This is a genomic window from Legionella gresilensis, from assembly GCF_900639865.1.
Classification (GTDB): domain Bacteria; phylum Pseudomonadota; class Gammaproteobacteria; order Legionellales; family Legionellaceae; genus Legionella_C; species Legionella_C gresilensis.
Genome location: NZ_CAAAHX010000012.1, coordinates 1 through 57,671, shown reverse-complemented (window position 1 = coordinate 57,671; position 57,671 = coordinate 1). Strand labels below are relative to the sequence as shown.

Below are 57,671 nucleotides of genomic sequence, written 5' to 3'. Positions count from 1 at the left end.
TATTTTATGTGTGTTACGGCGAATACGTTCAACGACTTGTAAAATTATTTTATCTCTTGTTTGCTGATCTTCAGTATAAACAGAATCCTTATGAGAGCCAAATATTCTTATACTTAAAATAATAAGATTTTTGTGCTTATGATGTGAAGTTCTAATATACTGCTCAAGATTCTGGGTTAAGAAAAACCTATTGGGTAAAGCCGTCACTACATCATAATACTTCGCTCGCTCAAGTTGCTTTTCCTGCGCTTTTAGTGTGGTTAAATCATGGAGAAAGCCAATGTAATTGCTAACGTCCCCATTCTCATCTTTAACAGCAGAAATAGTTAATAATATAGAAATTAATTTATTATTCTTGACCTTATTAACTAACTCACCACTCCAATACCCTTGTCTAAGTAAAATACTCCATAAATTTTCGTAAAACTCGCGTGTTTGTTTACCTGAATGCAAAAAATTTGGATTTTTTCCAATGACTTCACTTTCATTAAACCCTGTTAATTTTAAAAATGCTTTATTTGCCTGGACAATAGTGCCTTTTTCATTGGTAATAATAATTCCCTCAGATGCTGCATTAACACTTTTAGATGTTATCGTTAATAATTTATCTTTCTTTTTTAGTTCACTGATATCTAATAAAGACACAATCCAAGCGAACTGCCCTTGCCACGCGCCTGGCCTTACCACCATTTGGGCAATACGTATCTCACCGTTTTGCTTAAAAATTTCTATTTCTTGCGTTTCTTGTGTATCTAAGGGTTGAGTAAAATAAGTACCCTTGAGCTTATCAAGCGCAAGTCCAAATAGACATGCAGCTTGCTCATTAGCATAATGAATCACCCCCTTTTTATCTATTATCAGAACCCCTTGCGCTAGAGCTTCAACGAGTTGCTGCCAATAGATTTCCTTTCTATTTATCATAAAATTTGCTTACCGGTTCTTCCAATATTTCCAATACTTTTTGATAATTTGATAAATCGCCTATAATACGTCTTTGAGGCATAGGCTCCTTCTTTATTAACACAGGTGTGGCTAAAATTTTTTCTTTTTCTGCTAAATCATGATGCTTACATAAATCAATTACTTCGATATCGCATAAACCTTCTAATTCAGGTAATGCACAAATTGCATTAAGGTTCTTTATTGCTCGCTTTGAGATAGAACCATGACCAATTATATAAAGTTTTAATATCATTTTAGTCATTATTAATCTCTCAGCACTTTATTAGTATTTTGACGTTCTTCCCTTTGTTCATTCTCTTGTAATAAATTATTTTTTTTACATAAAAGTTCATTTTTTCTAGCAATATAACGCAGCTCATTAAGTTTTCTTTGTGACTTAATTTCTTCGTCTAACGCTGTTAATTCATCTTTCAGTATCTGTACTTCTTGCTCGTGAGAACGCTTTTGTTGCTTGTCTTTCAAAATACAGGCTGCCTTTTGACTACCAAAAACTATTTCTTTATCTGCTACATATGGATCTTCAATAGTTATACCCTTATCAGTGATAATAAATTCTTTAATCTGATTTGAAGTTTTGAGGCCGCGACATTTAGCTATATACAGCATTCGATTAAATTCAGCATTATTATCCACTTGTGATAAACGTATCCATGTTGTTGTTAAGCTAGATAATCCAAGCATACTTTGCTCATGTGAAGAATCAGGTAGCAATTCGGTAAATAGTAGCGTTTTATTTAAGGCAGTCATGTAAGAAATAAAGCGTATAAAAAGAAATTTAACATCAACTATACTGCCTAAATCGAGAAGAGAAGTAATAGGATCAAGAATTAAGACATCAAATTGCTCACGATTCCCTAACTCAATTAAAGAAATAATATGATCTTCTAACCCCATTTCAACTGAGCGTCTGGAAATAACTGTTAGCTTCTTTCTCTTAATTAAAGGGCTGAGATCTAAATTAATAGAACGTAGATGGGAAACGAGATCGTTAGGTGATTCTTCAAAAGAAACAAACAACACTTTTTGTCCCTGCTCAGCTGCTGATTGAGCAAAGAGAGCCGCAAAAATACTTTTTGCTGTTCCAGATTTACCGCTAATCATAATAGGGCCACCTTTTTGATAACCTCTATTGCCAAGCATTTTATCTAAACCTTTAATCCCTGTGCTTAAATATTTTTTAGCAATATTAGTTTCTAACCTTGTTTCGGTAATAGGAATAAGAGAGATACCGCTATTAACAATAGCAAAAGGATATTCATTAGTACCATGTGATGAGCCCCGAAATTTTATAATTCGCAAATAACGGGTCATTAAGTTATTGGTTACTTTCTGATTTAGCTTAATTATACAATCGACGATATATTCTTCATAAAGTTTCGTTTTACAGATATCGATATGTTCAGCCATAGAAGTCAAAAGAGTTAATTTCTCTTGACTTGCCCATTGAAATAATCTTAAGACTTCTAAGGGTAGGTTATTATCCTTAGTAAGTCCTATAAACAATGAATGCAGCGAATCAATAATTAATATATCCGCGCCTAACTTCTTTTTAGCTTGCGATATTCTTAATAAAAGGATATTTAAATCGAACTCACCAACGACCTCATCAAATTCCGGCGTAAAATCTAGAATCATTAATTTATTTTTGGCTTTAAATTGGGCTCCCTTTAAATTAAAGCTATCCATATGTGAAAGAATTTGCTTGGGCTTTTCATCACAAGAGATATAAAGGACTTTTTTTCCAGCGACAAGCTGAGCATAAGCAAAAAACAAGGTAAAAATTGTTTTCCCAGTACCTGGGCTGCCTTTTAAAAGGGTTGGCTTGCCTGCTAGATATCCACCATGTAAGATTTTATCTAAACCAATAATCCCTGTACTGATTTTCTTGATGCTCACTCCCTGCTCCCTTTAAATTTATTAAAAACCCTTTTTATTAATAATAGTTCTTATTAAAAAAAAATTAATAATTTGTAGTAACCACTAATAATTAAATAGAGTTTTTAGTTATAAAGAGATATTAAAAGTACTTAACTACAGACTTACTTTTAATGGGGGTAATTAAAGGGAGCGCTTATAATTTAAGAATTAAAACAAAGTGTTAACATTGATAGCCCAGGCTATAACTACTTCACCTGGGCTACAAGCCAAAGCACTCCTTATCGAGAGCCCTTGCTGCTCTTGCCACCTTTTGATTTAGTTTCTTTAGATAAATTAGAGCTACGGCTACTAGTAGATTTACTACCATGAGAATGAGCGCCGCCTTTTGATTTAGCTTCTTTGGATAAATTAGAACCACGTCCTTGCATAGGCATAATAATCTCCTTGTTTATTTTAAATGAATCATTCAAATTTAAAGATTAGTACATAGGTTTGTGTTTTGCCAATTCATTAATTTTTAAAATAAAAGTTAAGATAAAATATAAATTTCATCTAGTTTGATTGTATTAAATTTTAATAACAGCAAAAACTTTTATTCACTATACTAGGATTAAAGCTTCTTTAATTTATTACGGGGTTTAAAGTGACACATTTTAAACCTGTTGCTTTTTTGCTTGCTGTCTTTTTAATACCGGCCCTCTCTTTTGCTCAAATTATTACTGGAGAAGTTATTCGAATACTTGATGGTGATACTTTAGTGGTATTAATCGATGGTAAATTGCCAGAAAAAATAAGATTAACCGAAATTGATGCACCTGAACGTTATCAACCTTATGGTAATCGCTCAAGGCAAGCGCTTGCTGATCTTTGCTTTCGCAAACAGGCGGTCCTTAATATTAAACAGCGGGATCATTATGGACGTTTATTGGCCCGCGTCCAATGCAATAATATCGATGTTAACGCCGAGCAAATTCGAACAGGCATGGCTTGGGTTTATGATCGCTATCATACTGATAATAGTCTCTATAAATTACAAGAAGAGGCAAAGAAAAATAAAATAGGTTTATGGGCTGATCCTTATGCTTTTCCACCTTGGCTATATAGAAAACGTTAAGTCTTAATTTGTATATAAAGAGTTTAAAATTATTATCCTTAGAAGCTAGCTAACAATACAATACGCTTATAATATAGGACTATTTCTTAAGATATAAGAATTAATAAAATGAAAGAAATTATTCTAGCTACAACTAATCAAGGCAAAGTTGCTGAGTTACAAACACTACTTTCACCAATACCTTGTATAAGTCAACTAAGTTTAGGTATAGACAGTATTGCTGAAACAGGCCTTAGTTTCCTTGAAAATGCGCTATTAAAAGCCCGTCATGTTAGCCGAGCAGCTAATAGACCCGCTTTAGCTGATGATTCAGGCTTAGTTGTTCCTGCTCTAAAAGGCGAGCCTGGGATTTATTCGGCACGTTATGCAGGAATACAGAATAATGATCAAGCAAATATGCATTTACTTTTGGAAAAGTTAGCTGATGTCCCTGATAACGAGCGGGATGCTTTTTTTTATTGCGCTATCGTTCTCATGCAATATCCTATGGATCCTACTCCTTTAGTGGCCTTTGGTCGTTGGTCAGGAAAGATTGCTTATGAGCCAGCTGGTAATCAAGGTTTTGGTTACGATCCTATTTTCTATATACCTACTTATCAATGCACAGTCGCTCAATTGCCTGCTAATATAAAGAATAAACACAGTCATCGTGCCCAAGCACTAGCACAACTAAAACAGCAACTTTCATTATTATGACAACTGAAGATGAATTATTTAAAAAGGCCAATCAGCTTCATAAAGACGATCAATTGCCGCAGGCAATTAAAGCCTATGAAGCTTTGCTTGGGCAAAATCCTACTCACATAGAGAGTCTACATTTTTTAGGTCTAGCCTATGCTCAGCTTGGTGATACGGTACAGGCTATAGAAAAATTTAAAAAAGCTTTGGCGTTAGAGCCTAATAACCCTATTTTATATAATAACTTAGCTAATACTTATAAAAAGAATTATCAATTTAACGAAGCCATTCTTAATTATCAGAAAGCAGTTGAAATAGCGCCAGATTATGCACAAGCGCATAATAACTTAGCCGGTATTTATGCAATGCAGGGTGTACATCAGCAAGCGCTACATCATTATCATCTTGCTTTAAAAAATGCACCTGATTTTGCTGCAGCACATTTTAATTTAGGGTTACTTTTCGTTAACCAAAATAAATTAGATGCAGCGCGCATTCAATTTCAAAATGTTTTAATTTTAAATCCAAAGCATCTAGATGCTTTATTTTATTTAGGTGTTTTAGCATTAGACATAAATGATTTGACTCAGGCGGAACAAGCTTTTCAGCAAATATTAGTGGAAAATAATAGTCATGTCGATGCATTAACAAACCTTGGTGTTATCGCAGTCAAACGCGATCAAGGCCAATTGGCGGTAGATTATTTTAGTAAAGCATTAGCACTTAACAACGATCATATTGAAGCGCGCAATAACTTAGCTGCAACTTTTATGCATCACGACCGTTTTGAAAATGCCTTAATGCATTATGATTATTTATTACAAAAAGATCCCAACAATATTGAATATCTTTATAATAGTGGTGTTGCACAAATGGCTTTAGGCCACTTAAATGAAGCCATTAATCATTTTGAACATTTACTCAGTGTAGAGAATAAACATTTTGCTGCCCTAAATAACCTTGCTGCTATTTATATTCGTCTAAATGACAAGGAAAAAGCAAAAAAATTACTTTTACAAGCATTGATTGTTAATCCAGAAGATAAAGCAAGTCAGCATATGTTAAACGCACTGTCTGGATTAGATAAACCGGTAGAAACTGCGCCTGAATATGCAGCCAATTTATTTAATAATTATGCTCTATATTATGATGAGCATGTACAAAAGTATTTAAAATATTCACTACCTCAGCAAATTTTTCATATTTTGAGTGAGTTAAATATTACCCATTGTGAGAAAACACTTGATTTAGGTTGCGGGACAGGCTTAACTGGCCAAGTATTACGTGATGTTTCTCAGCAACTTATTGGGATAGATATCTCCAAGAAAATGCTGGATTGGGCTCGCCCTAAAGGTATTTATGATAAGCTTATTGAAAGTGAAGCACTTACCTACTTAAAAGCAGAAAAAGAACTATACAATTTAATTGTTGCAGCCGATGTTTTGCCCTATTTTGGCGAGCTTTCCCCTTTGTTTCAGCAAATTAGTAACCATCTTGAAACTCAAGGCTATTTTATTTTTAGTACAGAGATTAGTTCTACTATGCCTTGGCAATTACAAGAAAGCGCGCGTTTTAGCCATCATGAAAAATATCTTGAACAATTAGCTGAGGCTAATTCTTTGAAAATGATTTTCAAAAAACAAATAGTAGCGCGACATCAGGAAGGTAAACCTTTACCTTCTTGGCTAATTGTTATGCAGAAAAATACCCTTTCACAATAAAAGTTAAAAAACGTCTCTTAAAAGTCTGGTTTATTCTTAAAAGTACAATTAATATTCTTCCTGATTGAATTTTATTAGTTCGAATCAGGAAATATTGTGAGCAAATTAAATTATCATCTACTTAATAATATCCCTAGTGATTATAGAAGTGCGCTTGGCTATTATCCCGACATGCTTGTTTATCAACATAATGCAAGACAATATGAACAACAATGGCAAAAACTAATACGCGCAAAATACATTTATACCAATGGCTATAATTTAAAACCCGTAGGAATGTTCCGTTATGCATTTGAGTCATTTAAAGGCTGGTTAGGTTATAATAACCATTGTGAGCCACAAAAAGTACAGCTTTCACTGTGTAAATTTGCTTACTATGGCTACCTAAATAATTATTCGCAAAACGCTCTACAAAAACCTTTTACTTCTTATAAAATTCCTGAGCAATACCTTAGACTTGTAAAAAATCCACGTGATACAGCAACATCAAAAGCTTTGCAAGATTTGCTTATTAATTACTATCGGACCAGTTCTAATACGCTACCACGAATACCTACTTTACCAATTACCTCTTATTATGCTTTTGGCGATTGCTTTAAATTTATAGAACAATGGGCGGAAATACCTAGACTTGATCCACAATCACCTCATTTAATTACAACCACATTTAATAAACTAGAATATGAGCTTGCAATCAAAGACTACCCTTTCTACCCAGGTAGTTACTATGCTCAACTCACTGCCCAAAGTTATCTGGATAGAGCGAAAGATAAGAAAAATAGCTTTTTATATCGTTGGTCTTGGTTTAGCAGTGCCCAGCAGCAAACACATTATCATTTACAGCGTGCTATAACTTTTAATCCCAATATCATTAATCAAAATTTAACTTTATATATTGATTATTTTTTAGAAAAGCGAGAGTTGGGACAAGCTTTTAATTTAATTAATCAACTTTCAGATTTAAAGCAAGCTGCTAATTATATCGTTTTAAACTATGAAGTAGCTGATCAACTTGCGCTTATTAAACCTAACACGCCTTTAGCCAAAGAAGTCGCTCAATATTACATACAGAAAAAAACACTTATAGACTTAAAGCTTGCAGCACAATTAGATACTGATCTTGCCCAAACAGATCCACTAAATACATTTCATTTATATGTAGCTGAAAAGCAATATGATAAAGCCTATGATTTATGGCTAATCAACCATGATAAGTATAGTTTTGATTTTAATGACTTAGCTAAATTAGCTAATTATTTTAATGAATTAGGTGAACAAACCTATGATAAGGGCAAAGACTATCGAAAAACAGAGCAATGGCAAAAAGCTACTGTGGAGTATCAACAGAGTTTCGAAGCGAAAAGAAAAGCCTTAAAAGTTAACCCCACTGAAGAAAGGAAAGAACAATACTTTATTCATATGCGACTTTATGCTCAACTACTTATTGATGCTGACTTAAATCAGCATCAACCAGCACACAGTAATATTACTGAACTCAAAAGGGCCATTAAATTATTAGATAAGTGCATTTCTAAGGTAGTCGACAAAAGGGAGAAACAACTTCTTAGCCAAGCATTAGCAAATGGATTGATGCGCCAAGTTGACTATTTAGTTCACCTATTTTTGGTACCTGCTGCCTATAATGATCGTGATACTAAGACACAACATAAAATAAAACATCAAACACATTTGGATCTTGCCGTAAACACTCTCCAGCGTATTACAAAATTACTTACAGGCTGCAAAGATTCAGAACAAAAAATATTGTTGGGAAAGGCTTACTTTCTATTAGGCGATATTGCTGATTTTTTTGATCTCAACTTGCCTTATCCAGAATATTTTAAAAAAGCCATGGAGACTGTACCGAATAACCCATTTTATGTTTTACGTTGTAGTGAACTATTTGAAGAGCGACAAGAGGGTTTACGATCAATTGCTGTGCCTCTGCTCAAAGAGCGAGGCTTCACGACGATTAATTACTATGACTGGTATAAAGAACGTTGGGAACAAGAAACCTATAGAACGAGTCCAATTAAGGATATTCACTCTTTAGACATAGCAGTCAACTCCTCTGCACCGCGGTTTGCTTTTCTCTAAATAAGCAAGCTTCTTTGCCAAGCTTGCTTATTAGCAGTTCTATAATGCCACTTGCGCCTTGTCTAAAACTTAGCGGCCGGTGTTATACTTATTAAACCCATTAAAAAGGAATAGCCAAATCCTTTCCAATTCTTAACAGTTCCTGCTTAAATAATTGTTGGATGCTATCTAAACTTGGTTTATCTTGCGCTTCGAAACGAGCAACTAAACAAGGTGTAGTGTTAGAAGCTCGAATTAATCCCCACCCATGTTCAAATTCAACTCTTATGCCATCAATCTTTATAATTTTAGCCATATTAAATTCTGCTAATTCACTAAATCGCTGCATAAAATTAAATTTATCATTCTCATCAATTATGATTTTAATCTCTGGGGTATTAACGCTATCAGGAATCATTAAAAATTGATCGTCAACAGATAAAAGGCTTTCGCTAATTATCTCTAATAAACGACAAGCACTGTAAAGTGCATCATCAAAACCATACCACCCATCTTTAAAAAAGAGATGACCGCTCATTTCTCCAGCTAAAGCTGCTTCGGTCCTTTTCATAACATCTTTAACGATTGAATGACCAGTCGGGCACATTTGAGCACGCCCGCCAGCTGCTTCAATCACTGCGGCTAAATGTGAGGAACATTTAACATCATAAACAATCGTAGCACCAGGTTTATTTTTGAGTAAATGACGAGCATAAAGCATCATTAACCGATCAGGCCAGATAACTTTACCTGTATTAGTGACAACACCAAGCCTATCTGCATCCCCATCAAACGCAAGTCCAATATCAGCCTGGTGTTTAGCAACAGCGTTCTTTAAATCAATTAAATTCTCTTCAACGGCAGGATCAGGATGATGATTAGGAAAACGGCCATCTACTTCACAGTAAAGTGGAATGACTTCACAACCTAAATTTTGTATGACTTCTGGAATAATAGCGCCAGCTATACCATTACCACAGTCTACAACAACTTTTAAGGACCGTCTTAAAGTTAAATCCCGAATTACTCGTTGCTTATAAGCAGGTAGAACATCTAACGTTTCTGATTTTCCTGTACCATCTATAAAATCAGACTTTAAAATAAGTTGATAAAGAAGCTCTATATCCGCTTGAACTAATGTTTTACCAGCTAAAACAATTTTAATGCCGTTATAATCGGCAGGATTATGACTACCTGTAACCATCACGCCCGAATCTATACCACATTCATAAGTCGCAAAATACATAACAGGTGTAGAAGATTTACCTAAATCAACCACGGTAATGCCACTGTCAAGCAAACCTTGCTTTAAAGCAGTAGCTAAACTGGTACTCGTAAGACGCCCATCGCGAGCAATAACTATCTTTTGTCGATTAAGTTCATGCATACGATAAGCAATAGCGCGACCTATACTGTAAAATGCATGTTCATCAAAATCAGCATCAATAACACCACGAATATCATAAGCGCGAAATACAGCTCGATTTACTTTTTTAATTTGATATTGCATTATGCTCTCCCTGAGCTACCAAAGCCGCCTTCTCCTCTATCGGTTGCGCTAAAATTTTCTACCATTTTAAATTCAGCTCTAACAATAGGCAGAAATACTAATTGAGCAATCCGATCACCAGGATGAACAGTAAAATGTTCTTGATTACGATTCCAACATGAAATTTTTAGTTCACCTTGATAGTCAGAATCAATTAACCCAACTAAATTCCCTAACACAATCCCATGCTTATGGCCTAAGCCAGAACGTGGCAGGATGACTGCAGCTAAATTAGGATCTGCAATATAAATCGCTAAACCTGTAGGCAGTAAAACAGTCTCTTGCGGTGCAATTTGCAGTGATTCATCAATACAAACCCGTAAATCAAGTCCTGCTGAACCTTCAGTAGCGTAAGTAGGTAGAGGAAATTTTTCTCCTAGCTGAGGATTTAGTATTTTTAATTCAATAGCCTGCTTCATAAATTTTTATACCTTATTATTAAACAGCGTCATTTTGAATAGTTATCGCAAGAATTTCAATAATTTGCCCAGCTAAACAAATTTTATTTGTGATTGGTAATTCAAGTTGTTTATTAGTTGTAATTACGGTAACTGCATTATTATCACTATCAAAAGCAAGGCCTTCACCAACTTGATTCGCAATGATCATATCTAGCTGTTTTTTCTGCAATTTTTGTTTAGCATATTCAAGGATATTTTCTGTTTCAGCTGCAAAGCCAACAATATAAGAAGCCTTTTTAGTTTGAGCTACAGCAAGCAAAATATCAGGATTAAGCGATAATTCAAGGATTAAATTTTCTTCCACTTGTTTCTTTATTTTCTTGTTAGCCTGGGTGGTAGGAGCATAATCAGCAACAGCAGCACAACTTATAAAAATACTTTTTTCTTGTAAATGCTTCATGACTTCATCATACATTTGTTTGGCTGTAACAACTTGATAAATTTTTACATCAGGTGGCGCCGGCAAAGCAGTTGGCCCACTTATTAAAGTGACATTAGCACCTGCAAGGGAGGCTGCCTGAGCTAAGGCATAACCCATCTTCCCAGAACTATAGTTAGAAAAGTAACGCACTGGGTCAAGCGGTTCGCGGGTAGGGCCTGCTGTAATTAAAACGTTTTGTCCCTCTAATAGTCCTTTAACCGAATATAATCGCAGCGAATTAATAATGTTATTTATTTCACTTAAGCGACCAAAGCCATATTCTCCACAGGCTTGCCCTCCCTCTTCAGGACCACAGAATAAAACACCTCGTGTTTTTAATATTGCTACATTGTTTTGTGTGGCTTGATGCTTCCACATACTTTGATTCATAGCAGGGCAAATTAGAACTGGTGCTTCTATGACAAGATAAAGAGTTGATAATAAGTCATCGGCAAATCCATGAGCCAATTTTGCCAGACAATTTGCTGATGCTGGCGCAATAATTAAATAATCAGCCCAACGAGCTAATTCAATATGTCCCATAGCTCGCTCAGCTTGAGAATCAAATAATTTATTACGCACGTCATTTCCACTTAAGGCTTGTAAAGTTAAAGGCGTTATAAATTGTTCAGCAGCCTCAGTCATGACTACTCTAACTTGGGCGCCTAATCTGGTTAACTCTCTTACTAAGTAAGCAGCTTTATAAGCAGCAACGCCACCACAAATACCCAATAAGATCTTTTTATTAATAAAATCTTGCATCATTAGCTCATTCTAAATAAGAATATCGTGGATCAAAACACAAACCTCGCTATAAAGGAATAACTAGCATGAATTTACCAACCAACTCTTTGCGCCTGTGTGAAAAATTAATGATACAAGGTGCTCATCATTTATCCGATCTTGAACTATTAGCTCTTTTTATTAGTTCAGGCAATAATAAAAAATCTTGCCTAGATCTCGCCTTTGAATTATTAAAACGCTTTGGTGATTTACGGGCAATTCTTAATGCCGACTTTAATCACTTCAACCAGGTAACCGGTCTGGGATTAGTACGCTACTTGCAATTACAAGCCAGTAAAGAAATATGCCGGCGCAGTGACTTCATCTCGCTTAAAAAAACAATAAAACTTACTAATAGTCAAGAAACTTCTACTTTCCTTAAACGACAATTAAGAGATAAACATAATGAGACTTTTTCAGCGCTTTTTTTGGATAATCAGCATCGGATTATCCACTACGAAGAACTTTTTCAGGGTACAATTAATACAGCCTATATTTATATAAGGCCTTTAATTGTACGTATTCTAAATTTAAACGCAGCAGCCCTCATCCTTGCCCATAATCATCCATCAGGATTATCAGAGGCAAGTCCACACGATTTTACAATAACAAAAAAAATTCAACGTGCTTTAGACTTAATTGACGTGCAATTACTTGATCATTTAGTAATTGGAGACAATGAAGTATTTTCCATACTTAATCAAGTTAAATGGATTTGTCATTAATAACTCTAATCCTAGCAAAATTTAAACGCTTTCTATGCGAGTGCTTAGTATTTTTATATAACTGCCCAAATAAAGCTCAAATTTTAAGAATTTTAGCTATACTTAAAAGAGCTAAGTTTTAAGGCAATGGATCATGGAGCATATATCGCGATCAAAGATTCTTGAGCTTTCAACAGAAGAACCTGTTGGGCTCATTTACTCACGAGCAGATTTAAATCAATATTTGGTAGAATTAATTACCTTTAAAAGAGCTGACTATATTCATGCAGGGGAAGACCTCGCTAGCTTTTCTACTGTGGATGAAGCGGTTCGTAATGCACGGGAATCAGGTGCAACCTGCTTTTTCCTTTGTTTAGATAACACCTATGATGAATGCGGCTCCCTACCAACTGAGGAACGCTTTAATTATTTACCCATCGCTCCATCAGCTGAGCCTAGCACAGGTGTATAAGGTATATAGGTATAGCGCTATAAAAAGTATTAAGTAAGCTCAATCGTGACTCGCTAAGGATCTCGTATGGCTGAACAAATAATAGATGCACTTGTAGTAGGAGCCGGACCGGTTGGCTTATTCTGTGCTAACGAACTGTTCCGACACGGGGTAAGCTGCCGTATTATTGATAAGAAATCAGCATTAAGTGATAAATCAAAGGCACTAGCTATTCATATTCGTACTTTAGAAACTTTCGAAGATACTTCTTTTTTAAATGATGTACTTGCCGAAGGCCATAAAGTTTATGGTGTGCTATTAAAATCAGATAGTGGCTTACTGTCTGAAATTAATTTTGAAAAAATAGGAAGTAATTATAATTTTTTAATTGATTTACCACAAAATAAAACTGAAGCTATTCTCTATCAAGGCTTATGCGCAAAAGATATTTCTCTTGAGTGGCAAACAGAATTAATTTCTTTTCAGGAAGGTGATCCAGTTACTGCTTTAGTTAAAAAAGCAAATGGCCAAATCGAAGAAATCGCAACCAAGTGGATTATTGCCTGTGATGGAGCACATAGTACACTACGCCATTTGTGTAATGCCAAATTTTTAGGCGCAGAATATAAGCAACAATGGTGGCTTGCTGACTTATATATTCAAGGAGAATTGCCTGAAGATAAATTAGTGATTTACACAAGCCTTAATGGCCCTCTTATTTGTCTTCCTATGGGGGATAAGCGTTATCGTCTTATTATGACTAAACCCGCTACTAAACAAACACAGCCTACTTTAAACGATATTATTACCCTTTTTAATGAACGAAGCTCAGATAAAGCCAAGCTTTATGATCCAATCTGGCTAGCAGATTTTTCCATTCACCATCGCCAAGTTGATAATTATCGGTATGGTCATGTCTTCTTTTGTGGGGATGCAGCTCACATTCATAGCCCAATGGGTGGGCAAGGGCTTAATACGGGTATTCAAGATGTTTATAATCTGGTCTGGAAATTAAGTCTCGTACTCAAAGGCTACGCTAAAGAGGTTTTACTAGATAGCTATCAAATAGAACGTCATCCTATTGCTAGAGCTATCTTAAAAAAGACAGATTTAATGACAAAAATGATTTCACTTAAAAGCAAGCCATTAATAAATTTACGTAATAAAATTATGATTAAATTTACTGCGCATGATTTTTTAATGACGCCTGTTGTCAAAGATTTAGCTGAGCTTAATATTTCCTATGCCAAAAGTCCTATAGTAAGTGTTAAAGGTCAAAAAACTCGCTTTCATATTGGCGAATTTATTCCAGCTATAACTTTAAAATCTCTAAGCCAGCGAACTTCCAAACTCCTAGAAACAATTTGTCTAGGAACTTTACATAATGTATTTATTTTCTTACAACGAAAAGATTTTAATAAAGAAGTTGAAGAAAAGTTAATAGATTTGACCCAAAAATATCAACTCGTTTTGCATATTCATTTAGTCTTATTAGATTCTTTAAATATCAGTTCACAACTTTCTTCAGTTTGGTTAGATGAAAATTATATTATTCAAAATCGATTCAACATAAAAAATTCTGTCACCATGGTTGTTCGTCCAGATAAATATATAGGATATATAGAGTCTCCTTTTAATCTCGAGCATCTCGAAGAGTGGCTAGAAAATATTTTTAATTTAAATCCAGACGAAGCGATATAAGTATAGTTACCTGTTAAATTTAGTCGTGTCTTTGAAAGCAAGTAGTATAGATAATAATGTGTTACTCTATTAGAATTGCTTTAAGCCTACTAATTGTTATATTACCCTAAAAATTAACAATTATTAATAAAGCTTATGAGGATACTTATGCGCTTTCTAATTAGCTTCTTTTTTTTAGGAATATCTTTTTATACTGCTGCCGATACAATTAATCATTATATGAATATTTTTAATAATATTCCTAAAATGCAAATGAAAGCTGATCCACAAGCTCAAGCTTGGGCACGCTCAGCTAGAAATATATTAGTCTTAGCTGATGAAAGCATTGCCGAAACACTTGCGCAAGGAAATGAATTAGCCAGAAATCAAGGAAGACCTTTCTTCTGCCTACCTACTGGCACAAATTTAACTGCAGAAGCATTACATGACATTATTGTTCAAACTTATAATAGCCTTTCAAGCCAACAAAGCGATAAAAATAAAATGACAGTATCGCAGATCGCCTGGCTAGGTGTTATACAGAAATATCCTTGCCAAAAACAAACAGCACCAAGTTTGGGCTTTAACAATCAAAACCCAGCGATGCAGCATTCAGAAACTGCACTCTTGGATAAAAAATAACCCTATTATAAAGGGTTATTTAATTTTAAAAATTGTACTTGTAAGTATTTTGGACATTAAGTAAAAATTGGTAATCCTATAAACCCCCAATTCTTTAGTTATACTCAACTACTAGATCATTTTTTAAAAATTCTTTAATATCTGTGTAAATTGGTACTGCAGTTTGCAATAAACTATTACTATCCTCCCAGTATGAATCACATGAATCACTATATGCTTTGGCCATCTGACCTATAAGCAGTTTACAGTCTTTATGGATATCATCGACAATCGGTTGCGCGTCAAAACTTCCTCTAAGGGAAGAGGAACTAAACATACTTAAGGGTTGAGAGAAAGATACAGCTGGTGGAGTACTTGGTAAATTAGCTAAATATTCTAAGACTGCCTGTAAATTTGCAGATTTTAAATATGCTAATAAACTTTTTCCCCTAGTATTAAGCAGTAATAGATCTTCATTTTTAAATAATTCTTTTAATAGATTGATTAAAGGCTCTATTTTTTTATAATTATTAATGTCTTTTATTTTTTCACTAACTTTAAATAGATTATCTTTAACTTCATTAACCATTGCTAATCTTTCTCGAGCTTCCTTGTTCCATTCACTTAGTTGATCATAGACAGTTTTTACTGGCGACTTTGGTCTTTTTTTAAATCTAGCTAGAATATTTTCTAAGAAACCAGGGTCCGATTTGGAGCTCGTCTGCTCTTGTATAACTGATGAAAATAACTTAATGACCTCGCTAAGCGTTGTAACTTTATTTAATTCTTCTATTAAAGACTCTATTAGTTTTTTCTCAGATATGGTTGTGCTTTTATCTTTATAAGTTTCTAGTTGAATTTTATATATTTCTAATAGTGAATTTTTCATAAGATAATACCAATTAAAAAGGTAACTTATTATACAAATAAAACATTAAGGGATTATTATGAAAGATTTAAGATCAAAAATTTATATTTTTTATCATTAAGCTGGGATTGATAATCAATTGAATTTATTCACAACTGTTATTATTAATAATAACAGTTGTACTATTTGTAAGTAATAAGTTTAAATAAAATTTAATTATTAAACTCTTCAAAAGCTTCTAAAGCTTCTGCAGCATACATTAAAGAAGGCCCGCCACCCATATAAACCGCCATTGCTAGTGTTTCCACTAACTCTTCTTTAGTGGTTTGTAATTTAACTAGTTTTTGTGAATGAAATCCGATACAACCAGGACAGTGATTAGCAACGGCCAAAGCCATAGCAATAAGCTCTTTTGTCTTTTTATTTAATGCGCCTTCTTTCCCTGCTGCTTGGCCTAATGCTGCAAAACTAGCCATGACATCTGGCATTTCTTTCTGCATTTTAGCAAGCTGTGTATTAATCCCTTTGGTGATATCATTAAATTTCGTTGACATAGACTTAAGCTCCTTTATATTAGCAATGAGAATAGAATTGCACTTATATAGTACCTTACTATGCTTTATAAATTGTTGCTAGTTCCTTGGAATTTAATACAATATTATTTATATTCCTTCGCCTTAATCATTTGCACTCTGTCTAAGTCTTGGCAATAACGCCCTATTAAATCTTTTTACATTAAGGGCGTCTGTTTTGGACTATTCCTTGCTAATCCTGTGCATTTTAGGGAATAACATTATTACTTTTTAAATCTAATAAATCTGACCATAATTGCTTTGCTATCAGCCCATGAGCAGGCTTTTGTAAGCGAATTGCCTCCAAGGGTACCAAACGTTCGTCAAGATGGTGGCCTGATAAAATTTTTAAACGACCATGATTTAATTCATTATTAATAAGATGCTTAGGTAAACGCCCCCACCCTAAACCAGCTAAAATAATTTCTTTTTTTGCCATTACATCACTTACCGTCCAGTGTTTACATTGCTCAATGACACCAAATGAAAAGTTAGTTTTAGATGAGTCTTTTAAAATAACTTGCATGCAATCTTTAAGCGTGTCTAAGTTACTTAACTCTTCTTTATATTGTTCAATAAATTGTGGCGTTGCAACAGCAGGCATTAATACTATAGCAAGCGGTATAACTTCAACAGCTTGTTTAGAGATTAAATTTTCACTAATGATTAAATCAGCCTGGCCTTGTAATAAACGTTCACACGCCCCACCAAGAGACTCAGAAAGAAAATGAAAATGGGTTTGCGGAAATCGTGCAATCCATTGACGAAATAAATTTTCTAATTTGGTTAAGGGAAAGAAGACATCAATTGCTATGGTGATATCCGTTTCCATATCCTCCTGTAGTAACTCTACAAATTGATTAAGATGTTCCCAATGCGTAATCAACGTTTTAGCACGTTGATATAATTTCTCACCTTGGCTGGTTAACTTTGGTCGATAGTAATTTCGATCAAAAAGAATAATATCTATTTGCTCTTCTAATTTTTTAATTGCATTTGTAATCGCTGGCTGCGATTTAAACATGGCCTGCGCTGCAGCATGAAAACCACCTTTTTCAATCACCGTGACAAAAACTTTTAAAGCATCAAAATCAATCATGATTATAGTAAGTTATCAATTTAATAAAATAATAATATTATCAATTTATCAAAACTTTGACTAGGATGAGAATAATTCGCATTTAGATAGGAGATAATAGTATGCAGAGGATGGCTAAAGAAATTATTGCGTTACTTTTAAAACAGAAGCGTCAGGTAAAATCATACGCACTTAATTGCCAGGGGAATTATTGCCCTAATTGTCAAGAACCACATTTAGCTAAAGTATTTCAGGCTATTGTCATGGAGCAACCCATTACTTTAATTTTGCCTGCATTCCCAGCGAAATCAGCAAATAGACAAAAAACAATTTCATCTCGCCCAGATTTAGGTGAGATTATGGGCTTAAAAAATCTTAATCAGCTATGTCATCATATTAAACAATTACATGCGCCTGGTGTTCAGCTCATTATTTGCTCTGATGGCCGCGTTTTTAATGACTTAGTGTTAGTTAAGGATACTGATGTCGAGATTTATCAACAAGAAATTAAATCGATTATTGCCAAGAATGAATTAACTTATTTAAGTACATTTTCTTTAGATGATGTTTATACACATTGTAGTTATGAAATGATGCGAGAAAAATTAATCAATGAATTTGGTGAGCCCCTACCGTCATTAAAGAAACGAGTTCTTGCTAATGAAATACTTTTATATCAATTTAACGGGATTCATCGCTTTATTATTGAAGATCAATTGTATTTACGCCAAAATCTTTCTAAAAATCAAGTGCGCAAAGAAGCAAAACATGTTGCTTATGAAGTGCTAAGGCGTTCTAATGCCTGGTCTCATCTATTGGCAAATTATTTTCCCTATGCAGTTCGCTTATCCATTCATCCTCAACCATGTGGCTCAGAAAAATTAGGTATTCAATTTTTACCTGCTAATAATTGCTGGGCAACGCCTTGGCATAATGTTTTACTTAAAAATAAAAATGCTTGGCAGTTAATCAAGCGAGCTGAGGCAGAGCGATTAGGTGCCAAATTTAACCATGATCATTATGTTTTGGAGGCTTGCTAATGATTACCTTACCGATAGACGCTTCTTTTCATCCTTATCTTATTGAAAATAAAAACCAAAAAAGCTTGGCTGATTTTAGCTTAAATGATCTTTTAGAAGAGACGAGACGCCACAAGGTAATACTGTTGCGTGGTTTTAAAGCACTGACACGAGATGAGCTATTAAACTACTGCTCGTCCCAGGCGAAATTATTGCATTGGAATTTTGGCCCTGTTATGGAAATGCGGCCTGATATGAATACTAAAAACTATTTATTTACCCATGGCGATGTCCCTCTACATTGGGACGGTGCTTTTTATCAAGAACCGCGTTTTTTATTCTTTCATTGCTTAGATGCACCTAAGCAAAACACAGGCGGCGAAACACTATTTGTTAATACAGAAGCTATCTGGGACGAAGCTTCCGATGAGCAAAGGCAAGAGTGGCTTACTTATGAATTAACTTTTTCTACTGAAAAATTAGCCCACTATGGTGGCCATATTAAACGGAAATTAATCGCTAAACATCCAGACACAGCAAGAACAATCATGCGGTTTGCTGAGCCTGTTGGGGAAGATTATCTTAATCCAGTCGAAGTGAATATTATTAATAAAAATCCACGTGAGTCATTAAAAATACTCAAAACTCTTAGCTCTTTAATGCGGCAACCCCGCTATTGCTGCCAGCATCAGTGGCAAACGGGCGATTACCTTATTGCGGATAATTTTTCACTATTACATGGACGCAATGCTTTTAATAAAATTACGCCAAGGCATTTAAGAAGGATTCAAATTTTATGACTACATATACCTTAATGCAGTTAAAACAAAACTCTACACCACAAGAATTTGCTCATCATTTATGCGAAATTGGCCCCTTGTTTTGGTGGGAGCCAGGTAAATTTTGGGTAATTACTAAATATGACTTAGCGAAACAGGTTTTACTGAGTTCAGATTTCAGTTGTGATCGTAGTCCTTTTTTTATTTCTCGGATGCCTGAAATGGACTTATCCTTGATTCAAGATTTTTTTAAAGTCGTTAGTAAAATGATGGTCATGAGTGATGCGCCTCTGCACACGGCAAGACGCCGTATTTGTTATCAAGGCTTTACTAATCAAAAACTAAATGAGCTTAAACCTCTTGTTGAACAAACCTTAAAGCGTTGTTTGATACATTTTAATCCCAACGAACCTTTTGATTTTGTCAAAAATATTGCAGAAGTTATTCCATCAACAACGCTAGCAGAGTTGTTTGCTATTCCCGATAATGAACGCTTAGACTTTTATAATTGGTCCAATAACATGACCCAATTTTTTGGCGGCTCAACGACTTACTTCAATGAGGATGGTATTAAAGTTAACAATAGCGCAGAGAATTTATATAACTACTTTGCTGACTTAATTCAGCGTAAACGTGCAAACCCCGAAGATGATTTTCTAAGTACTCTCCTAAAATATCAAGAACATTTTAATTTAAACGATGACGAAATTATTTCTCAGGCTATTATGATGTTAGTCGCAGGACAAGTTACAACCACCGATCAATTATGTAATAATCTTTATAGTTTGCTAACCATACCTGGCCTTTGGCAAAAAATGGGCGAGAAGATTGTTAAATTAGACAATTACATAGAAGAAGCCAATCGATTAGATCCTGCCGTAACTTTTATTTTTCGGGTAACGAAAAATGATACCTATATAGGTAGCCAGTTTATTAAAGCAGGCAGTGTAATCTTTATTTCTACTCATGCTATTAATCGCGATCCTAGTTATTTTCCCAATCCTGATGAGATAAAACTTAGCGAGCGTTTGAATGCCCATTTTAGCTATGGTTATGGTGGTCATTTTTGTTTAGGTGCAAAGCTTGCGCGGATAGAGATGAATATAGTCTTTCAAACTTTATTGAAATATTATCCAGCATTAAAGTTAGATAGGCATTTGCCCGCTGTTAGAAAACATCATAGCTTATCTTTTTCTGGGTTCGAACATTTATGGATAACTTCTAGTTAAATAATATTATTCTAATCAGTTAAAGCGTTTACCTATAAACCCAAGGTCTGTAAGTTTATAGGTATTCTTATTTTGAAAATTTTAATTAGTAACAATTAATATTAGCGTTGAAAGCTTGGCGGCGAGGGTAAATCTTCATTCGTAGACACCACAGCTGACGTTAAAGAAAATTTCAATTTCATTAGACTGGTATATTTTTGAGGTGTTACAAACTCCCTGTTTTTCTCAATAAAATCCATATACCTTCTTATTTCTTCAACTGGATCTTGGGCTTTTGTAAATCTATCATCAGTAGGATTATTTGAATCTATCAGAAAATGATGAAGATTTAGGCCTTGAGAGGTAACTTTATGGGGTTCTGCAATACCAGTAAATTTAGTCACTAAAGTTAAAGCCAAACAGTCTGAGCCTAGAGAGCTTTTTCTAATAATATATTCATCAGAAGAGGCTGTGTCTAAAAAATTTTCAGCACCTTCTCTATCTAAGATACTGTTAAATTTAAGATGGCTTGTCACCGCGGGCATTTCTGCTAGAGGAATTGGTTTAAAGATACCTTTTTTCATTATTATAATTCTCTTGTTGTTAAAAGAGCGATTATACATTGAATGATCAATAAAAAAACATATTAAGTAATTTACTGCTAATTAATAGCCCTGAAAGTCTATGGAAAACGTCCATTTAAATTAATTATTAAATAGAGATTAGATCTAAGGTAATCTCATAACTTGCTATCCGTAATTTTGTGTCTATTCTTAAAAAATAGCTAATAAATTAGATTAACTATTTTGTCAGAATGAGAAGAATAAAAGGGCTCATTGATAGCAAGAAAATACAACAATCATTTTAGTAGCAGGTTTTAGTACAGATGAATTAAGCAAGGATTTATTGAATTTTTCATAATAGTCACGATAGAATTTTTAATGCGAGCATTACTGTTAAAAATTGCTCTACCAAGCTATATAAAAGATCATAGATATACCTCTTCCTTACTTAATTAAGGGCCAGTACTCTTGGCTTTTTCTTCGCTGTTAGGTTTCACTACAAGTAAAAATTAGTTAACCTAGAAAACTAAATATTCCTATTAGATGCAGCTTAATCGCTTCATTTTATAACTTTTGTTTAAAAATTGGAGGATGTATGCAAGAAAAACAACAACCACCCCAACATCAAAATCAGCAACCAGGTATCGAAGCAGAAATGACGCCAAAGCCTGAGTATCTTTCCCCCTCTTATAAGGGAAGTGATAAATTAAAAAATAAAGTTGCTTTAATTACGGGTGGCGATAGCGGTATCGGGCGCGCTGTAGCTTGTGCCTTTGCTTTAGAAGGTGCAAAAGTTGTCGTTCATTATCTAAATGAAGAAGAAGATGCTAAAGAAACTCAAAGGATTATTGAAGAAGAATTAGGAGGCCAGTGTCATTTAATTGCTCGCAATTTACAAACTTATGAAGCATGCGAGGACATTGTTAATGAAACTGTTAAACAATTTAAACAATTGGATATCATCGTTAATAATTGTGCCGAGCAGCATCCCAAAGAATCTTTTGAAGATATTAGCTGTGAGCAATTAGAAGAGACTTTTAAGACAAATTTCTTTTCTTATTTTTATGTAATAAAAGCAGCGTTGCCTCATTTAAAAAAAGGAAGCACTATCGTAAATACGACGTCAGTAACGGCCTACAAAGGTAGCGATCATTTAATTGATTATTCATCTACAAAAGGTGCAATTATTGCTTTTACCCGTTCCCTTTCACAAAATTTAGTGCAAAAAGGAATTCGAGTTAATGCTGTCGCACCAGGCCCCATTTGGACACCTTTAATTCCAGCTACCTTTTCCAAAGAAGAAGTAGCGGAATTTGGCAATCAAGTGCCTATGAAACGGGCGGGCCAGCCATCCGAAATGGCACCTGCTTATGTATATTTAGCTTCTGAAGACTCTTCTTATATGACCGGTCAAGTTTTGCATCCTAATGGTGGCGTGATTGTAAATGGTTAATTAAGGTTTATCCTGTAACTATGTAGTCAACCTGAATTCGATATAAAAGAATCGAATAGCTTTTATATCGAGTTTGTTTATTTTTGAGAAGTGAAAATAGAAAATTAACCATTTTATATTATGGGATAAATTATGTCTTATAATTTAAGTTTATTATATATATTTTTAAATAAGATATAATTAAAACTAATTGAAATAAATTGCATCATTTTTTTATGCAAACTAAGTCCGAAGAATTAAAATATTTGTGTGAAAAATATAGACAACATCTTGAAAAAGAAATTAAAAAAGGTATGTCTTCACTTCCACAATATGTTCAAGATCACTTTTATAAATATAAAATAGAGCAATATCCTGCAACCGCTGATCTTTACCTATATGGGGAAATACCAGATTGTCTGCCGAATAAGCCATCATATGAAGAGAATAAATCCTTACATGCGGCACTTCGTAAATATAAAATTGTTGCAGAGATGTTAAAAACACTTAACAACGATTCTGATGAAAACACTAAAATAACTAGCTTTAAAAGTGTTCTCACTCAGGAAAATATACAAACGTTAAGTAAAAGACGAGGCTCAAGCTTGGGAAATTTTTTAGAAAACGTATTTCAAGCCTTAAGTCTAGGAGTTTATTCAAGGTTTTCGAAAGGAACTTTTCAATTTTGGAAATCTCATGGAGGAAGCTTTATAGATAAAGTGGCTGAAGCTTCTAACAAAGAAGATTCGGCAATAAATCCCAAATTATAGCGTTAATTGCAAAACCTAGCGACTAAATTTTATGAACCATAAAGAGGCTATATATTAACATCTTGTCTGTAATTTAATATTTTATTCGCTTTCAAAAAGTTATTTTTAAATTAAAACAATAATAATTAATTAATTTCTTAGCTTTAAAACTAATATTAAACGATTTAAATTACTTAGAATCAAAATTAAATTGCTAGCTTAGGCTATATTAGTTAATAACGGGTTAAAAATTATTAAGGAAATGAGGGAAGCTCATGATAAAAGGCCTGCTATTATATTTAGCAGTTACATCAGCTTGTTTTGCCATGCCTCCGCTTGATTTTTTCCAACAAAAAGTGGCCAATACTTATAATTTAATGGGCCTAATCACGTCTATTTTTAATCCTTCTGCCGTACAAAGTAATATACAAGATGATCCATTTAATGATATTAAAGCAATGCTTGAAAATAAGGATTATTTATTAAGTGATGCGGTTATTAATAAAGTATTAACTACCTTAAGATGTGCAACAACATATAATGTTGCGCATAATAATATTTTAGCAATCATTGATTACTCTCTACCATCTAGTGAAAAAAGACTTTGGGTGTTTGATTTAAATCAAAAAAAGCTACTTTTTCATACCTATGTTTCACATGGTATTAACTCAGGCACGCTCTTATCTAATTATTTTTCTAATAAATACAATAGTAAAGCAAGCAGTATTGGGGTTTATGAGACTGATAAAGCTTATCGAGGTCGAGAAGGATTATCTTTACAACTTACAGGTTTAGATCAAAGTTTTAATGATAATGCTGCAGGACGTGCTATTGTTATACATCCAGGTTGGTATGTTGAAGAAAATTTTATCAAAAAATATGGTAGAGCGGGCCGCAGTTGGGGCTGCCCGGCATTGCCTGAACATTTAAGTGAAGCGATTATTAATACTATCAAAGATAAGGCATTATTAGTCATTTATTATCCCAATGATAAGTGGTTTGCAAAATCAAAATTTTTAAATTGTGATAATCATTCAACTATAGCGAGTCATGCACAGCTTTTCCCTGAGCTACAACCAGATGAAGATAGTATTCCTAAAGAAGAAATACTTTTTGCTGATTTAAATAAAAATAATAAACGCGAGGAAAATGAACCTATTTTAGCAATTACAGCAGATAACTATGAACGTCTCTTTCAAATTAAAGTCCCCCTTTCTAGAATGCTACGCCGACAAATTAATAATACTGAATATGTAGCTCTTAATGGCTCTGAATTTAAAACTTTAATAGCTACCAGCAATATTCTTCTTAATACTAACAAAGATGATTTAAATGCAGTTTATTTCGTTATTCCAGAAGTCAAAATGAATCGCGGTTATTATCAAACGCAAATGAAAATTATTCTTTTAGGCAAGGCAAAAGATGTGCGCCTTAACAGTACATCTTTAATAGAGAATGGGGATACCAAAGTATATAATATTTATTTTGATACCCAATCCTTTATTAGCTTAAAGTCTACTAAGCAATTTATTCGTTGGCTTGGCCTCTAATAGTACAGTCTTTATCCAATATTAATTGTCCAGGTGATAAGACTAAATTATTTTCTGGAAAAATAACTCGAAAACCAGGTTCTAAAATTTGTCCTAATGGATTGGCCGAAATTTCAGAAGCTTTAATTTCTATCCTTCTTTGCGATAAAAGAGCATAGAGTTTTTCAACATTGCGCTGCTTAGTTAATTTCTTCTGACATTGATAAATAATTTTTTCGGCCTTCTTTTGATAAAATTCTTTGGGATGGGTGATATCCATAAGATTTGCTAATAATTCTTGGGCAGTTTGATTACTACTATGTTTGAGATTATGAATAAAAATAGGAAGCCAATTAGCGGAATACGTTTTAGGAATATAACGTAAAAGAGTACAACGTTTATTTGAAAAAACTGGATTGGTCATATCAATAGCTAATACATCGGCAACGAACTTCTCTGTAATCAAGCCTCTATCAACTAGCGCTTGTATTGCTAATTGATCAGATAGTGATTTTACGGGCGTAAGCCAAGCATGATCTGCATCTAGCTGATTGGTTTCAGGGAAATGACTTAAGGCCTTAGTGAGCGCTTCCTGATAATGATTACGAGAAATAATAATGGATGAATTTTTTATTGTGGACAATAACCTTGAGTCAATGAAAAAATCACTAGGAATTTTAATGGTGGTTTGACCTAAATCATTAGGTAAATTATCAGATATAAAATTAATTTCAACTGGACAAAATAACGGCCTTAATTGCTCTTGCCATGTTAAATGCTTATAGGGAAAAATTTGTGTAAGCTTGTTCATACCTATTTTAACATGCTCTGCTAATTTTTCTGCTGAAACTAAATTTACTAATATTGCAGACAAATTATCATCAGGTTTTCTACCGCCCAAATCTAAGGGACGATTTTGTGTCCACCAATCATTATAAGGCTTATCTATCTCCTTCATAATAGGCCCGCCTTGGCCATGACATCCTGAACAACGTAGCCTTTGCCCAAATTGAGGGTGAAGGGGATCGCTTTGCAAATGAAGTTGTTTATTATCTGAAAAAATATCTAGCGAATTACCACGATAAAACCACTGCCCTTTTTCACCATCGCCACGCAGCTCATAAAAATTAAATAGCTTTTTCTTATAATCCCATGCAATAGCTTCAATCATTAAAGCGCCTTGCATAGGTTCTTGATTGGCAATTAAGCGATTTTGTTCATCAATATCGGTAAAATGGCCAAAGAAGAATTCGCCAGATTTAATTATAGGAATTCCCTTTGTATGTCCTGTCACTATTTCAAATAGACTAAAGCTGCCAAGGCTTGGATTGTGAAAGCCACGATTTGCTACTAAGGTTGTATGTAAAGTTAATTGTTTATTTTTAAGAAGAGCATGAAAAGCAAAAACATCAGTTGGACAACCTTTACTTTGTTCAATAATTAATCGCAAAGCGTCATGGGTGATAGGTGCTATATTATTAGTTGAATCTTTAAAAACACAAGCAGACCAACTGAATACAGCATTATTTAAACATGTTAAAAAAATAACTACACGCAAGAACATCCTTTTCCTATCCAATTTTGCTAGAAGTTTAGCGATAAAGAAGCTTTTCCTTCTGTACGCTAGAACCTATTTAATCTAGATCCTGTACAAATACTTCGCATTTTACGGGATAACGTTCGTTTAGCGACATAAAAAAGCCTTTGTCTCTTTTATGTCGAGCTCACGTTAATTAAAGTAACGCAAGCCAATTGCATTTCTTACTTCTGTAACGGTGGTTTTAGCTACTTCTCGTGCTGCGAGTGTGCCTGTAATGAGGATATCAATTACTTCGTTGCGCTTTAAAGATGCTCGCCTTTCCCATATGGGCTCTAATAAATTCTCTAAGGTTTGAGTGAGTAATTTTTTAATAACTGAGTCTCCTAGGCCGCCCTTTCTATAATGAGCTTTTAATGCGTCAACTTCTTCTTTATCTGGGTGAAAAGCATCTAAATAAGCAAATACGACATTGCCCTCAACCTGGCCTGGATCGCTAACCCGCAAATGATTAGGATCAGTAAACATCATATAGACTTTACGTTTAACTTCCTCCGCATTATCAGCAAGAAAAATCGCATTCCCTAAAGATTTGCTGGCTTTTGCTTGTCCATCAATCCCTACTAAACGCGGGGTCTTACTAAGAATAGCTTTAGCCTCTTTAAGACAATCAGTATTATAAATACGATTAAACTTTCTAACAATTTCATTCGTTTGTTCAATCATAGGCACTTGATCATCACCAACAGGAACTGCTTCTGCTTTAAATGCAGTAATGTCAGCAGCCTGGCTAACTGGGTAACAAAAAAATCCTGCAGGGATTGATAGATCATAATTTTTTTGCTGAATTTCTGCTTTGACAGTAGGGTTACGCTCTAAGCGGCCGAGCGTTACCAAATTTAAATAATAGGTGGTTAATTCAGCAAGTTCTGGGATTTGTGATTGAATAAAAATAGTACTCTTAGTAGGATCAATACCGACTGCTAAGTAATCTAGAGCAACTTCATAAACATTATCAATAATCTTTTCAGGCGTTTCAAAATTATCAGTAAGTGCTTGCGTGTCTGCAATCATTACAAATTGATTATATTCATCTTGGAGCTTAATACGATTAGCTAGAGAGCCAACATAATGCCCTAAGTGTAATTTTCCAGTAGGTCTATCACCAGTGAGAATAATCTTTTTCATGAAAATCCTAAATAATTAGATAGCAATTAAAGAGATAAACGGCTCTGATCATAAGGGGGATATCGCTAGAAGACAATCTTTCTATATTCAAGTGATTTTTATAGGAGAGCTTTTCTCTATTTTATATCATTAAACAAAATATTTTTCTGTAATGCTGATATATTATAGAAGCTAGAGCAAATTTTGGCTAGGTTAACAATTTGCAATACCCCATTTTAAAATGAGATATTGCAAGGAATTGCATCTCTTTTAACTTCCAGTTACGCCACCTGTTTTACCACCTGGGCAAAATGTTACCGTATAATTCACACTATTAATATTTGAACTATTATTAATCCGACAAATGAAAGTACTACTCATATCATCATAAGGATAGGTGTAAACAGAAGGACATGCCTGTTTCAACCATTGTAACGTAGGTAATACTTTAGAAAGCCAAGTTGGATTTTGGTTAACACATTGCTTAGTGTAAGTAGCATTTGGTACTGGTATCCCTAATTGATCCCAATTAGCACAGCCACAACAAGTACTTGCCGCACCGTCTTGATAGCAAGAACCAACTTGTGTGCATTGATAAAGATTTGTTAGGGTTAAATTTTGTTGTGGCGGCGGGAGAACCTCTCTGCAATTAAAAGGTGTACCATAACTATTTTGCATGCCACAAACTTGATTGGCAGTCCAATATCCAATACGAGTACCGCAAGTTTTTTGTAACAATGGATTCTTACCAGGGTTAAAACTTAATCCACAAACATTAGGCGCCTGGCAATCATTATTTGAAGAACAAGCATTACCGCCTGCTCTGACATAATTATTCTCAACTACTGGTGGATTCATTGCCCAAGAACAAGCGCCCATGGAGTTTGATGAAGTAACAGCACCAGGACTACCGCACTCATAAGGGTTAGCAGGTGCAGGCCCTGACAATACAGGCGACATTTGCACAGGGATATTCATGCCATTGATTACTTCAACATCATAAAAATCAGGCGAGTTTATACCCATAGTAATTTCAGCTTGCGTTGCCGGCTGCTCAAAACCTCGTCCTGCAGGGCATGCACCGGTACCACCACCACAATTCGCAGTTTCACATCCAGCTGATGTACAATTTGTTCTTCCGGCAATAGCGCCACTCCAGATAGCGCCTAAGTTATTTTGATATCTTGGCAGTTGCACTACATTGGTGCCGCCATTTGCAGCTAATCTAAAGTTATTATCTGCAGGTGCTGGGTTTTTCCAAAAACATTGATTACCGCCTGCACCACGATTAACACAGGTAGAGCCCGCTTGACAATCTGCATCACTATTACATGATCCTCCAGGTGGGTTAGGTGTTGCACCACTAATAAATCCAAACCACACAGGAAATGGGCATTGATTTACAAATGTAATATTACGACCCGCATTTTGATTGATCGCAGTGTATACAATATTTAAGGTAGTAGCCTGGGGAACTGTGAAAGGATTAGGTGTATAAGAAACAGAATAACCACTTATATCTGAAGTTACTTTATAAATATCTGCAGGCAAGTTCATTATCGTATTATTGTATACGTATTTAGGTATCGTATATTTAGCCCCTGTTAAAGTAATTAGGGGTCGTGCGATAGGTGCATTCGTTAACGTAACTTTAACGGGCGTAGTAGGTGCCTGTTCAAAGAAAAGCTCTTTAGAAATGACTTGTGAAGCGTTAATAGTTACTGTAATTGGTTTGAACTCATAAAATTGAATCCTATTATGAACTGCTGTCGCTGAAACCTTATAATCACCGGGAGGTAATTTTATTACTTCCCAAGTTGTTCCCCAAGTAACTCTTCTTATACGGGTAACACCTGATCCTTCTACAGTAATAACTGGATTGCGAAGCCCTTCTAGAGGTGTACTTTGCAAAGTCAACTTCAGGGTACCGGTTGCTATGGCAAGCGCGTCTTTAGATTCTTTGGTGACCTGAAAACCATGGGGTGTATCTTTGTTGTCTGTGACTAGCATAAACTGAAGCGATTCATTAGGCGCTAATAATAATTCTTCTTGAATCGTTAAATTATATAAATTATCTTCCTCCTCTACTGCTTTTGCATCCGTTGTTAATAAGTTTAATTTTACTTCTTTTTGATTTAGGGCTGCAGAAAATACTTTTCCTAAATAATGAAATTTTATTGTCGTATCATTTAAATTAATGGGTTTATTAGATGTGTTAGTAACTACTAATTGTTTATTTTTAAACTCTGCTTTAACTGAGATACCACTTGTTTGTTTTTGTACTGGCTCTCCTATCTGCGCAGCAATTAAAGACGAAGAGAAAAATAAGATCATTAAATATGAAATAATTCTTAATTCTTTTAACATACATTTCATCCTTGAAATATAACCAATTAAAATAATGTAGACGATTAATGAACTGAATTCCACTCTTTCAAGTATCTTTCTTAAAAGCAAATTAGGAATTTATTAAGAATAATCTACCTTGCTAAAGCGCTTAAAGAATATTAAAAGGTAATTTTTCTAAGACATCTGCTATTAAAATAGAATCATCGGTACTTAAAATTTCATCACCTGTTAACAGGGAGTGAAATGCTCGATTATACATTTTAGGTAGAATGATTTTATCATCTTGGTTAAAAGCTGAACTTGACCAAAATGTAAAAGGACTTATTAATTGCGATACCCAACGTAAACTAATAACAATGATATAAGAATTATCAAATTCTCTTGCAAAAGCGATAACATGTTTTGCTAGATTGCCCTGCACTTCTAAAGGAATATATTTGCCATACATAAAGACATTTTTAAAGCGATTTCTTATTTCTAAAAGCTTACGCATGGTGTTTAATTTAATTCGTCCATCTTCCCAGGTTCTTAATAAATCAGATAAAGGCTCTTCACTCAACAAAGAAGTAAGATGGTTATAATCAATTAAACTGCGATTATCAGGATCAACTAGGCTAAGACACCAGCTTTCACACCCTTGATAAAAATCGGGCGCGCCTGGTGATGTTATTTTTAAAACAACTTGAGATAAGGAATTATACATACCAAAAAAAGCTACTTTCTTTTGCAACATGGTAAAGCTTTTTAAAAACCATTGATCATGAAATAACGATTCAAAAAAATTAATAACAGCCTTTTCATAAGCTTCATTGGGCGCAAACCACGTAGTATGAGATTTGCCCTCTCTTAGTGCTTTGGTTAGAAACGTATGTATGCGATCTTTTAATGCCTGGTTAATACCATTGGATGGCCAAATGCCTATTAATGTTTGATAAAGCATTATTTCATCATTAATATCGGGCGCTAGTTGCTGATTTACCATGGTTTTTTTAGACTGATTTTGCTCCATCCATAGTCTTACCGTTGAAATCCATTCCTCACTGATTTCACTTAATACATTTAATCTGGCCCGCACATCTTCACTACGTTTTGTATCATGCGTTGAAGTAGCATTTAGGCTATTAGGCCATTTTTCTTGTTTAAGCGCATTATAAGAATGAAAATCATTAAGCTCGCCTGCCCTTGAAAAATATTCTGGCGCACTTCCCACTTCATTTAAGGATAAGAAAGCGTTATACCTATAGCATGTTGTATCTTCAAACCCTTTAGCCATTAAAGGCCCGGTTAGCACTTGCCAATTACTTAACCATTTAGCACAACGTTTCCTTTGCTGTTCATTTTGATTGCCATCAAAGTCTAATAACAACACTTGTTGAATTTTCTCTAATAAATCCCGTCTTTTAGTATTTACTCTTTCAAAGATATTATTGATTAGTTCTTTTTCCTGATGCGAATAAAAATCTGAGTTACCATAAATTCTATAAATTGGCATTAAAGCGCAAATTTGCAACAAGATAATACCTACTTCGTGATCTTTTTCGCTAATTAATTCCTGTAATGTGGTGACTAAATTTTGAAATTCAGCACTAAACAATTTCTCAATAACTAAAATAATACTTTCTTGCCTAATTTGCTCGACTGTCTTTGTGGATTGGGTTAATGGTTCATAAAAGGCAATCATTTTTTTTAGACCACTTGGCTTTATATAAACTTGATTTAAACGATTTAAAAAATCATAGCCAGTTGTTCCATCAATTAACCATGTTTCTGGTAGCGTTTCATTAAAACCTAATATTTTTTCTACAATAATATACAAACTAGAATGGGTAATTTTTTTTAAGGAATTAAGATAATCTGCTGGATTGCGCAAACCATCAATATGATCAATGCGAAGACCTTGGATTAATTCTTTATTAATTAAGGAAAAAAGTAAATGATGCGTTTTAGCAAAGACTTTTGGATCTTCAACTCGCATACAAACTAATTCATTAATATCAAAAAAGCGTCGGTATACTAATTTATCTTGATTCGAATGGACCCAATTCACATCAAATAAAAAGGCAAACTCTGAATTTTCTCGTTTTTTAAGCACATCTTGCCAATAAATATTATATTCAGTAGATGCCATATGATTAGGTACAATATCCACACAAAGATTTAAACCTTTTTCTTGTAATGTTAAACAAAAATGCTTAAACCCTTCATAGCCTCCTAAATCCTTATTTACCTCTTCATAGTTAGTTACGTCATAACCATGGGTACTACCAGGTTGTGCTTGCAAAACAGGCGAAGTATAAATATCAGAAATACCTAGCTTTCTTAAAAAATCTAACAGAGGCTCAACTTTCTCAAAAGGAAAATCTTTGTTAAGCTGCACCCTATACGTGGCTAGTGGAATATGCATATTCGATCTCCAAATCGAGTTGGCTAGCTAACTCTGTTAAAAGAGGATTTTTCTGATTTTGTTCATTGTCCTGCAATAATTTATATACTTCATTTTGCATATGCCATAAGTTAACGTTAACGGGTATTGTTTTTACAAAAGCCACTAATTTAATTAGATAGTCTAAAAAATCTTTATCATTAATATGATGTTCAATCATCATGGCATTATCATGCAGCATATGATTGGCGTGAAATTCAATGGTTTCTTTATCGAGTCGAACGCGTAAGCGTCGCGCTTTATCAAAGATGGACTTCAAATCTTCAATGTTGGGATTTGGGCCTAAAAAGAAATGCACGATATCAGTGTTAATTAATGAATTAAGCGCACTTTTAATTGTTCTTGGTAATTCAATACTTAAATCAGAAATAAAATTAATCATTGGGGCATTATCATCGAAGAAGCGTCGATAATTTAATTCCAAATCAGCTAAAGAGGCAGATAATATGTCTTCTGTAATTTTTAATTTTGTATCATAGAATAAGTCGCGTAAAGAAATAGTTTCTTCACCAAAGTAATTTTCAAATAATTTTACAACCTGAAAAATATCACCAGTAAGCAACGTTTCATGTAATATTTTGCCTATTTGTTCTAAGGACTCATGGGGATGCTTAATTGCACATATTAAATTATGATCGCCTTGATAAAAAAGCCAATACCAAACTCTTAAAGATTCAGATGTTAGCTTTGAAGTGACTATTAATTCACCGCTAATTAATTGTGTTTTACCTTCAATTGTTTTTTGCGTATTAATTAATTCACACTCATAGCAATACATGACCACCTTATCTTCATAAGCCATAAATGGTAAACTTGCAGCTAAGTGCGCAGATACCTTAAATAAGTCAATACGAAGCGGTTTGACAAACATATTGTATAGTTGAGCACCATTTTTAAAGCGCGGGAAATTAGAAGGCGCTAACGCTAGTTTTTCAATAAATGTGTCTTCAAGGCTTTCGCCCGTTAATTCAGCATGTAACTGAATAACACGGGCAGCGTATTTCATAATTTGTACTGTTTCAATGCCAGATAATTCATCAAAAAACCAACCACAACTTGTATACATCAACATGGCATGGCGTTGTAGTTCCATCCATTTTAAAACACTTTCCTTTTCATGTTGTTTTAATTTTCGTTTGGCATGTTTTGCTAAAAAATCATTTTGTTTATCACGATGAAGAATAACTTCAATATAATCATTTCTAGCCGCCCAAGGATCGTTTACTAAATTACCCACTCTTTCCTCAAATGCAGGAATTAAGGCATCCCGTAACCAATCTAGTGCTTGACGCAAGGGGCCGCGCCATTCTTGATGCCAGCCTTGACCATTATTACAACCACAATTACTTTTCCAGCGTTCTACGCCATGCGCGCAACTCCAAGAAGAATGTTCCCAAATTTCTACTTCAAACTCAGGAGGTTGAGCCTCTAAGAAATAACCATAATTTACAATTTCAACATCCCCCTGCTGTTCAATATAATGAAGCGCATAAGCAAGACCCATATCACCATGCGGATGATGATGACCGTAAGTCTCGCCATCAGTAGCAATATGCATCAATGTATTTGCGGTCCACTCGGAGGGAAAAGCATCTAATAAACGATGAGCAAAATTTTCGCCGTGCGTTAATAATTTTTCAAAGGCAACTGCTTTAGACACGCCACCATCATAAAAGAAAAGAGTAATCGTTCGACCAGACGGAAGATGCTGTAAGTAAGGCGTCCCGATGGTGAAATCATCGTACCATTCTTCGTCACTGTTGAGGCGTCTAATATGTTGTAATTGATTGGGAGCAAGGATTGTAAATTTAATGCCAAACTCACTCATGATATCTAGTGTTTCTAAATCAACTGCAGTTTCTGATAACCACATACCTTCTGGGCTTCGGCCAAAATAATGTTCAAAATCCTTAATTCCCCAATAAATTTGAGTATATTTATCACGCGAATTAGCAAGAGGCATAATGATATGATTATAAGATTGTGCAAGTGCATTGCCATGGCCACTTAAACGCTCTTGGCTTTTTGTATCTGCTTCACGCAATAACTGCAGCAATAAAGGATTTTTTTCATTTATCCAAGAAAGTAATGTAGGCCCAAAATTAAAGCTAATTTTTTCATAATTATTAGAAATAGCCGTAATTTTTCCTTCTGAGTTCAAAATTCTAGAGGCAGCATTAGGCGCATAACATTCCTCGGTAATACGCTCATTCCAATCATGATAAGGTGCTGCTGATTCTTGATTTTCTACAGCCTCTAACCATGGGTTTTCACGTGGTGGTTGATAAAAATGGCCATGTATACAAAGGTATCTATTAGTCACTTTCTGTTATCCTTTCAAAAAGTAAAACGCCAAATGGTTTAAGTTCTGTACTATTTTGTTGATAAGCGACGGTTGTGGGCTCATAGTCATAAGAGTCTAAAAACAACCTTAATCCAGCAGGTTTAATATGATTCTCATAACTAAGATTCTCATTTGAGAAATTAGCAATCAGTAGAATTTCATTTTGTTTATTTGTCCGTTTAATTAGCCATAATCTTTCATTTTCAAACAATTCGAAAGACAAGTTATTCTTGTTTAATTCAAATAAGGCTGGGTGATTACGGCGAATTTGAATCAGTCGCTGATAATATCGCCACATGCATTGATGCTCACTTTGCCTTTTAAGATCATGATTTAGCTTACTTTGCTGATAAGTAGTAATATCATAGGGATCAGGCACTTCAACACTTTCCAAAAATGCAAATTCTTGCCGCCGGCCTCGCCGCACTGCTTCAATTAGTTGTTCATCTGTGTGACTAATAAAATATTGAAATGGTGCAACTTCGCCGTATTCTTCTCCCATAAAGATGAGCGGAATATAAGGCGAAAAAAAGAGTAAAGCCGCGCCAAAACGAAGCTGTGCCGGTGATAGAGTACGCGTTAAGCGATCACCTGTAGGGCGGTTACCAATATGATCATGATTTTGCATAAATACAACGAAGCGCTCGCCCGGAATAGTTTGGGAGCTTACTCCATGTGGCTGCTTACGAAATGAAGAATACTCACCTGAATAGACATAGCCTTCTTGATAGGCTTTTAGAAAATGTTTTATATCACCATAATCTTGATAGTAAGTTTCACGCTCTTTAGTAAGAAGGGTATGCAAAGCATGATGAAAGTCATCATTCCACTGAGCATGTAAACCAAATCCATATTCTTTTTTAGTTCTAATCAGTCTTGGATCATTAGCGCAGCTTTCTGCTATTAAATAAAACTCTTGTCCTTGTGCTTCAGATAAAGCTTTTGTCCTATCAGCAAGTTCCTCTAAAAAAGGATAAGCAGACGTATCGACAATAGCATGTAATGCATCTAAACGTAGCGCATCAATACCATATTCAGAAAACCAATGAAGCGCATTCTCAATAAAATAATTACGCACATAGTGACTGTATTCACCATCAAAATTTAAGGTTTTACCCCAAGGCGTACTATATTTGTCTGTTAAATAGGGGCCAAATTCATTAAAAAAATTTCCTTCTGGACCTAAATGGTTATAAACCACATCTAAAATAACAGCCATCTCTAACTCATGACATGCTTCTATTAATTGCTTTAAACCTTGCGGTCCACCATAGCTATTTTGGACAGCAAAAGGAAGCACGCCATCATAGCCCCAATTTCTATCACCTGGAAATTGTGCAACTGGCATAAGTTCAAGTGCAGTAATACCCAGTGCTTTAAGTTCTTTTAAATAAGGAATAACCGCGGTAAATGTACCTTCTTCGGAAAAAGTGCCTACATGCAATTCATAAATAATATAATCCGCTAATAATGTAGACTTCCAGGGTTTAGGCTTTTTTTTACCAATGATTTCTGATGGTCCAAGAATCCCTTCAGGTTGATAATCAGAAGCTAAATCAGGTAGCTTTTTGTCTGCAAAACAGTAATAGTAGCGATCGCCTGCGGTGATATCCGAGGTAATAAGTTCAAAATAATCATCTTCGCCTTTATGCATCTCTAAATAATAAGCTGATCCATGTTGAGGAAAGATTTTAATTTGTATATGCTCTGCATAAGGTGCCCAAACGCGAAATGTGCAAGAGCCATTTAAAGCCAGGTTCGCACCTATCGTCCGTGTTATTTTTCTATCCATTTATAAAAGCTCACACTTATGCCCGGTAGCGTCAGGCTAATTGAATAATCCCTATAATGAAATGGGTGCTTTTCTGTATCTAATAGATTGTCTTGATTGCCTGACCCACCATATTGTGTTGCGTCACTTGACGCAATCAGTTTCCATCTACCTTGATTAGGAACACCAACTCGGTAGAAAAATCGAGTTACAGGCGTACAATTCAGTACTATTAATATTAGTTCACTCTCTGATGATTTGCGTAAAAAACTATAAACACTATTGTGAGCATCCTCACAATCAATCCATTCAAAGCCAGCTGACTCATGATCAAAATCATGTAAGGCTCGTTCCTCTTTATAAAGTTTATTTAAGTGAATAACCCAATCCTGTAAACCCTGGTGCAACGGCCAATCTAAAATATGCCAGTCAATACTCACTTCATGATTCCATTCACTCTTTTGGCCAAACTCGTTGCCCATAAAGAGTAATTTTTTACCAGGAAGGCCAAACATATAGCCAAATAACAAACGTAAATTAGCAAAACGCTGCCATTCATCACCTGACATTTTTGAATATAAAGAGCCCTTACCATGTACACTTTCATCATGCGATAAAGAAAGAGTAAAGTTTTCATTAAATGCATAAATCATTCGGAATGATAAGCGGTGTTGATGAAAACGTCGATGAATAGGATCAAGGTGCAGATAAGATAAAGTATCATGCATCCACCCCATATCCCATTTAAAACCAAATCCTAAGCCACCAATATAAGTTGGCTTTGAGACACCAGGCCAAGCAGTCGATTCCTCTGCAAATGTTTGCACATCAGGAAATAAATGATGAATTGTTTTGTTTAAGGTTTGTAAAAAATCAATTGCTTCTAAATTTTCATTACCGCCATGCACATTAGGAATCCACTCCCCTTCAGAACGCGAGTAATTTAAATACAACATAGAAGCAACGGCATCAACCCGTAAACCATCAATGTGATACTCCTCTAACCAATACAAAGCGCTACTAATTAAAAATGACTTCACTTCATGGCGACCATAATTAAAAATGGCACTTTTCCAATCGGGATGAAACCCTTTTCTAGGATCGCTATGTTCAAACAGATGGGTACCATCAAAATAAGCTAAACCATGCTCATCATTGGGAAAATGAGAAGGCACCCAATCAAGTATGACACCAATATCATGCTGATGCAGGTAATCAACTAAATATTTAAAGTCATCAGGGCTACCATAACGAGCAGTCGGCGCAAAATACCCAAGTGTCTGATATCCCCAGGAACCATAAAAGGGATGTTCCATAATCGGTAAGAATTCAACATGGGTGAAATTCATTTTTAAAACATATTCTGTAAGCAACGGTGCCAGTTCGCGGTAATTTAAAAAACGCCCCCCTTCTTCGGGTACTCGCCGCCAAGAACCTAAATGGACTTCATAAATTGAAATAGGCGCATTTAGACGTTGATGTTCCCGCCGTTTATTCATCCATGTTTCATCATGCCACTGATAATTAGAATGCCAAACAATAGACGCTGTGTTTGGCGGCACTTCTTGTAAAAATGCAAATGGATCTGCTTTTTCTGTCTTGTAGTGATGATATTTTGATTCAATATAGAATTTATATAAATCACCTGGGTTCGCATTGGGAATGAAAGCTTCCCAAATCCCAGAATCATCGACTGTGGCCATAGGATTTTCGCCACGATTCCAGAAATTAAAGCTCCCTACTACGGAAACATAATGCGCATTTGGCGCCCATACTGCGAAATAAACTCCTTTTATTCCTTGTTTAGAAATATAATGAGCACCTAAATGATCATAAAGTTGATAGTGTGTCCCTTCATTAAATAAATATAAATCATCCTTACTTATTAATGAGAACTGTTTATGCTTTTTAGAAATTTTAGATCTTTTTGGCCTTAATTCTCTTATCATATGCAAAAGATGATTTACCGAAGACATTGTTTTAATCTGCTCAATAGAATAAACAAATTTCCTGCGCCAATTGGGTTTATCAGGCCCGCTAGCCGGTATATTCTGAGACTCAGTTTCTTGCCATAAATCTTCGATGTTTATAATTAAGATCTTAGCTTTACTGATAGCAAGTAATTTAAGGCTTGATTCAAGTAAATCATCTTCATCTAGCTTGTGCTTAGCTAACGTTTTTCTTAAGAACAGAATTTGTTTTTTCCGTGTTTGAATAGCGTCATGATATGCTTTTGGCGATAAATTTTTTTCCTCTTTATCTCGTTCGATATCTAATCCCTGACAAAATGCAAAGAAAGTCGGCATATCATGCGTATTTAAACTAGTAAGCATTAATTCATGTAAAGGCTCAAGCGGCAGTTTTGATTCTAATAAATATTGAGTAATATTCATTTGAATCATATCATGCTGTTGCATCATTTCATCTGTTATAGGCGGAACACAACCCAAATTCTCACCTATAATAGACGCTTTGTGGCGATTAGACTCAATCGATAAAATGGCATACATCTCTTCTGCCGGGTATTGCACATAAACACCCTCAGCAATTGGAAAATTATCAGGGATCCAGAATAAGCGATTAAAACCCATCACATGATCAATACGCAAAATATCTACATATTGAAAAATATTACGCAGCATTAAAATAAAGTAGTTAAAGTTTGTGTCCTTTAAGGTTGCAGGACTTAAAGGCGGAGAACCCCAATTCTGACCTTGTTTAAACACAGGATCAGGTGGTGCACCAATACTAATACCTTCTAAAAAACTATCTTGAAAATACCAAGTGTCGAAGCCATCTTTATGGACACCTACAGGTAAATCTAAATAAAGCAGTTGGCCACGTCGATTAAGTTCTTCTTTAAATGATTTTAATTGCTTATCAAATTGCCACTGCGCTAAAAGATGGTAATGATAATATTTTTCTAAATCCGCGTTTAATTTAAGTTTGCCTTTTCTATCTTTAGCAGTCCATGCATGCCAAGTTTGATTATCTACTTCGTTTTTTGCTCTAAATAGAGAATATTGCTCAATTAGAGGACGTTTTTCCCGATAAACTTGAAGCTGCTCTTGTAATTCAGGATTAGCTAACAAGGATTCAATATGTTTTGTAAATAGTTGCCGTTTTGTTTTTGCAGCTAAAGTATAATTAACTAAGCTTTGATCATTTAATGTCTCTTCACTATCACCTTTATTGTCTTCTTCTACTTCATTATCAAGATGATTTAAATTGAGATATAAATCATTCCAAAATAAGCGACTTACAGGCGAATAAGGACTAGGCTCACAATGACTTTCAGAAAAGCTCGCGAAAAAAGGCATTGTTGCAACAATTTTAGCATCTTGTTCGGCTAACCATTGAGAAAAATGAGCAAATGTCGATAAATCACCACATTGATTAGTGAATTCATCATGAAGCGCATAGATTGGGGCAAACACGCCGTAGCATGGCTCTTTAGCAATATTCTTGGTATAAAATTTTGTAGGTGCCGCAATTAACAGGCTTGTATATTTTTTTGAGAGTAATGTTATTTGTAACTGATGGTAACCGATCGGTAATGTAGGCATACGAATTAATTTTTCTATATACTTTACGCCATAGGTTTGTTTACGCTTTGATTTAATCTTATCAAGATCAATAGATTCCTTAATTAAGGAGCCATCTTCAAGGGTAATAACGTAACCAAGCTGCGCCTTTACTTCATCCTGAGTTAAAAGTATAGGAATTTCTTTAGCTTTGCCGTCCCACAAAACAAAATTTTTATCAATTTTTTCAGCAACCTTTTTTTCAATTGATTTTTTTAAAAACTCAGGTGCTTGTTCAATTTTTTCTATAGGTATTCCTAGGCGATTTAAAAGACATATAATCACTTCAGGGGTTGCTTTTACCTTTTTTTTCCAGGCATTTTCATAAGAAAGTAAAATACCTGCATCTTTAGCTAAATCTAAGAGTGCTTTTTTCGAACTATCCTTATTTATTTTATCCATGCTGAATTTTTCACTCCAGAAGCTGAATTAACCCTTTACAGGGTACATACAACCAGTCAGGCCGATTATTTATTTCATATTCGATTTCATGTAATACCTTTTCAAACATAAATGCTTTAAGCAGTAGGGCAAAACACTCTGCTCCTTTAGGCATTAGATTTTTAATACCTGGATAATCCAGATAAGTATTAATAAATAAATGACTTACCCAACAATACCATTCTTCCGCATCAAAATGATGCGCAGTAGAAAAAACCGTTTTGTTGTTTAACACCGTATATAATGCATAATGAAATGAACGTAAAATTCCAGCGATGTCCCTTAGTGGCGGACGTTTTATTTTTCTTTCTGATAAAGGCCTACCTGGTTCGCCTTCATAATCAATAATGACAAAATCATTACCTGTATAGAGAATTTGACCTAAATGGTAATCACCATGACAACGAATTTTTTTACCACCTATTTTATGCTGCAAGATAGATTTTACCTGCTCTAACAGCAAATCTTTGTTCATGGTAAATTTATCAATCTTTGCTTGTAACTCCTCATCAAGTTTAATCGTAGCTGATTTAAATAAAGCTGAGGTCTTAATAAAAGCATTGCGTAACGACTGATATAGACTTCGTTGATCAAATAATGTGAAATGTTCTGCAGCAAAATGCTTATTATCTGTTTCCGCAGCTAAGGCGATATGCATTTGTGCTGTACGCTCTGCTAAAATAATCACTGAATGAGCGTATAGACCTAATGACTCAACAACTTCTTTGGGTAGAGCAGGAATAATTTTTTGCCAAGGATACACACGGAAAGTTGTAATCTTGGCTGGTATGGAAAGATCCATTTGCTCAATTAAATTAGCAATAGAATTAACGGTATGCTCCCAAGCATTACCGGCATTAGGAATATACTCTTGAATAATGCCCACCGTCATGATTTTATTTTTATGATGGTATTTTAAAGTACAAGCAATCTTTGAGGATTTAAAATCTTTTTGCTGCGCTAGGAACTGACTAATTTCAACTTCGGGATTCTCTTCAAACTCACAACGCCGATAAATTTTTAAAAGCGCTGTTTTACCATATAAAATAGACGTATTCGATTGATCAACTGCTAACGCTTTAATTTCAATAGATTCATCACGATTTGAGACTATTTTCTTATAAAGACTATTAACTTTTACTTCCATGTTACCGTTAGCGCCCGGCAATGTTTTATTAGCACTAAAAATATGAAAAACATCTTTCCAAGAGCCTGAAGAATACATGGCATCAATTAAATAAGAGATTTTCTTATTTTTGTCGACAAGTGAGCAGATGATTTTAGCAGGTTGGTCAGACGTATATAGATTATCTTCATTAGTCTCAGCGGTAATGAACATGAAATACTGCTCAGCTTCCTTATCATTAAATTCTACATTCACTAATAAAAGATAAACTGGTGTCGTTGAATTTTTAATTAAAATGTGATCGATAATCGCCACTTTAGCAATAGCATGGCTTTTTGATCTAAACCAACGACAATCGACGAGGTAATGTGCCAATATCTTTTCTAACTTCTTTCTCTCTGAAGAAGCAAGTAAGTCGCTCCATTTATCTTTAATTGTTAAGACCTCATGTTTATGGGTAGCAGCTAGTTTATGTTGTGTATCCGGTTTGTTAATCTCTAACCATAAAAAACCATAGGGGTAAAGCACAAAAAAATAGGGTAAATCCGTAATTATTGGGAATGATGATTTACCAAAAACTTCAGTAAGTGAATAATTGGCATATTTTGATAAATCTAATTTAAAACTTTGAGTAAAGCGAGATAAATTAATAAGAACTAAAATAACTTGCTCTTCATATACTCTGTAAAAAGCAAGGATTTTATTATTATCCGAATCTAAAAATTCTATAGTGCCACGACTGAAAGCGAGGTATAGCCCATGGACTTCTATTAATCTTTTCATCCACCATAGAAGTGATTGTGAATTTTGCTGCTGTAACTTAACATTAATAGCTTGATAATTATATTCAGGATCAATAATTACAGGTAAATACAATTTTTGTGGTGTCGCGTTAGAAAAACCAGCATTATTATCATTAGACCATTGCATAGGCGTTCTTACGCCATTACGATCACCTAAATAAATATTATCACCCATACCAATTTCATCCCCATAATACATCACCGGTGTTCCAGGCATGGAAAATAAGAGTGCATTGAGAAGTTCTATTTTTCTTCGATCACCACTCATCAATGGCGCTAAGCGTCGGCGAATACCTAAATTAATACGCATTTGCAGGTCTTGACCATACATACGATACATATAGTCTCGCTCTTCATCCGTGACCATTTCTAATGTTAATTCATCGTGATTACGCAAAAAAATTGCCCATTGACAATTTTGAGGGATAGGTGGTGTCTGCTCAATAATATCAAGAATCGGAAATCTATCTTCCATTTGCACAGCCATATACATTCTGGGCATTAAAGGAAAATGAAAAGCCATTTGGCATTCATCACCCCTACCAAAATAATTAACGGCATCTTCTGGCCATTGATTAGCTTCAGCTAGTAAAAAACGATTTTCAAATTTTGATGTAATGTGGCAATTTAATTTTTTTAAAAACTCATGCGTTTCGGGTAAATTTTCACAATTGGTACCTTCACGTTGAAATAAATAAGGGATAGCATCTAAGCGTAAACCATCCACACCCAGACCTAACCAAAAATCGACAATTTTAAAAATCTCTTTTTGGACCGCAGGATTATCATAATTTAAATCAGGTTGGTGAGCATAAAATCGATGCCAATAATAAGCATTAGCGATATGATCCCAAGTCCAGTTAGAAGGTTCAAAATCTCTAAAAATAATACGCGCATCAGAATACTCTTCAGCTGTATCACTCCAGACATAAAAATTACGCCAATAGGAACCTGGCTTCGCTGAACGTGATTTAAGAAACCACTCATGCTGATTCGAAGTATGGTTAATAACTAATTCTGTAATAACTCGGATATTTCTTGCATGCGCTTCTTTTAAAAATTTTTTAAAATCTCTAAGCGTGCCATAAATCGGGTTGATACTCATGTAATCAGCAATATCATAACCCTCATCTTTTAATGGTGAAGGATAAAAAGGTAGTAACCAGATGGTATTAACGCCTAAGAATTCAATGTAATCTAATTTCTGGATTAATCCTTTAAAATCACCAATACCGTCATCATTACTATCATAAAAACTACGCACATGAATTTGATAGATGACTGCATCTTTATACCATTCCGCTTGTGTTAAATCTGTCATGTTATTATTAATTCCTTACCTGGAAAATATGCGCATATTGATCTTTCCCTGGATTTAGCTCGACATAACATCGTCCATTATGCCAGGTGTATATATCGTCTGTTAATAAATCATGAACTTTAAAAGGCCCTTGCTTAATGCCGAATTTTTCAAAATTAATATCAATAAAACCTGCTTGCTTGTATTGATAATCTAAATTAACCACAACCAAAATAATATTATTTTTATCAGCAGTATATTTACTGTAACAAATGAGCTCTGGATTATCAGTCGAATAAAAGTGAAGTGAAATCATATTTTGTAACGCTTTATGTTGTCTTCTAATCTCATTTACTTGCGCGATAATATCGCTAATATTATCTTTAGTTTTTTGCCACTGATGGATAGTATATTTTTCTGAATTTAAATACTCTTCAGAACCTTCATGCAAAGGTTCATTGATACAATTTTCATAAGCAGGCCCATACATACCATAATTACTACTTAATGTTGCAGCTAACATAAAGCGAATAATAAAGGCCGGACGCCCACCTTTCTGCAAAAATTCTGTCAAAATATCTGGTGTGTTTGTCCAAAAGTTAGGCCGAAAAAAATCTATAACGGGTGGCGAATTTAATTCAGTTAAATACTGTATTAATTCTTCTTTCGTATTTCGCCAAGCAAAATAAGTGTAGGATTGAGAAAAGCCACCTTTTGCTAATTGATACATAATTTTTGGACGAGTAAAGGCTTCAGCTAACATAAGTACATCAGGGTGTAGCGCTTTAATTTCTTTAATTAACCATTGCCAAAAAATAAAGGGTTTAGTATGTGGATTATCGACACGAAATATTTTAACGCCTTGCTTAATCCAAAATAAGATAATTGATTTAAATTCTTCCCACATAGCTGGCCATTCAGTTGTGGCAAAATCAAGAGGATAAATATCTTGATATTTTTTAGGTGGATTTTCTGCATATTGTAGAGTGCCATCAGGGCGATGTTTAAACCAATTGGGATGCTTTTTTAAATAAGGATGATCAGGGCTACATTGCAAAGCAAAATCAAGTGCAATTTCAATATCTAATTCCTTAGCTCGCTTTATCATCTGGCGAAAATCATCTAAGGTGCCTAATTCAGGATGAATACTTTTATGACCACCAAGAGAAGAGCCTATTCCCCATGGACTACCTGGATCATCTTCTGCTGCCTTGGCACTATTATTTTTACCTTTTCTATTAGTAGTGCCAATTGGATGAATAGGAGGCATATAAAGCACGTCAAAACCCATTTCTTTAATAGTTGGTAAATAATTTATGACATCTTGAAAGGTGCCATGCCTGTTTAGATCATTGGTAACTGAACGAGGAAATAATTCATACCAAGTACTGAAGCGTGCTTTTTCACGATCAACGCTAATTGTTAACTCATAAGGATATACCGTAATAAAATTGGGCTTTAATTCTCTTTGTACCCATTGCAGTAATTTTTTGTTATTTAATAATTTTTCTAGCTGTTCAGTTTGCTTTGTTACCGAAAATTTTTCTAATGTTGATTTAACGATTTCAGGTACTACATCTTGATAATTTCGCTTAAGTAATTCAATACCAATTAATTTTTCTACTTCAACATCATCTTTTAAAGATAGCTTTTTAAAAAATCTTTTCTTCCAAGTATTAAATTCATCAATCCAAGCTTGAATTTTATAAAAATAATTGCCTAATTTTTCCACAGCAAAAGATGCTTGAAAACGATCATTATTTAAAGGCGAAAAATAAGTTTGCTGCCAATTTTCATCCTTTTCGTGTTTATAAAATAAAACGGCCTGAATCTCATCAATGCCATCACAAAAAATATCCGCTTCGATTGTGACAATATCATTAATAATCCGTTTAGCTGGAAATTGCCCGTTATCTATTTCAGGGTAAACATTGCTAATCCATACTCTTTTTAACCCAACTATTTCTTGCTTATTTTGATTGATATCCATTACCGGATTTTGTTCTGTTTTTAACATGGCATCCATTCCTAAACATAGTGTTAAAATCACAGGCATAAAAATTTTTTTTTCAATTTTCTATTTTTAAAATGGCCTAAATAGTTGAATAATTTTACTTATTACCCTATCTTAAAAAATGAAACAGTCAAGGGATTGCTGGATGGAAAAAATTTTCAAGTTGAAATATTTAGGTCTAGCATTATTAGCATTTGCTATTAATTTCTGCTTTACCTTTCAACTTTCAAATTTAACTGTCTTGTTGAAATTAGTCGGTGCAAGTGATGCATCCATTCCATTATTATGGTTAATTCCTCCTCTAACTGGCATGCTCATTCAGCCTATTGTTGGCTATCTAAGTGATAACAGTTCAACGAGTTATGGTAAACGTAAGCCCTATATTATAGGTTGGGGAATTTGCGCTGCTTTTTCTTTTTTATTATTACCACTTTCAAGTTCAATTATTTACATTGTTTGGTTTACTTTTTTAATTGATTGCAGCATCAATGGTAGCGCTGAAGGGCTACGTGCTTTAACTGCCGACTTTTTCCAGGAAAATATAACCCGCACTCGCGCCTTTTCAATCTTTGCTTTTTTTTCAGGTTTAGGCGGCGTTTGTGGGGCCTACTTACCTAATGCAATTCAAAAAATTTTTATAAATAACAATCATGAAAATACCCTAAACAACGTCTATGCCATTCCTCCCAATTTAGTAGGCGCCTATGTATTTACAGGTATTATGTTACTCATCACGTTAATTTATTTTTTCAGAAAAACGAAAGAAAAGCCAACTCATGATGCACCTATTACGAAAGGCCTTTTTATTTCTTTAGTCAAAGAACTGTTTTATAAAGCCAAGTCGATTAAGATAGAAATTAAAAATACGCATCCTATTTTTTTAAAAGTTTTAACCATTAATTGCATCGCTTGGATAGGTATATTTACCTTTTGGCTTTACTTTAGCTTGTGTGTAGCGCAACAGGTTTATCATCTGCCTAGAAATGTAATAGTAAGTGATTCTGAACACTATAAAGCAATCATGCATCAAGTAAGTTTAGATGTCTCTTATTATTTTTCGCTTTATCAATGTATTAGCCTCGTTTTCACTCTAATTGTTTTTAGTTTGTCAAAATATATTAAAAGTGAAAAAATTCATGGTACTGCTTTATTATTAGGTGGACTGGGTATTTCTTTAATATGTTTTAAAACCACCCCCGTTAGTATGTTTTTTAGCTGCACATGTATTGGTATTTTTTGGGGAAGTTTAGTTGTCTTACCCTATGTCATTGTTCTTAAGTATTTGCCAAAAGACAGCAACGGAACCTATTTAGGTATTTTTAATATTAGCGTTACTTTGCCTCAAATTTTTGGCGGTTTTATTTTACCTCTTGTTTACAACTATATTTTTAAAAACCATGCTAATTACACCTTATTTATGGCTGGTTTTTTAATTTTGATTAGTGGTTTTTTATGGATCCGATTATTTTATTTAATTAATAATAATAGTTACCAAACGAACATGGCAAATATTTAATTACTGAGGCTTGGTAAACTTATTTAACAGAATTACGTTTTAAAAACCAACTATCGACATTTAGAGTTTAAAATGAAAAGACTAACAACTTATCCATGTATTTTTTTCTTTATTTTATTATTTTCAAATCTACTTAATGCCTGCACTAATATTCAGATCAAAGCACTTGATCAATCACTCATTGTTGGCCGGACTTTAGAATTTGGCCCAGATTTACAATCAAGAATTATGAATTCACCACCTAATAAGCAGTTTAAAACGAGCCGTGAAGACGGTACGCCTACTATGAGTTGGACAGCTCAATATGGCTATTTGTTTGCAGATTTTTTTCTAACAGGCCAAGCTTTAGATGGTATGAATGAAAAAGGGCTTTCATTTGGTTACCTTTACTTACCAGGCTATACGAAATACCCCACGGTAGAGGCCAATTATAATAATAAGGCGATCCCCTATACCTTTCTGGGAGACTGGATTTTAGGTAATTTTAGCTCGGTTGATGAAGTAGAGCAGGCCATTCAAACGATTTATGTTTTCGCAACACCCATTAAAATGGCAGGTAAATTAGCAGTTTTACCAGCCCACGCTATTGTCACTGAAAAAACAGGTAAAAGTTTAGTGATAGAGTTTATTAATGGCCGGATTAAGACTTATCATAATCCACTTGGAATATTAACGAATGCACCAACATTTGATTGGCAAATTACTAATTTACAGAACTATGTTAATCTCTCACCTTATGCCCCGAAAGTCATTAAGTATGATGACATTATTTATTCAGGCACAGGACAAGGCTCAGGTTTGATAGGTTTACCAGGCGATCCTTCCCCGCCCTCCCGTTTTGTTAAAGTAGCCATGTTACAACAAACAGCGATGCCCGTCCGAGATGCCTTAAATGCCCTCCTATTAAGCGAACATATTTTAAATAATGTTGATATCCCCTTTGGTTTTATTAGAGGAGAAAAAGGCACACCTGATACAGAGGATAATCTAGATAAAACACAATGGACTGTTTTTAAAGATTTAACTCATGGGATTTTTTATTTTAAATCCTATACGAATCCTACTTTACAGAAAATCGATTTGAAAAAAATAGATTGGTCCTTACAAGCCAACCAACTCGTGATACCTATATCAAGTCCTGCAATTATTCCAGACGCATTAGCTAGCTTAAAATAATATTTAATTAAATAACAAGCTACTTTAATTTAAATTCAATATCTTGCTGTTAAAGATTTTAACTAAAAATTTCTTGTAAAAAATTAGTCATTGCTTGTAAAGCACGTTTTTCGGCGATCGGGTTATAAACTGTACCTAATTTTTCATCATTGGCTTCTGGATTAGAAAAAGCATGTTTTGTATTACCATAGACATGAACTTGCCAATCCACATTAGCAGCATTCATTTCGTGGCAAAATTGTCTAACTTGATCAGGTTTAACCATTGGGTCATCAAAACCATGTAAAATCAAAACTTTCGCTTGAATATTTTGATTTTCTAAATCAGATGGTTTACTGAGTAAGCCATGAAAGCTAACTACACCTTTAAGCTCAGCACCACTACGAGCTAGATCAAGTACACATAAACCGCCAAAACAAAAGCCTATTGCAGCGACCTTAGTGCTATCCACTTCAGGCATACCTATAAGGGCATCAAATGCAGCACGAATACGAGCCCGAAGCATTCCTCTATCTCCTGCTAAAGGCTGCATAAGCGCCATTTTCTCGTCAACAGTTTCACCAATCCGAGCATGACCATACATATCTAATGCAAACCCAACGTATCCCATTTTCGCTAACATTTTAGCCTTCTGACAGCTAAAATCATTACGACCGCTCCAGTCATGAGCAACTAAAACTGCAGGCCTTGGTTGCGAATTACGATCGTCATAAGCAAGAAAACCATACAATTCCTGCTCACCATCATGATAAAGATAATTTGATGTGTGCATATCAATCCTTTTAAGCTTAATTTAAATCTTAGCTAATCTAATTATATATCTTTATTAAAAGTTATAGTAATAGAACTTTTTCCAAATTATCAACGATAAGAGAGGGTCGGTCGAAAAAAGCTGAAAAAAGCGCAGTGTAGATGAGTATCTCCATCTGCATGGGGACAGGCTTTGAAGACCTTTTTTCAGTCGAGATTGGCCGTTAATGGTAGTTTGGCGAAAGTTCTAATCAATATTGTCAATATACCTTTGATTAGCTATGCAAACAATAAATCTTTATCACAATTAATCGATCACTTACTATTTTGAATAATAAGAATTATTTAGATTGTAAATAAAATATTAGATTTCTTTGGAAACTCGCTACAGAGAGTGCAGTGCGAGAAGACACGGGGCTCAGAACCGGAGTGTACAAATGAGTACATAAGGATTCGAGCACCGTATCGACGAAGCAATGCGCCGCTGTAGTAGAGTTTCTGAAGAAGTCTAATTTTACTGTTGGTTATTATTGAATTTATTGACTATTCTTAATAATAAATAAAGTAGTAAGGATAATGCTATGCTAGCTAATGCATTGGCCGAACTAAGAAATTTTTTTCATGCCCAGCTATGCTATCAGCTATTTATTACGCCTCTTCCGCTGCCTGTTGAAAAGGAATATAGAGAATTTGCTCAAAAGGCGTGTGATTTCTTAGTTAATCATCGAACTAGCTTTTTAGTAGCTAATTCACCTCGACATCACGTGATCCACCGCTTTGCTCATGAGAGCACTCCAGGAGCAAAGAAAGTACTTATTACGCATGGCTGGATGTCACGTGCAGCCTATATGGCACGCTTAATTCATGCACTTCATAAGCAAGGCTATGATGTGTATGCCTTAGATTTTCCAGCGCATGGAGAAGCTAAAGGGTTACAATTAACATGGATTGATGCAGTCAATACCTTAAAAACCGTCATCAATCATCTGGGGCCCTTTTATGGTGTTATTGGCCACTCCTTTGGTGGCTCTATGCTTTTAAATACCCTAAACCTAGCTTGCCAATTACCCGAATGGGAACTTGAATCTATACCAGAACGCGCCGTACTTATTGCCGCACCAACTAATATGCGAACACCTGTAGGTAAACATGCAAGACGTTTTAAATTAAATGGTAAAGGTTATTTACGGCTGCGGGAAGTTATTCGGCAAAACTCCAAAACCAATATTACTCATCTTAATTTTCGTAATTTTATTAATCGAGGCACAACACCCATTTTGTGTATTCATGGGACAGAGGATATTTCTATCCCACCACGAGAATCAATTGAATTTTGTCGTCATTATCCTTATGCATCGCTTGCTTTGCTTGCCAAACTTGATCATGTCAATGTATTAATTGATGAGCGTGTTGAGCACATGGTTATGGATTTCCTACTTTAATCTAATGTTTGTTTAAACCGCTTAAAGCCTATTAACATAGCTACAAAAGTAAATGCTAAAATAGGTATTATTTCATACCACACATCAAAAAATGTATTTCCTTTAAGTAAAATTCCCCGCACAATCACTAGAAAGTGCGTAAGCGGTAATACGCTGCCAACCCATTGAGCCCACTCTGGCATCCCTCTAAAAGGGAACATGAAACCGGATAATAAAATAGAAGGCAAAAAAAAGAACATAGCGCTTTGTACAGCTTGTAATTGATTAGAAGCAACGGTTGAAAAGGTTAATCCCATTACTAAATTAGCCGCAATAAATGGAAGACATAAGAATAGCAATAAGATAATGCTACCTTGCATAGGCACACCAAATAAAAACCTTGCAAAAATTAAAATAAGTAATGTTTGAGCATATCCTACGATTATATAAGGAATGATTTTACCAATCATGATCTCAAGGGGCCTTAAGGGGGTAGCTAGTAGGTTTTCCATAGTACCGCGCTCATATTCTCGGGTAATAACTAATGCAGTTACTACAACCATCGTCATGGTTAATACCACACCCAACAGCCCAGGGACAATATTGTAGGCAGAAATAGCTAAAGGATTATAAAGAGTATGCACTACCGGTGTATAAGGCAAAGACTTTGCATTTAATCGCTTAAGGGGTCCTACTAATTCTTCTTTTAACGTTAGATAAGGAAGCTCCGTAAAAACAGCAACGGCACGACTTGTTGCAGCTGGATCACTAGCATCTGCCTCTAATAAAAGAGGCGGGCTTAAACCCTTTACAAGGTTATCAGTAAAATTGGGTGGAAAATTAACGACAAATTGTACTTGCCCCCTCTTTAGCAATTCATGCGCTTCTTCTTCACTTACAGCAGGACTTATAAATTGAAAATAGGTTGAATTTTCCATACTAACTAAAATTCGACGAGTAAAATTAGTTTCGTCATCATTAACAATAGCTGTCGGTAAATAGCGTGGATTATTATTAATAGCATAACCAAATATAATTAACTGCATTAAAGGAATCGCCAGGATCATGCCAAAAGTAGCCCTGTCGCGACGCATCTCAATAAATTCTTTACTTATTATGGCCATTAACCGTTGCATCCCTGCAATCACTTTAATTCTCCTTGTGATTTTGTTACCAAGCTAATAAATGCATCTTCTAAGGTTGATGGAATCTGCTGCCACTGTATATTTTGTGTCTTAGCTAATTCTTTTAAACTTTGCTCAATAATTTGTTTGTCATAACCGCTAATATGGATTTGATTACCAAATAATGCTGCCTGAACAACGCCTTGTAAGGTTTTGACTTCTTGTAATAATGTTGTAGTTACCTGTCCTGTAATCTCCCAAGTTAATAACTTAGTAGCCGCAATCACTTCATTAACAGTACCTGTAATTAATAATTCTCCATAAGCCAAATAAGCTAGCCGAGTGCAGCGTTCAGCCTCATCCATATAATGAGTAGATACAAGTGTTGTAACCCCTTGTTCACTAAGTGAATGAATTTTATCCCAAAATTCTCTTCTTGCGATGGGATCGACGCCGGCTGTCGGCTCATCTAAAAGTAGTAATTCTGGTGTATGTAAAAGACAAGCGGCAAGTGCTACTCGCTGTTTCCAACCACCTGATAAAGAACCTGTTAATTGTTTACGTCGACTACTTAAACCTAATTCTTCTATGGTTTGCTCAACTCGCTGTTTACGATTATTCATACCATAGACACGCGCTACAAAATAAAGATTCTCTTCAATACTTAAATCCGTATAGAAACTAAATTTTTGGGTCATATAGCCAACATGTTGCTTAATTTTTTGAGATTCCTTAATGATATCGTAGCCTAAACATGTTCCACTGCCTGTGTCCGGTGTTAACAAGCCACAAAGCATACGAATGGTTGTTGTCTTTCCACTACCATTTGGACCCAAAAAACCAAAAACTTCCCCTTTTTTTACATGCAAATCAACCTTGTTAACAACCACTCGATTGTCAAAACTTTTACGTAAATCATGGACATCAATAATTATGTCTTTAGTCATGGCAGGTAAACAGTTACAGGTTGGCCAGGTTTATATTGGTTAAACGTCATCATATTAGCCTTAATTCGGAATACCAGTTTAGCATCATTCTCACGGCTATAAACTAAAGGAGGTAAATACTCAGCCTCGGGAGAAATATAATTGACTATTGCCTGACTAGGCTTACAACCTGCACAAGTAAAATTTACCTTTTGCCCTATTTTAAGCACCCCTAATTGTTCCACTGGTATAAAAAACTCAATATGGACATTTTCTGGCGTTAGTAAGGAGAGGACGGGTTGCTGACTACCTACAAATTCACCTTCACGAAAATAAGTGTCATAGATAATCCCTGCGGCTGGGGCAAATAACTTTTTCTGCCCAAGTTGCCAAATTGCTTCTTTAAGTTTTACTTGTAAAGCTTGTATCTGTGCTTCCTGAGCACGAATTTGTTCAATACGACTCCCCTGTTTTGCTAAATTTAGATTTGCTTGATATTGCGCTTTATTTTTGACTAACTCTTGATAGCGCGAAACAATTTCATCATAAATATCTTTCGCTACCACACGACGTTCATACAGTTGTTGATAGCGCTTTAGACGAGCTTGAGCTAATTCTATTTGGGCATCCACTTGCTCTATTTGTGCTTCAATCGCTGCAATTTCCTCTGTGCGTCTAGGATTTTGCAAATCCTTAAGAACATGCTCAGCCTGAGCAATTTCTACTTGATATTGCCTGATAGCTAACGCCTGTGGATTCGGATCTAGCTCAAATAAAAATTGATCTTTTTTAACTAATTGGCCCCGCTGTACAGCTAATTTTATGAGAATACCTGAATTAGGCGAGGCTAAATAAATATTCTCACCTTCAACATAACCTTGATATGCTGCTTGCTCATGTCGGCTGCAGCTTAGCAAAGTTAAAATAAATAACATTACCAAATTAAATTTTAAGGTCATGAGCAAATAAAGATTTATTCTATTAATAATTATAATGACGGTAATTAATATTTTCAGCAAATTAATAACCAAATTAATCATTGAATAAATGAAATATGCTAGCTAAAGTACTTATTAACTAGTTTTATCCTAAGGTGAGCAATGGATTTTGATTTAATCGTATTAGGTGGCGGCAGTGGTGGAATTGCTAGTGCTGTTCGAGCAGCAAAGTATGGTGCTAAAGTTGCAGTTGTTGAAAAATCCCATCTTGGTGGCACCTGTGTTAATTTAGGTTGTGTTCCTAAAAAAATCATGTTTAATGCTTCGTTGATAGCAGAGCATTTGCATAAAGCCTCAGATTATGGTTTTACGCCTGTTGATGTAAATCTTGATTGGCCTACTTTAGTTAACAAACGTGAAGCTTATATTGCAAGATTGCGTGAAATTTATGCTAGTCGCTTTAGTCAATATAATATAACCCACTTACGAGGCGAAGGTTTCTTTGTTGATAAGCAAACTATTTCAGTAGCTGATAAACAATACAAAGCGCCCCATATTATTATTGCTACCGGTGGTGAACCAACGATGCCTAATGACTTAGAAGGCAATGAACACCTTCTCACCTCAGATGGCTTCTTTCATTTAACAAAAAAACCAAAAAGCGTTGCCATTATTGGTAGTGGTTATATTGGTGTAGAGCTTGCCGGTGTTTTGCATGGATTAGGTGTTAAAACCCATTTATTAATTCGTGGTAATCGTCCTCTTAGTCGCTTTGATAGTATGTTAGGTGATACCCTCCTTGAAATTATGAAACTACAAGGCTTAGATGTACATTTAAATCACTGTGCGAAAGCCATTACTTTACAGCCTGATGGTAAAAAAAATATTCTTTGCACTAAAGGATCACTTATCTCGAATATTGATGTTGTTATTGCAGCCGTTGGGCGCACACCACGAACTTTTAATTTAAATTTAGATAAAGTAGGCGTTTTACAAGATCAGCAAGGCTTAATTGTGGTTGATAAGTATCAAAATACCAATATCCCCGGCATTTATGCCCTTGGTGATGTTATTAATGAGCCTGCACTAACACCTGTGGCAATTGCCGCTGGCCGCAGACTCTGCGATCGTTTATTCGGTGGACAAAAAGAAGCTCATTTAGATTACGAAAATATTTGTTCCGTTGTTTTTACTCATCCACCTATTGGCAGTGTAGGCTATAGCGAAGACGAGGCCCTTACTAAATTTGGAGCGGAAAAGCTTAAGATTTATAAAACTCGCTTTAATCCAATGTTTGATGCTTTAAGTGATCAAAAATTACCTACTGCAATGAAACTTATTACCTTAGGTCCAGATGAAAAAATTATTGGTTTACATGTGATTGGTTATGGTGCTGACGAAATGTTGCAAGGCTTCGGTGTAGCTGTCAAAATGGGTGCCTGTAAACGCGATTTTGATAACACTGTCGCTATACATCCTACTAGTGCAGAAGAATTTGTAACCTTAATTTGAGTTTAGTATGATCCGTCCCTTTGAAAACAAAATTCCGTCCATTGGCAAAGACGTCTATATCGATCCAGCTGCAACAGTTATTGGTGATGTAAGACTTGCTAATGATGTTTCTGTATGGCCTATGGCGGTTATTCGTGGCGATGTGAATAGCATCTATATAGATGAAGGCACGAATATTCAAGATGGTGCGATCTTACATGTAACTCATAATGGCCCTTTCACGCCGGGTGGTCGGCCTTTAATTCTTGGTAAGGGAATTACAGTAGGCCATCGAGCTGTCCTACATGCTTGTACGATTGAGAGCTATTGTCTTATAGGTATGGGCGCTCTATTACTTGATGATGTTCATGTAGAAGAGAAAGTTATTATCGGTGCGGGCGCTCTTGTTGCACCTGGCAAACGCTTACAAAGTGGTTATTTATATTTAGGCAGTCCGGCAAAGCCTATTAGAGAATTAAATAAAACAGAATTAGAACAGCTCGAATATTCAGCTGCACATTATATTCGCTTGAAAGATAAATACCTATCCCAAAATAAACTGATTAGCTCATCTGGAGCGCCTCATCAATATAAGGGTGATTAAATTTAAAACCTGCTTCTAATAGCCGTTTAGGTAACACACGCTGACCTCGAAGAAGTAAATAGTCACCCATTTCACCAAACAAAAGTTTAACGATAGGCGCCGGCATTTTCAGCAGTAAAGGTCGATGCATTGATTTAGCTAGAGCTTGAGCAAACTCTCTCTGCGTCACAGGGTTTGGTGAAGTAACGTTAAACGTGCCTTTTAAATTAGGATGGTCAAAAAGAAATAAAAAAGCTGCAATAACATCATCAATATGTATCCAAGAGATTATTTGCTGGCCATCGCCGATTATACTACCTAAACCTAATTTAAAACTTAATGCCAGTTTTTTTAATATTCCCTCTTCTTTTTTTAAAACAACCCCAAAACGAGTAATAACTGACTCTAACCCATAATCAAGCGCAGGTTGTAAGGCTTGCTCCCACTTTATACCTATCTCACTTAAAAAATCTTTGGGATGTTGGCTATCGATTATTGTATCTTCATCAAACACAGTTTCATCATGATGAGCTTGCGCACCATAAATACCAACCGCATTGGCAACAAAAAGACGAGGCTTGGCCTTAGCATTAATAATCCAATTTATCAAATCAGTCGTTGTATCGACACGCGAGCTAATGATTTCCTGTTTAACGTTAGGACGCCATCGTGAAGCAGCAATATTGTAACCACACAAATTAATAACACATTGATATGGTTGCGCTGAATGCTGCAATAAATCTGCCCAAACTAGATGTGATAGATCAGGAAAAGTTGCCTTAAGCTTATTTTTATTCCGGCCTAAAACAGTAATAGTGTGCTTATGTTTTAGGGCAGTAATTAGCTCACGGCCTATAAATCCCGTTCCACCAGCAATTAAAATATTCATTGTTGTCCATAGCAATTGATATCTTAGAGCACAATAAAATATTTAACTTAATTTTGGAAGAGGAATTAACTTAGCTTGGTATTGAGTAAATTTTTATATTGAGGCCAGTCGGGCATAAACTTCGTCATCAACATATGAAAACGCTTGTTATGGCTTGGCTCAAGTAAATGTACCATTTCATGAACTAACACATATTCCAAACAAATAAGTGGTTTTTGTATTAAATGTAAATTAATCCAAATTCGTTTAGCTAAAGTATTACAAGATCCCCAGCGGGTCTTCATTACTTTCACCCCATATTCCAATACTTTAACACCAATAATAGGCTCCCATTTTTTAATCAACTTAGGCAAAAGAATTAACATTTGCTCTTTATACCAAGCATGCAAAATTGTTTGCTTTACAGCAGTATGATCATCGCTATTAGTAAAACAATGCATGTCCTGATCATCTAAAATAATACCTTTTTGTACTTTACTCTTCTTAAGTTGTAATTGATAACGTTTACCAAGAAAGAAATGTTCTTCACCTTCTCGTAAATGCATATTAATAATAGTTTCTTGACTCTTTAAGCGCTCCTGATTAGAAGTAATCCAAGCAGACTTATCTTTAACAAACCGTGAAATACTGCCAAGTGATGAGCGTCTAGGAGCACTAATTTTAATATTACCTTGAGAGGTAATACGAAGATTAATGTACTTAACTGGCTTTCTAATAAGCTCGACTTTAAAACCTTCTATTTCAACAATCATAAAACTAGCGTTATACAGTATTAATATAGAGAGACCATATATACTCGATAAAAAAGTAAGCGTCAATTAATCTGCAGAATTAAAAAAATTAAGTGTCAGAAGAGAAGAAAACTTTACTTGCAACGACTTAAAAAAGGAAAAATATGAATCTGGCGGACATAAAAAAAGCGGCACGAAGCCGCTTTTAAGAATAAAGCCCTGGCGATGACCTACTTTCACATGGGGAAACCCCACACTATCATTGGCGCTGGTCTGTTTCACTACTGAGTTCGAGATGGAATCAGGTGGTTCCAAACCGCTATGGTCGCCAGGAAAACCGGTAAGGCTGA

At 34.9% G+C, this 57,671-nt stretch carries 45 protein-coding genes and 1 rRNA gene (1 of these 46 running past the window's edge); 19 read left to right on the top strand and 27 right to left on the bottom strand.

Annotation, left to right across the window (positions count from 1 at the left end):
- The 4 genes from E1P04_RS13770 to E1P04_RS17705 form a co-directional block, all read right to left on the bottom strand.
- Nucleotides 1-921: the 5' portion of an EAL domain-containing protein gene (locus E1P04_RS13770; RefSeq protein ID WP_131783484.1), read on the bottom strand. Its footprint begins 1,440 nt before the window's first position; only the first 921 of its 2,361 coding nucleotides appear in the window; the start codon lies at nt 919-921; the stop codon falls past the left edge of the window.
- Nucleotides 911-1,204 (bottom strand): circadian clock KaiB family protein, encoded by a 294-nt coding sequence (locus E1P04_RS13765; protein WP_131783483.1) that lies wholly within the window; start codon nt 1,202-1,204, stop codon nt 911-913. Before E1P04_RS13765 ends, E1P04_RS13770 begins: the two co-directional genes overlap by 11 nt.
- Before the next feature lie 2 nt (nt 1,205-1,206).
- A complete protein-coding gene (gene kaiC / locus E1P04_RS13760) occupies nt 1,207-2,859 on the bottom strand; it encodes a circadian clock protein KaiC (RefSeq protein ID WP_131783482.1) in 1,653 nt (550 codons plus the stop codon).
- Between the two features lie 260 nt (nt 2,860-3,119).
- Nucleotides 3,120-3,275, bottom strand: a complete 156-nt coding sequence (locus tag E1P04_RS17705) for a hypothetical protein (RefSeq protein WP_165482791.1) — start codon at nt 3,273-3,275, stop codon at nt 3,120-3,122.
- Between the two features lie 209 nt (nt 3,276-3,484).
- On the opposite strand from E1P04_RS17705, the gene E1P04_RS13755 reads away from it, so the two are divergent.
- The 4 genes from E1P04_RS13755 (at nt 3,485) to E1P04_RS13740 (ending at nt 8,451) form a co-directional block, all read left to right on the top strand.
- On the top strand, nt 3,485-3,955 hold the full coding sequence (locus E1P04_RS13755) for a thermonuclease family protein (protein WP_131783481.1): 471 nt from the start codon (nt 3,485-3,487) through the stop codon (nt 3,953-3,955).
- Between the two features lie 108 nt (nt 3,956-4,063).
- Nucleotides 4,064-4,651 (top strand): RdgB/HAM1 family non-canonical purine NTP pyrophosphatase, encoded by a 588-nt coding sequence (gene rdgB / locus E1P04_RS13750; RefSeq protein WP_131783480.1) that lies wholly within the window; start codon nt 4,064-4,066, stop codon nt 4,649-4,651.
- On the top strand, nt 4,648-6,354 hold the full coding sequence (locus E1P04_RS13745) for a tetratricopeptide repeat protein (protein ID WP_131783479.1): 1,707 nt from the start codon (nt 4,648-4,650) through the stop codon (nt 6,352-6,354). Before rdgB ends, E1P04_RS13745 begins: the two co-directional genes overlap by 4 nt.
- Nucleotides 6,355-6,450: 96 nt before the next feature.
- Nucleotides 6,451-8,451 (top strand): hypothetical protein, encoded by a 2,001-nt coding sequence (locus E1P04_RS13740; RefSeq protein ID WP_131783478.1) that lies wholly within the window; start codon nt 6,451-6,453, stop codon nt 8,449-8,451.
- A gap of 100 nt (nt 8,452-8,551) precedes the next feature.
- Here the strand turns inward: E1P04_RS13740 and E1P04_RS13735 are convergent, their stop codons facing one another.
- The 3 genes from E1P04_RS13735 to coaBC are packed head-to-tail and all read right to left on the bottom strand — an operon-like array spanning nt 8,552 to nt 11,623.
- The gene (locus tag E1P04_RS13735; RefSeq protein WP_131783477.1) at nt 8,552-9,940 is read right to left on the bottom strand and encodes a phosphomannomutase/phosphoglucomutase; all 1,389 of its coding nucleotides are present in this window, start codon (nt 9,938-9,940) and stop codon (nt 8,552-8,554) included.
- Nucleotides 9,940-10,398, bottom strand: coding sequence for a dUTP diphosphatase (gene dut, locus E1P04_RS13730; protein ID WP_131783476.1), 459 nt, complete (start codon nt 10,396-10,398; stop codon nt 9,940-9,942). Before dut ends, E1P04_RS13735 begins: the two co-directional genes overlap by 1 nt.
- Nucleotides 10,399-10,417: 19 nt before the next feature.
- A complete protein-coding gene (gene coaBC, locus E1P04_RS13725; RefSeq protein WP_131783522.1) occupies nt 10,418-11,623 on the bottom strand; it encodes a bifunctional phosphopantothenoylcysteine decarboxylase/phosphopantothenate--cysteine ligase CoaBC in 1,206 nt (401 codons plus the stop codon).
- Nucleotides 11,624-11,691: 68 nt separating this feature from the next.
- Here coaBC and radC point away from each other — a divergent pair, with 68 nt between their 5' ends.
- The 4 genes from radC (at nt 11,692) to E1P04_RS13705 (ending at nt 15,121) form a co-directional block, all read left to right on the top strand.
- Nucleotides 11,692-12,369: a RadC family protein gene (gene radC, locus E1P04_RS13720; protein WP_131783475.1), complete on the top strand. Its 678-nt coding sequence runs from the start codon at nt 11,692-11,694 to the stop codon at nt 12,367-12,369.
- Nucleotides 12,370-12,502: 133 nt separating this feature from the next.
- Nucleotides 12,503-12,820 (top strand): hypothetical protein, encoded by a 318-nt coding sequence (locus E1P04_RS13715; protein WP_131783474.1) that lies wholly within the window; start codon nt 12,503-12,505, stop codon nt 12,818-12,820.
- 66 nt (nt 12,821-12,886) lie between these two features.
- Nucleotides 12,887-14,500: an FAD-dependent monooxygenase gene (locus tag E1P04_RS13710; protein WP_131783473.1), complete on the top strand. Its 1,614-nt coding sequence runs from the start codon at nt 12,887-12,889 to the stop codon at nt 14,498-14,500.
- Nucleotides 14,501-14,647: 147 nt separating this feature from the next.
- Nucleotides 14,648-15,121 (top strand): phosphatase, encoded by a 474-nt coding sequence (locus E1P04_RS13705; protein WP_242604471.1) that lies wholly within the window; start codon nt 14,648-14,650, stop codon nt 15,119-15,121.
- Nucleotides 15,122-15,215: 94 nt separating this feature from the next.
- Here E1P04_RS13705 and E1P04_RS13700 read toward each other — a convergent pair whose 3' ends face one another.
- The 3 genes from E1P04_RS13700 to E1P04_RS13690 all read right to left on the bottom strand — a co-directional run bounded on the left by E1P04_RS13700 (nt 15,216) and on the right by E1P04_RS13690 (nt 17,639).
- Nucleotides 15,216-15,989, bottom strand: a complete 774-nt coding sequence (locus E1P04_RS13700) for a hypothetical protein (protein WP_131783472.1) — start codon at nt 15,987-15,989, stop codon at nt 15,216-15,218.
- A gap of 191 nt (nt 15,990-16,180) precedes the next feature.
- Nucleotides 16,181-16,522 carry a carboxymuconolactone decarboxylase family protein gene (locus E1P04_RS13695; RefSeq protein ID WP_131783471.1) on the bottom strand — a complete coding sequence of 114 codons (342 nt, stop codon included), beginning with the start codon at nt 16,520-16,522 and terminating at the stop codon, nt 16,181-16,183.
- Nucleotides 16,523-16,748: 226 nt separating this feature from the next.
- Complete coding sequence (locus E1P04_RS13690) at nt 16,749-17,639, bottom strand: LysR family transcriptional regulator (RefSeq protein ID WP_242604470.1); 891 nt, start codon at nt 17,637-17,639, stop codon at nt 16,749-16,751.
- A 101-nt stretch (nt 17,640-17,740) separates the two neighbouring features.
- Here E1P04_RS13690 and E1P04_RS13685 point away from each other — a divergent pair, with 101 nt between their 5' ends.
- Genes E1P04_RS13685 through E1P04_RS13675 form a run of 3 tightly spaced genes read left to right on the top strand, consistent with a single transcriptional unit; the run spans nt 17,741 to nt 20,645 of the window.
- On the top strand, nt 17,741-18,658 hold the full coding sequence (locus tag E1P04_RS13685; RefSeq protein ID WP_131783469.1) for an isocyanide synthase family protein: 918 nt from the start codon (nt 17,741-17,743) through the stop codon (nt 18,656-18,658).
- On the top strand, nt 18,658-19,437 hold the full coding sequence (locus E1P04_RS13680; protein ID WP_131783468.1) for a TauD/TfdA dioxygenase family protein: 780 nt from the start codon (nt 18,658-18,660) through the stop codon (nt 19,435-19,437). The genes E1P04_RS13685 and E1P04_RS13680 overlap by 1 nt, the downstream gene beginning before the upstream one ends.
- Nucleotides 19,434-20,645 carry a cytochrome P450 gene (locus E1P04_RS13675; protein WP_131783467.1) on the top strand — a complete coding sequence of 404 codons (1,212 nt, stop codon included), beginning with the start codon at nt 19,434-19,436 and terminating at the stop codon, nt 20,643-20,645. The genes E1P04_RS13680 and E1P04_RS13675 overlap by 4 nt, the downstream gene beginning before the upstream one ends.
- Nucleotides 20,646-20,746: 101 nt before the next feature.
- On the opposite strand, the gene E1P04_RS13670 is transcribed toward E1P04_RS13675, so the two are convergent.
- Complete coding sequence (locus tag E1P04_RS13670; protein ID WP_131783466.1) at nt 20,747-21,208, bottom strand: SH2 domain-containing protein; 462 nt, start codon at nt 21,206-21,208, stop codon at nt 20,747-20,749.
- 574 nt (nt 21,209-21,782) lie between these two features.
- Here E1P04_RS13670 and E1P04_RS13665 point away from each other — a divergent pair.
- The 3 genes from E1P04_RS13665 to E1P04_RS13655 all read left to right on the top strand — a co-directional run bounded on the left by E1P04_RS13665 (nt 21,783) and on the right by E1P04_RS13655 (nt 24,918).
- The gene (locus tag E1P04_RS13665) at nt 21,783-22,640 is read left to right on the top strand and encodes an SDR family oxidoreductase (RefSeq protein WP_131783465.1); all 858 of its coding nucleotides are present in this window, start codon (nt 21,783-21,785) and stop codon (nt 22,638-22,640) included.
- A gap of 215 nt (nt 22,641-22,855) precedes the next feature.
- On the top strand, nt 22,856-23,389 hold the full coding sequence (locus tag E1P04_RS13660; RefSeq protein ID WP_131783464.1) for a hypothetical protein: 534 nt from the start codon (nt 22,856-22,858) through the stop codon (nt 23,387-23,389).
- 254 nt (nt 23,390-23,643) lie between these two features.
- Nucleotides 23,644-24,918 (top strand): murein L,D-transpeptidase catalytic domain family protein, encoded by a 1,275-nt coding sequence (locus tag E1P04_RS13655; RefSeq protein ID WP_131783463.1) that lies wholly within the window; start codon nt 23,644-23,646, stop codon nt 24,916-24,918.
- On the opposite strand, the gene E1P04_RS13650 is transcribed toward E1P04_RS13655, so the two are convergent.
- The 9 genes from E1P04_RS13650 to E1P04_RS13610 all read right to left on the bottom strand — a co-directional run bounded on the left by E1P04_RS13650 (nt 24,896) and on the right by E1P04_RS13610 (nt 45,779).
- Nucleotides 24,896-26,461 (bottom strand): hypothetical protein, encoded by a 1,566-nt coding sequence (locus E1P04_RS13650; RefSeq protein ID WP_427853400.1) that lies wholly within the window; start codon nt 26,459-26,461, stop codon nt 24,896-24,898. The two genes, E1P04_RS13655 and E1P04_RS13650, sit on opposite strands and share 23 nt — an antisense overlap.
- A 165-nt stretch (nt 26,462-26,626) precedes the next feature.
- On the bottom strand, nt 26,627-27,622 hold the full coding sequence (trpS, locus tag E1P04_RS13645; protein ID WP_131783461.1) for a tryptophan--tRNA ligase: 996 nt from the start codon (nt 27,620-27,622) through the stop codon (nt 26,627-26,629).
- A gap of 249 nt (nt 27,623-27,871) precedes the next feature.
- Nucleotides 27,872-29,968, bottom strand: a complete 2,097-nt coding sequence (locus tag E1P04_RS13640) for a thaumatin family protein (RefSeq protein WP_165482790.1) — start codon at nt 29,966-29,968, stop codon at nt 27,872-27,874.
- A gap of 130 nt (nt 29,969-30,098) precedes the next feature.
- On the bottom strand, nt 30,099-32,354 hold the full coding sequence (gene treY, locus E1P04_RS13635; protein ID WP_131783459.1) for a malto-oligosyltrehalose synthase: 2,256 nt from the start codon (nt 32,352-32,354) through the stop codon (nt 30,099-30,101).
- On the bottom strand, nt 32,329-34,716 hold the full coding sequence (locus E1P04_RS13630; protein WP_131783458.1) for a DUF3536 domain-containing protein: 2,388 nt from the start codon (nt 34,714-34,716) through the stop codon (nt 32,329-32,331). The genes treY and E1P04_RS13630 overlap by 26 nt, the downstream gene beginning before the upstream one ends.
- Nucleotides 34,709-36,529: a malto-oligosyltrehalose trehalohydrolase gene (gene treZ / locus E1P04_RS13625; protein ID WP_131783457.1), complete on the bottom strand. Its 1,821-nt coding sequence runs from the start codon at nt 36,527-36,529 to the stop codon at nt 34,709-34,711. Before treZ ends, E1P04_RS13630 begins: the two co-directional genes overlap by 8 nt.
- Entirely contained in the window at nt 36,514-40,494 is a 3,981-nt protein-coding gene (gene glgB, locus E1P04_RS13620) for a 1,4-alpha-glucan branching protein GlgB (protein WP_131783456.1), read from the bottom strand. The genes treZ and glgB overlap by 16 nt, the downstream gene beginning before the upstream one ends.
- A gap of 10 nt (nt 40,495-40,504) precedes the next feature.
- Entirely contained in the window at nt 40,505-43,783 is a 3,279-nt protein-coding gene (gene treS / locus E1P04_RS13615; protein WP_131783455.1) for a maltose alpha-D-glucosyltransferase, read from the bottom strand.
- 7 nt (nt 43,784-43,790) lie between these two features.
- Nucleotides 43,791-45,779: an alpha-1,4-glucan--maltose-1-phosphate maltosyltransferase gene (locus E1P04_RS13610; protein WP_207386030.1), complete on the bottom strand. Its 1,989-nt coding sequence runs from the start codon at nt 45,777-45,779 to the stop codon at nt 43,791-43,793.
- Between the two features lie 142 nt (nt 45,780-45,921).
- Between E1P04_RS13610 and E1P04_RS13605 the strand changes: the two genes are divergently transcribed.
- Together E1P04_RS13605 and E1P04_RS13600 are read left to right on the top strand one after the other, a co-directional pair.
- Entirely contained in the window at nt 45,922-47,292 is a 1,371-nt protein-coding gene (locus tag E1P04_RS13605) for an MFS transporter (protein ID WP_165482789.1), read from the top strand.
- A 72-nt stretch (nt 47,293-47,364) separates the two neighbouring features.
- Complete coding sequence (locus E1P04_RS13600; protein ID WP_131783453.1) at nt 47,365-48,468, top strand: linear amide C-N hydrolase; 1,104 nt, start codon at nt 47,365-47,367, stop codon at nt 48,466-48,468.
- A gap of 58 nt (nt 48,469-48,526) precedes the next feature.
- Here the strand turns inward: E1P04_RS13600 and E1P04_RS13595 are convergent, their stop codons facing one another.
- The gene (locus E1P04_RS13595; RefSeq protein WP_131783452.1) at nt 48,527-49,240 is read right to left on the bottom strand and encodes a dienelactone hydrolase family protein; all 714 of its coding nucleotides are present in this window, start codon (nt 49,238-49,240) and stop codon (nt 48,527-48,529) included.
- A 559-nt stretch (nt 49,241-49,799) separates the two neighbouring features.
- Here E1P04_RS13595 and E1P04_RS13590 point away from each other — a divergent pair.
- A complete protein-coding gene (locus tag E1P04_RS13590) occupies nt 49,800-50,660 on the top strand; it encodes an alpha/beta hydrolase (RefSeq protein ID WP_131783451.1) in 861 nt (286 codons plus the stop codon).
- On the opposite strand, the gene E1P04_RS13585 is transcribed toward E1P04_RS13590, so the two are convergent.
- From E1P04_RS13585 to E1P04_RS13575, 3 genes are read right to left on the bottom strand one after another with little or no spacing between them, the layout of a single operon-like run.
- Complete coding sequence (locus E1P04_RS13585) at nt 50,657-51,787, bottom strand: ABC transporter permease (protein ID WP_242604469.1); 1,131 nt, start codon at nt 51,785-51,787, stop codon at nt 50,657-50,659. The two genes, E1P04_RS13590 and E1P04_RS13585, sit on opposite strands and share 4 nt — an antisense overlap.
- Nucleotides 51,784-52,710: an ABC transporter ATP-binding protein gene (locus E1P04_RS13580; protein ID WP_131783450.1), complete on the bottom strand. Its 927-nt coding sequence runs from the start codon at nt 52,708-52,710 to the stop codon at nt 51,784-51,786. The genes E1P04_RS13585 and E1P04_RS13580 overlap by 4 nt, the downstream gene beginning before the upstream one ends.
- Nucleotides 52,707-53,624 carry an HlyD family secretion protein gene (locus tag E1P04_RS13575; RefSeq protein WP_165482788.1) on the bottom strand — a complete coding sequence of 306 codons (918 nt, stop codon included), beginning with the start codon at nt 53,622-53,624 and terminating at the stop codon, nt 52,707-52,709. The genes E1P04_RS13580 and E1P04_RS13575 overlap by 4 nt, the downstream gene beginning before the upstream one ends.
- A gap of 165 nt (nt 53,625-53,789) precedes the next feature.
- Here E1P04_RS13575 and gorA point away from each other — a divergent pair, with 165 nt between their 5' ends.
- A complete protein-coding gene (gene gorA / locus E1P04_RS13570) occupies nt 53,790-55,139 on the top strand; it encodes a glutathione-disulfide reductase (protein ID WP_131783448.1) in 1,350 nt (449 codons plus the stop codon).
- A gap of 7 nt (nt 55,140-55,146) precedes the next feature.
- Nucleotides 55,147-55,722, top strand: a complete 576-nt coding sequence (locus tag E1P04_RS13565; RefSeq protein ID WP_131783447.1) for a gamma carbonic anhydrase family protein — start codon at nt 55,147-55,149, stop codon at nt 55,720-55,722.
- Here the strand turns inward: E1P04_RS13565 and E1P04_RS13560 are convergent.
- The 3 genes from E1P04_RS13560 to rrf form a co-directional block, all read right to left on the bottom strand.
- Complete coding sequence (locus E1P04_RS13560) at nt 55,682-56,590, bottom strand: TIGR01777 family oxidoreductase (RefSeq protein ID WP_131783446.1); 909 nt, start codon at nt 56,588-56,590, stop codon at nt 55,682-55,684. The two genes, E1P04_RS13565 and E1P04_RS13560, sit on opposite strands and share 41 nt — an antisense overlap.
- Nucleotides 56,591-56,655: 65 nt before the next feature.
- Nucleotides 56,656-57,342, bottom strand: a complete 687-nt coding sequence (locus E1P04_RS13555) for a M48 family metallopeptidase (protein ID WP_131783445.1) — start codon at nt 57,340-57,342, stop codon at nt 56,656-56,658.
- A gap of 196 nt (nt 57,343-57,538) precedes the next feature.
- A 5S ribosomal RNA gene (gene rrf, locus E1P04_RS13550) occupies nt 57,539-57,654 on the bottom strand.
- Between the last annotated feature and the right edge of the window lie 17 nt (nt 57,655-57,671).

Coding starts and splice junctions, on each gene's coding strand:
- E1P04_RS13700 (WP_131783472.1), bottom strand. CDS start 15,989: ATGAAAAATTCACTATTAGAAATATATAAAATTCAACTAGAAACTTAT.
- E1P04_RS13660 (WP_131783464.1), top strand. CDS start 22,856: ATGCAAACTAAGTCCGAAGAATTAAAATATTTGTGTGAAAAATATAGA.
- E1P04_RS17705 (WP_165482791.1), bottom strand. CDS start 3,275: ATGCCTATGCAAGGACGTGGTTCTAATTTATCCAAAGAAGCTAAATCA.
- dut (WP_131783476.1), bottom strand. CDS start 10,398: ATGAAGCAGGCTATTGAATTAAAAATACTAAATCCTCAGCTAGGAGAA.
- E1P04_RS13640 (WP_165482790.1), bottom strand. CDS start 29,968: ATGTTAAAAGAATTAAGAATTATTTCATATTTAATGATCTTATTTTTC.
- E1P04_RS13565 (WP_131783447.1), top strand. CDS start 55,147: ATGATCCGTCCCTTTGAAAACAAAATTCCGTCCATTGGCAAAGACGTC.
- E1P04_RS13650 (WP_427853400.1), bottom strand. CDS start 26,461: ATGTTCTTGCGTGTAGTTATTTTTTTAACATGTTTAAATAATGCTGTA.
- E1P04_RS13590 (WP_131783451.1), top strand. CDS start 49,800: ATGCTAGCTAATGCATTGGCCGAACTAAGAAATTTTTTTCATGCCCAG.
- E1P04_RS13765 (WP_131783483.1), bottom strand. CDS start 1,204: ATGACTAAAATGATATTAAAACTTTATATAATTGGTCATGGTTCTATC.
- E1P04_RS13735 (WP_131783477.1), bottom strand. CDS start 9,940: ATGCAATATCAAATTAAAAAAGTAAATCGAGCTGTATTTCGCGCTTAT.
- E1P04_RS13555 (WP_131783445.1), bottom strand. CDS start 57,342: ATGATTGTTGAAATAGAAGGTTTTAAAGTCGAGCTTATTAGAAAGCCA.
- E1P04_RS13675 (WP_131783467.1), top strand. CDS start 19,434: ATGACTACATATACCTTAATGCAGTTAAAACAAAACTCTACACCACAA.
- E1P04_RS13575 (WP_165482788.1), bottom strand. CDS start 53,624: ATGTTATTTATTTTAACTTTGCTAAGCTGCAGCCGACATGAGCAAGCA.
- E1P04_RS13560 (WP_131783446.1), bottom strand. CDS start 56,590: ATGAATATTTTAATTGCTGGTGGAACGGGATTTATAGGCCGTGAGCTA.
- E1P04_RS13605 (WP_165482789.1), top strand. CDS start 45,922: ATGGAAAAAATTTTCAAGTTGAAATATTTAGGTCTAGCATTATTAGCA.
- glgB (WP_131783456.1), bottom strand. CDS start 40,494: ATGGATAAAATAAATAAGGATAGTTCGAAAAAAGCACTCTTAGATTTA.
- E1P04_RS13600 (WP_131783453.1), top strand. CDS start 47,365: ATGAAAAGACTAACAACTTATCCATGTATTTTTTTCTTTATTTTATTA.
- radC (WP_131783475.1), top strand. CDS start 11,692: ATGAATTTACCAACCAACTCTTTGCGCCTGTGTGAAAAATTAATGATA.
- rdgB (WP_131783480.1), top strand. CDS start 4,064: ATGAAAGAAATTATTCTAGCTACAACTAATCAAGGCAAAGTTGCTGAG.
- E1P04_RS13665 (WP_131783465.1), top strand. CDS start 21,783: ATGCAAGAAAAACAACAACCACCCCAACATCAAAATCAGCAACCAGGT.
- treY (WP_131783459.1), bottom strand. CDS start 32,354: ATGCATATTCCACTAGCCACGTATAGGGTGCAGCTTAACAAAGATTTT.
- E1P04_RS13710 (WP_131783473.1), top strand. CDS start 12,887: ATGGCTGAACAAATAATAGATGCACTTGTAGTAGGAGCCGGACCGGTT.
- E1P04_RS13580 (WP_131783450.1), bottom strand. CDS start 52,710: ATGACTAAAGACATAATTATTGATGTCCATGATTTACGTAAAAGTTTT.
- E1P04_RS13595 (WP_131783452.1), bottom strand. CDS start 49,240: ATGCACACATCAAATTATCTTTATCATGATGGTGAGCAGGAATTGTAT.
- E1P04_RS13655 (WP_131783463.1), top strand. CDS start 23,644: ATGATAAAAGGCCTGCTATTATATTTAGCAGTTACATCAGCTTGTTTT.
- E1P04_RS13680 (WP_131783468.1), top strand. CDS start 18,658: ATGATTACCTTACCGATAGACGCTTCTTTTCATCCTTATCTTATTGAA.
- treS (WP_131783455.1), bottom strand. CDS start 43,783: ATGACAGATTTAACACAAGCGGAATGGTATAAAGATGCAGTCATCTAT.
- E1P04_RS13715 (WP_131783474.1), top strand. CDS start 12,503: ATGGAGCATATATCGCGATCAAAGATTCTTGAGCTTTCAACAGAAGAA.
- E1P04_RS13685 (WP_131783469.1), top strand. CDS start 17,741: ATGCAGAGGATGGCTAAAGAAATTATTGCGTTACTTTTAAAACAGAAG.
- E1P04_RS13705 (WP_242604471.1), top strand. CDS start 14,648: ATGCGCTTTCTAATTAGCTTCTTTTTTTTAGGAATATCTTTTTATACT.
- E1P04_RS13695 (WP_131783471.1), bottom strand. CDS start 16,522: ATGTCAACGAAATTTAATGATATCACCAAAGGGATTAATACACAGCTT.
- E1P04_RS13745 (WP_131783479.1), top strand. CDS start 4,648: ATGACAACTGAAGATGAATTATTTAAAAAGGCCAATCAGCTTCATAAA.
- E1P04_RS13610 (WP_207386030.1), bottom strand. CDS start 45,779: ATGTTAAAAACAGAACAAAATCCGGTAATGGATATCAATCAAAATAAG.
- treZ (WP_131783457.1), bottom strand. CDS start 36,529: ATGGATAGAAAAATAACACGGACGATAGGTGCGAACCTGGCTTTAAAT.
- E1P04_RS13690 (WP_242604470.1), bottom strand. CDS start 17,639: ATGATTGATTTTGATGCTTTAAAAGTTTTTGTCACGGTGATTGAAAAA.
- trpS (WP_131783461.1), bottom strand. CDS start 27,622: ATGAAAAAGATTATTCTCACTGGTGATAGACCTACTGGAAAATTACAC.
- E1P04_RS13670 (WP_131783466.1), bottom strand. CDS start 21,208: ATGAAAAAAGGTATCTTTAAACCAATTCCTCTAGCAGAAATGCCCGCG.
- gorA (WP_131783448.1), top strand. CDS start 53,790: ATGGATTTTGATTTAATCGTATTAGGTGGCGGCAGTGGTGGAATTGCT.
- coaBC (WP_131783522.1), bottom strand. CDS start 11,623: ATGCAAGATTTTATTAATAAAAAGATCTTATTGGGTATTTGTGGTGGC.